This window comes from Shimazuella alba, from assembly GCF_009831235.1.
Classification (GTDB): domain Bacteria; phylum Bacillota; class Bacilli; order Thermoactinomycetales; family Thermoactinomycetaceae; genus Shimazuella; species Shimazuella alba.
The window spans coordinates 1-47,664 of record NZ_WUUL01000019.1 but is presented as its reverse complement, the minus strand read 5'-3'; the positions used below and the strand labels follow the sequence as shown (position 1 = coordinate 47,664).

Here is a 47,664-nt window from a genome sequence, read left to right as displayed (position 1 = left end):
TTTTGTGTTTCGGAAGCGAAGACGACTCAGACGATTGACAACAATAGCCCATAACAAAAGTAATAGGATTAAAACAAAAAAATCAATTAGGTATAGTTTTTCGTACACCGGCAAAAACTCCTTTCCCTATTAGCAGACAATGGAATATAACTAATTTCAAATTAATCATAAGGAACAATATATATTTATTCCAACGCATTTAAATCCATAATTTAATTGATTACAAGGAATGAAGATGATCAAAAAACAGCGGATTTCCTTTCTCAACCTAGGTGAAGAACAGATGAATAAGAATGCAAAAAATACCCAACCTCACTTTCGTTTGGCTGGGTATTTTTAATCTGGTAAAAATACCTATTCTGATTCTAACTATTCGGAACGAAATTAAGAAATATTTTGGATACTTCGGAAAAAAATCGCCTTTTTTCCAAATAACACTAACAGAAACCTCACATTCAGGTGCAGTTACTGGTAACCAGACCAATGGAAAACTTTGAAGGCTAATAGTTTTTGGCAGAAAAGAAATACCAAGCCCTGTAGAGACCAAACCAGCTACTGTGTCCAACTCGTCAGCTTGGAATACAGTTCTTGGCGTTATTTGTTGATTCGCAAACATGGTATCGATCATAGAACCCACCCCATATGATGACTTTAAGCCAATATAAGGCTCATCTCCTATTTCTTCTAAATAGATATTTTTCTTGTTAGCCCTTTTATGATCGAGTGGGAGTGTAAGGAAAAGTTCAAACTTCCCTAATAAATGCCAAGAGTAGTGGCTATTTATAAAATCAGGGGTAGTAATACCAATGGAGAATCTTGATGTGAATCAAATTGAATGTCAAGAAAATCTTTTTTGAAAGAATGAAACAAAGAAGGGATAAGATGTGCTCCAAGCATATGGAGGAAACTAATAGTGATTACTCCTGAAGTGGAATTGACAAGACTTTCAATTTCTTTTCGCCCTTTTTCAATTTCGTATAGTGATGCTTTTGCTCGTTGGTAAAAGTATTTTCCCTATTTATTAAGAATTCAGATTACGTCCATTTCGCTCAAAAAGGGGAATACCTAGCTCATTCTTGACATCACTATTTATTTTTTTCCAAATAAAAAAAGTTATTTGAATAAGATAGCTCTTTCGAATCATGCAACCTAGATCTTTCTAAGTTATTGTGTGTTTTGTTGACAAAATGAAAAAAGGAGATAAAACCATGAAAACATTAGATGTAGGTATATTTTTATTCGAAGATGTAGAGGTGCTAGATTTTGCAGGTCCATTTGAAGTTTTTTCTGTTACTGAATTCAATCAAGTTCAAAATAGTAGAAAAAAACCCTTTCAAGTCACTACTTTTTCTGAAAAGGGACAAATCATTTTAGCAAGAAACGGTTTAAAGATTCAACCCGATTATAGTTTTCATTCTGCTCCACATTTTGACATTATCATTATTCCAGGTGGACCAGGAACCTTAAAAGAGTTTAAAAACAAAAAAGTGATGGAATGGATAAGTAAAAGGATAAAAAGTGTTCAGATTATGGCGTCCGTTTGCACTGGAGTTTTTCTATTGGCTGAAGCTGGTTTACTAGTTGGGAAACGAGCGACAACACATTGGGCCAGCCTAAAAGAACTAGAAAGTAGATTTCCCGAAACTACTGTCGTGCAAAATGTTAAATTTGTTGATGAAGACAACATCCTTACTGCGGCTGGAGTTTCTGCAGGTATTAATATGTCTTTGCATATTGTAAAGCGTCTATTGGATATCGAAGTAGCAAAAACAACTGCAAAACTGATGGAATATGACATTCATTTCTAACATTAGATTCGTAGGAGAAATGAAACAATGGAGGCTTCTTTATGGAAAACCAAAGACTTATTGGGCTGAAATTATCAGCTTTATTCCATAATAGAGTGGTATGGGTTATTGTTGCTGCTACATTATTTGGTCAAGCGGGTATCTGGATTCGCTTTTATGCCGTTATGATGTTTATAATGGCAAAGACACACAACGATCCTGTTGCAATATCGATGTTAACTGTTGCAGAATTTGCACCAGTTGTGCTCTTTTCCTTTATAGGGGGTACATTCGCAGATCGGTTGCCACCAAAAAGAAAAATGATATTGTGCGATCTGTTAAATGCTGTATTTGTGTTTACGGTTTTAATCTTAGTTATATTTTTCTCTTGGAAAGCTGTGTACTTACTCCCTTTAGCTTATGCCGCCTTAATGCAGTTTTCACAGCCTGCTGGACTAAAGCTTTTTAAGAAGAATTTACGAGATAATCAAATGCAAGCAGGGATCTCTATCTATCAAACTGTTTTTTCCGTATTTATTTTGGTTGGTCCGATACTTGGTACATTTGTTTTTCAAAATTATGGTGTTAACATAGCCATTGCTTTAATGGGCACCATGTATATCATATCGGCTGTAATTCAAATTTTACTCCCAGCGGATCAGGAAACAGAAGAAAAGATTGAAAAACCACCAATTCTTCTTGAAATGAAGCATGGTTTTCACTATGTATTGTCTAAGAAAATGTTAAAGAAATTAAGTGGGTGTTTTGTTGTAACCTATTTAGCATTTGGGTTAGTCCAACCATTAAATGTGTTTTTGGTTTCAGAGAGATTGAAATTAGGCACCGAATATCTTCAATGGCTGCTAACAGCTAACGGAGCAGGTACCATCTTGAGTGGTCTTCTAATCATGATACTCGCAAAAAAGGTTACACCACAACAATTCATCTTTGTGGGGATCATCGTGAATGCGATTGGTTGGAGCACAGCGGTTTTATCTACACAGCTGTGGTTGACTTTATTGGCTCAGTTTGTTTGTGGGCTTATGATGCCCAGTATCCAGATTGGGCTCAATACATTAATTTTACAAAAAACTCAAACCAATTATTTTGGAAGAGTCACCGGTATTCTCGTTCCTATGTATACTGCATCTTTGGTGATAGCCAGTTTTATCGCTGGATGGTTGAAAGAGCAATTATCACTGTTTGGCATCTATGGAATTACAATATTTTTATTCGTTTTTGCATTGTTCTTTGTTGTCCCTTTACTTCGCTCACTTGTCGAAAATAGGCAGTTGCATTAATTTAAAAATTACCTTTCAGTTTATAAGGCTCCCTTAACCTTGCGTTCAAGAACAAGTTTTAGGGAGTTTTATTATATGCCTATCTATATGGACCCGCTGCAACAACTTGACATGTAAAACCATAGCTTGATGTATTCTCTCACCCTTTAATTATTAAACATAAATTCGACTTTACCTAGTTCTTCATTAAAACGGGCATCGATTTGTGGAGGTTGAAAGCCAAAAGCATTTGCAGCCCACATCATAATAGCTGGAGTCAATCCTTCTTCTTGATAGTGACAATCGTGGGAGGCAATAAAGTGTATGACGATTAATGTATCTGATTGATAAGGCGACTTATGTATAATACACTCACTTACTTTTTTTAATCCGTCCCACAAAAAATACTTCTCTTTTTCCGATACTCCAAAGGCTGAGGGATTATGCATATCCGGAGGATAAATCGCCCACAAACCTGCGCATATTGATGTACAAGCATCTTTGTCCTCGTAACTGGACATAGATATGTAAGTTCCATAAATATAAATGCTTATCCCATATTTTCGGTAAATCTTATACCCATACTTATATGAGTTAGGTAATGTTTGAAATCGATCTAAGAATCTTCTATAGTCCGTTTCTCGATTTTCTTCAGATTTGCTCATTCTCTGCCTTCTTTCAAAAAAATAAAGGGTCTAAGCATTCTCCATGTCTGAGTACATCTTTTATTTTTAGAATAATCTTTTCCATAAGCGGTGTATTAAAAAGTTTTTACCAGCCTAACATGACTTCTTCTTGTAGTCACCTAAAAAAGTACTTTAAAAATTTTATGCACAAACAACCAATCACTTGTAATCTAGCAGTTGGTTGTTTTGGGCTTTGAAGAATTTTCATTATTTTTTGTTGCTATGTCTACAATATGGTAAGTACAAATATATCCTAATAAATTCAAAACTGCTTTCTTTTAAATACTCGGCGGACTTTTGATCCATTAAGATTGATCAAAAGTCCGCCGTTTGAGCCACGTCTGAAGGGAGACGATCAGCCACCGAACGCCTTTCGGAGTAGTCGGGTGAGAACGCTGTTGATCACGGCAGCGGTGTGACCGTCCGCCAACTTCTTGGTGTTGTTGGCGTTGATCCCCCATCGCTCGGCCTCTGCCAAGTAAACCTTCTTCACTTCTTCAAAGATCTCCCCTCCAGGAACCATCGACTCGTTGAGGAACGCGATCTCTCCGCGAACTCGCTCCTCGATGATCCTGTCAGCAGCGTTTTCGACCACGTCGCGGATATCCGTCTTGTTCAGAACCCCAGTCATCTCGACCTCCAAGTGCGAATCGAATGTTCCTATTTTCATTTTAGAATCACTAATCAAAAAATACAAGTTTTCAATAAGAAAAATTGTTTTAGTATCAATAAAAACATTCGTATCAGGGATTTGTTGTCCTAAGTCATATTTTTCAATTTGATGACATCCAGTTATTTTAGTTCGTATAAAAGATATCTGGGTAGTTAGAAACTAACTATTCAGACTGGGTCTCACACTCACTTAAAGCGGATCTTTACTCTGGTTCCTGAAATGGTGTGGGAATCTTCTTTCGAATAAACCTCGCCTTTGCTCGGATTACTAGAAATTCATTATAATAATACTAGAAAAAGTATCGTGTCCATAACTAATGAGATCTAAACAATGCTGAAAGGTAAGACCATCTACCGCAATAGACGGTCTTTTTCTTTCCTTACATTTATGAAAAAACTATTTTTTATCTTTTAACCATGGAGAAAAACGAGGAACCCACTTAGGAACATTTTCTCTGTACTCTTGATAATCTGGACCAAATCGTTTTAACAATTGAGGTTCTTCTTTCCATATAAAATATATTTGATTTGCCATCCAGAAACCAAAAAACCAGATTAATAGCTCAAACGAAGTAAACATAATAGACTCTCCCAATTGAACAAGCAAAACCCCTGTGATCATCGGATTTCGAACATATCGATAGGGACCAGCTATCACTAATTTTTTTGGAGGATCAAGTGGATTTAAGGTTCCTTTTCCAATACGTTTAAATAGACCAATAGTGATAGTCACTAAAGAAAGTCCTGTTATTAGGATAAGCATACCCAACCAAGCATGGAGACCAAAAGAAAAGTTATTCTCATCGAAAAAATATAAAATAATAGATGGCACAATTACAGTCATCGTAGTAGGAAGAGTCAGTGAGATGAGAAAGGATGAAAGAGAAACTTCTTTTTTCATTTAAAGATTCCTCCTAATCAATGTAATTTCCATTTGGAATAGTTAGATGATTATAATCTTATTGTATCGTAATTATTTTCTCTAACCACCCACAGTCTCTTCTAATCTGTTGTTTAAACAACACAATCAAGTAATCTGTTTAAAAAGGAGGAAAAAGATGGTTTCTCATCCCAAAGACCCACGTGCAATTCGCACGAAAAAATCACTGCAATCAGCTTGTCTTACCTTAATCGAAGAAAAAGGATTTGATCAAATCAGTGTTCGTGATCTCGCAACAAGAGCTGGCATCAATCGCTCCACTTTTTATCAACATTATCCAGATAAATGGGATTTGTTAGAGCAAATGATGGATACTCATCTTCAAGGAATGATTGATACCGTGAAACCAATAAGTTTACGCCCGGCAAAAAAATATATTCACGAACCCAATCCTTCTTTTGTTCGAATTTTTTCTTATATCCAAGAACATGCTGACTTTTACCAAACAATGCTCGGCAAAAAAGGAATACCGCTTTTCCACCATCGTCTTGTAAAAAGAGTTTCTCAAACCATACTGGAAGAGATGAATAAAAACAAACAGAAAAAAAGCCAAATGCTAGTTCACCAACCCCTAGTTTTGCAATATATTACATCAGCACATCTAGGTTTAGTAATCTATTGGTTGGAACAAGGAATGCCTTATTCCCCTCATGAAATGGCACATCAGATGACCTTGCTCACTTTCTGTGGACCTATTAATGCAATGACTTTGAATCCAAAAGAAATTTGAACGCTCCCACCACCTAGCTAACGCTTGAGGTGGGGGATTCTTAGGAACTTCCGTCTACGGACAGGATATTTACTAAGTATAAACCGCCATCCCAGCGTCAATGAATCTCCTATCTTTTTGCAAGATGTTGTTAGCTGTGTTGATATATGATCATGATTGGAACCGCATTCCGGACATCTCCATGCTCTAAGACTTTTCATATCTTTGTTGCGGTATCCACAACAAGAACATCGTTGACTCGATGGGAAGGCTTTCCCCACTTTTACAAGGGCTCTCCCGAACCATTCCGCCTTATACGCCAACATCTCGATGAATTCAGACCAGGAAGCATCTGTGATCGACTTTGCTAATTTGTGATTCTTCACCGTATCCTTCACTTGTATGGCTTCGATGCTGATTACTTGGTTTTCGTGAATCAGTTTCGTAGACAGTTTGTGAAGAAAATCATGACGGGGATTCACTATCTCCTCATGAATGCAAGCTACTTTGATGCGGGCTTTGTTCCAGTTGGAACCTCCTTTGGTACATCTAGATACTTTGTTGGGCTTTTGTAAATTTCTTTTCATATGGACAAAAAAAACAGTTTGTCCTCACTTTTGTACCATCCGAGAGTATTGCGAAATCTTTCAAGCCATGGGCGACTCCCACCGCTTCCCGCTTAGCTGGAACATAAGAACAATAGTTCCTCTCACCAAGAACCGAAACCAAGTATTTTCCCGAAGGCGTACGGCGAACAATTGCAGAGAGAATACGCCCTTCTACTTCCTTTGACTTGGCAAGCTTTACCCAGCCCAGTTAGGGAGTTTGATCTTATTTCCCTTGATACTCCCTTCTGGTAATTGATTTTTCTTTTCGATCTTGGTGGTGTAAGACTGGAGTAAGTTCCGTTTGCTGAAACGAAGGGCATTGTTTTGCTTTGGAAGAAACCGTTGAAACGCATCCTCGAGATTCCGTAAAGAGGATTGCAACGCATGGCATCCGCTTCTTTTTAGACATTCCATCTGGTTGTTCCAAGGAAGTGAGAAGCTTGGCGCAAATCGAATAGATGAGCTCTGTCCCCGTTTCCCTGTTAGGTATCGTTCCATTTTGCTAGGAAATGGTTGAATACAAACGAAAACGGGATGCTTGGTGCATTCGTTTCTTTATCCTTTCTTGTTTTTAAGGCTGAGGATATACTCGGAAACAAAAAAGAAAATATTCCGAACCAATTCCTTTCGGCTAACGCCGAACCAACATTCACCACACCCACTTAGCAAGCTTGAAGTGGGAACTCTTTCAGAAAGATCGATAGAAAGGGGAATCTTTCTTCTATTCTAAAAAAATTATTTTTCTTACTTATGGTAAAAAAAGATAGTAGTAACTGTGTTTATAAACGCAGCACGACGGTACCAACGTGTGGTACCGTCATGTAGATCCTCTAGACGTTTGAGATTTCAAATTATGATCCTCTTGCGCATATGGGGACAATGATCCTTGCAATTCCCACAAAATTGCCCACATCGAACCAACTTGGAATGAGCAAAGGAACAGCACTTTTGACCAAATGCAGACACATGAGAACAGGGGTGATGTTCATGGCAATAAATTTTTCTTTTTACCATTGACCACTGTTCCCCCATTCCCATCACGAAAAGAGGAAGAACATTTTCTTTATACTCCTGTGTGAATCCTATAAATTGGTATCTATACTGCTCTCCAGATGGTGTGATGTATGAACATCGATAGTACTTATCAAGCAGATCCTCATACCAAGTAGGATCTGCATCGTAAACTTCCCATCTTGGGTAAGCTCCGCTTTTCACCATCCGATAAAAGGTTTGTTTGTACTCCAAATGGACCCTGCGCCAAATTTCATGAGGAATAGTCCGTTTGCGTGTCCAGTTTCTTCCCATTGCTACAAGTGGAGCTGTCTCAACCAATACTGAATGTACTTCTGCAAGTGGTCGGATATGCTTCACAAGACGGAGAATCGCTTCACGTTGTCCACGATTGGGACCTGCATCAGTGATAATGACGACCCCAGGTTTTGGGAGTACTTCCCTGAGTTTATCTAGCGCAAATTCCATGGTAGGATCTGCTTCTTCTTCAGGGACTTCTCCTTTCCAGTCACCATTTCCCAGAAACTCATCTGGATCAATCACATGAAGCACGGTACGCGGAGATCGTTCCAATCGAGAGAATATTCATCGAAAACTAGATCTGTGATAGGGAGATTTTCCAAACCAGTACGAAGCTGATTAACCAAAAAACTTTTTCCAGCTCCGCAATCGCCAGTTAGCAGAATTACAGCATCTACCCCCAACAGATCCAGCAAAAGATTTGGAGAACAAATCAAGCCAGCTCTCTTTGATTCCTCAATACCTGGAGTTTCTCGTATCTTTTAAGGTAGTAGTCTTGCACTTCTTTCAAAATCTGAAAGCACCTTATCCCAGAAAAGTACTGGCACAAAACTGGCTTGCAGGCTTTTCTCGTCTAGGTTTATAAATTGATAATATTCCTCTAGTTGGTGACTAGACGCCTCCCTTTTTCTGCAAAATTTATCCAATAGATATTGGATACCTGTCTGGTGAATATCAGCGAGATCTTCCTCTGTAGCATTTCGCTTTTTCATCTTCCTTCTCTTTTCCATCTGAAGACGATAGCTTATTTTTATTATAGTTCCATTTTGATTTTATTAGAATCTTTTCACACGTAAAAATGCTGAGTACCTATAACTCAGCATTTTTCTTGCTTTTTTACTTTTTAATCGATAAGGCATTGTTGCAACTACAATTCCATTTTTCATTGATAATACGACACCTATAATAGTCGCCGTCTGACTATGCAAGCGTGCTGTTCCCAGTATACCTTTTATAGACAAAATAAATACAACCCGAAAAATTATCGGGCTGTTCTTTGGATAAATATATAAGTCCATTTACACACTAAAGCAGTAAAGTGTAGATAACTGCGCTATTCTACATTTTCATTAGTGGGCGCTTTCTTCTACGAGCGCAACCACCAATTCTGCTGCTTTTACTAACTCAGGAATCGACATCCGTTCATTTGTTGTATGAATATTTTCGTAACCAATACTCAGGTTCACAGTTGGGATACCATAACCTGCTAAAACATTTGCGTCACTACCTCCACCACTTACACCAAGGTGTGGGGTACGACCTACTTTTTTCACACCTGCTATCGCTTTTTGGACAACTAGATCTTCTTCAGTAAAGAAATAGCCAGGATATAATGATTTTGTTTCCACTTCTGCTTTTGCACCCATTTGCTTTGCGGTTAACTCAAAAGCCATAACCATTTCTTCCACTTGATGTACTAATTTTTTTTCATCTCTGCTTCTTGCTTCTGCAAAAATTTTTACATACTCAGGTACTACATTTGTTGCGATGCCGCCTTGGAACATCCCAATATTAGCAGTCGTTTCTGCATCTATTCTTCCTAATTTCATTTTAGAGATTGCTTGACTTGCAACTTGGATAGCACTGATTCCAGCTTCTGGGCTAGATCCTGCATGAGCAGCTTTCCCATGTATTTCTGCTTCGATCTTTACCTGTGCAGGTGCAGAAGTTATAATTTCTCCTACTTGTCCCCCAGCGTCAAAAGCAAAGCCGTACTCTGCTTCCATTAAGGATTTGTCTAGGTGACGAGCACCCACTAGACCAGACTCTTCCCCAACTGTGAAGACAAATTGTAAATTTCCATGAGGTATATTCAACTCACGCAGAAGACGTATTCCCTCCACAATAGCTGCTATTCCTGCTTTATCATCACTACCCAGAATGGTTGTACCGTCCGTCACGATATAATCTCCGAGTATTGAAGGTTTCACCTTCTTGCCTGGCGCTACAGTATCCATATGCGATGTGAAATAGATGGTTGGAGCATCAGCAATACTACCTGTATAAGTAGCGATTAAGTTTCCCGCACTGTGCTTGGTAAACGCAGCAGAGCAATCCTCCACAACATCTAATCCTAGAGAAGATAGTTTCTCCTTCAAAAAATCACAAATTGCACGTTCATTTCCTGATTCACTGTCTATTTGCACCAACCGAATAAATTCGTCGATTAACCGATTTTTATTTACCACCGTACTGTATGCTACTTTTTAATATAGACTCATTTTCTCCGTTCTGTTTTCCTACGAGTCTACATTTTTCCTCTTTCTACGTGTCGCATGGTTCGCGTTTGGTGTAACACTCCAGAGGCGTTAATTCCGACAAGTCCTGCCGTATTGTACCTATCCACTAGTCAAAATAGGTACATGTAGCTCTCCTTTCTGTTGTTATATGCTATGACACCAATAACATAGCTTTTATTTCGATTTCTCTGAATAGTTAAAATCACGTTTCTTTTGTCCCCCAATCGAATAGACCATGTTTTCGCAAATACGAATATGCTCCTATATTGTGTTTAGGAGGAGATTTGCTCAGATTAAAACGAACAGGTACAGTTATTTATTTGAAATTTAGTTGATTTTCATCTCGGATGTAGGTAGGACAGCTCATATTATTACATTTATATTATACGTACTTTACAGAATTATTACAAGGGGATATTACCATGTTTTTTCCTAGGCATATCAACTTGTTTGTGCTCCAACATCTCTAACGATTGCTTTAACTTTAGTCTCGTCTCTCTCGGATCAATTACATCATCTACCATACCGTACGCAGCAGCTACATAAGGGTTCGCAAATTGATCTTTGTACTCACTTATCTTGGCTTTTCTCATCTCTTCTGGGGTATTGCTCTGATCGATCTCACGCTGAAAAATAATATTGGCTGCACCTTCTGGTCCCATTACTGCTACTTCAGCAGATGGCCAAGCATAAACAATATCTGCACCAATTGACTTGCTATTGAGTGCCACATATGCTCCTCCATAAGCTTTTCGCAGGATCACGGTAATCTTTGGAACAGTCGCTTCCGTATATGCATACAAGATTTTTGCTCCATGTCGAATAATTCCGCGATGTTCTTGACTCACGCCAGGGAAAAAACCAGTGACATCCACAAACGTAATGAGCGGTATTTGAAAACAATCACAAAACCGGACAAAACGACTTAGTTTGTCAGATGCATCAATATCCAACCCCCCTGCCATAAATTTTGGTTGATTTGCAACCACTCCTACCGATTTTCCATTTAAATGGGCAAATCCAACAACCAGATTACGAGCAAATTTTTGATGTACTTCTAAAAAGTCACCATTATCAAAAATGCGCTCTATTACTTTTTTTACATCGTAGGCTTTCATTCCTTCTGTTGGAACTACATTTATTAAATCTTCTATCCAATCATCTTGTTCTGTCACCATTTGTTCAGGAGGTAATTCTGTGTTGTTTTGTGGTAAATATTTTAATAACCTACTAACATTTTCAAAAACTTCTGTTTCAGAAGGGGAGGTAAAGTGTACATTTCCACTAAGACTAGCATGAATATTGGCGCCACCTAGTTCTTCTGCGGTAATTTTCTCTTTGGTTACGGTTTCAATTACTTTTGGTCCTGTTATAAACATTTGGCTTTTCTGTTCTACCATAAATACAAAGTCTGTTAGAGCTGGAGAGTAGACTGCACCTCCTGCACAAGGACCTAGAATAACAGAAATTTGTGGGACTACTCCTGAATATAAAACATTACGTCGAAAAACATGCCCATAACCGTCAAGGGAAAGTACTCCTTCTTGAATCCGAGCACCTCCAGAATCATTTAATCCAATTATTGGAGCTCCGTTTTGTGCTGCTAAATCCATGATACGAGCAATTTTCATCGCATGCATCTCTCCTAGGGCTCCCCCAAAAACCGTAAAATCTTGTGCAAATAAATAAACTAGCCTGCCATCTATTTTCCCACTGCCAGTCACCACCCCCTCACCAGGTGCTGATTCGTTATCCATACCAAAAGCAGTCATTCGATGTTGTACAAATGGGTTTAACTCTACAAACGAGCCTTCATCTAACAGCATCTCAATTCGCTCACGAGCTGTTCGTTTTCCTCGTTTGTGTTGAGCTGCAATACGTTTTTCGCCGCCACCTGCGACTATTTCTGCACGTCTGCGATCTAGTTCATCAATTTTTTTCTGCATCAGTTAATCCTCCTGTATTAGGGATTCACAAAGCTCTGTTAAAACTTTTCCAGTTGAAGCAGGGTGAAGAAAAGCAATTTTGGTTTGATGAGCTCCTTTTTTCGGGACAGGATGAATGAGCGAAATTTCTTGCTTTTGCAAGTTCTCCAGATCTTGTTCAATATGATCCACTTCATAAGCTATATGATGAAACCCTTCGCCTCTTTTTTCGATATGTTTGGCGATAGCACTGCTGTCATCCGTCGGTTCGAGTAATTCAATTCTGCTTTCACCTATCTGAAAAAAAGCTACTCGCACTTGTTCACTATCCACAACCTCTTCTCCTAAAAATGCAAGACCTAGTATATCTCGATAAAACGGTATCCACGCGTCAAGGGAATTGACTGCTATTCCGATGTGACTTATTTTCCGTATGCTCAAATCTATCCCTCCATCGAAAACATTTGTCGGATAAATGCGATTGTTTCTTTGATGGTACTGCCTGGAGGAAAAACTTCTTTAATCCCAATTTTTTTGAGATAAGGAATATCTGATGCAGGTATTACTCCACCTGCAAAAATAGGTATGTCTGGGGCACCCTGTTCGTTTAATAAGCGCACAACTTCCGAAAAAAGTTCATTATGCGCACCAGACAAACAGGACAATCCAATCAAATCTACATCTTCTTGAATAGCTGTCGCTACAATTTGACTAGGTGTCTGCCTGATTCCTGTGTATATCACTTCCATCCCGTCATCCCGCAGTGCTTGGGCAATAATCAGTGCTCCACGGTCATGTCCATCCAAACCTGGTTTTGCAATTAATACACGAATTGGTTTACGCATCGAGTTGCTCCTTTTCTAAACAGTGTATTCTCCAAATACTTTGCGCAAGGAATTGCATATTTCGCCAACTGTCGCATATACACGAACCGCATTTAAAATAAATGGCATCAAATTATCATCTTGGCTTGCTGCCTGTTGTAATTGTTGAAGTGCTATTTGTACAGCTTCGCTATTTCTATCTGATTTTATTTTTTTTAATGATTTTATTTGCTTATCAGATAATGCTGGATCTACCCGTAATAATTCTGGAGGTTCTTCATGCTCTATCTTAAACTGATTCATTCCAACAATAATTTGTTCAGTCGACTCGATGTCACGCTGAGTAGCAAGAGCAGCTTTGCGGATTTCGCGTTGCATAAAGCCTTGCTCTACTGCATCAACAGCGCCACCTAACTCTTCAATCTGTTTCAAATACGACCCAGCAGCTTCTTCGATTTCATCGGTTAAGCTCTCAATGACATATGATCCACCAAAAGGATCTACCGTATCAGCAACTCCACTTTCGTGTGCGATTATTTGTTGCGTACGTAAAGCTATTCTCGCAGACTCTTCTGTGGGAAGCGCCAATGCCTCATCTCTTGCGTTGGTGTGCAGGCTTTGGGTACCTCCTAGCACAGATGCAAGCGCTTGCAAAGTTACTCGTACAATATTGTTATCTGGTTGTTGCGCTGTTAAAGTAGAACCTGCTGTTTGGGTATGAAACCGCAATTGCATCGATTTTGGTAATTTTGCATGGAACCGATCACGCATAATGGTAGCCCACATCCGTCTAGCAGCACGGAATTTTGCGATTTCTTCCAAAAAATGATTGTGTGCGTTGAAAAAGAAAGAGAGCCTTGGAGCAAACTGATCCACATCTAAGCCAGCTTTCACAGCGGCTTCTACATAAGCAATTGCATTTGCCAATGTAAATGCAATTTCTTGAACAGCTGTTGAACCTGCTTCGCGTATATGATAACCACTGATACTAATCGTATTAAAGTGAGGAGTATGTTCCATACAATATTGAAATACATCTGTAATCAATCGCATAGAAGGTTTCGGAGGAAAAATATAGGTTCCACGAGCAATATATTCTTTTAAAATATCATTTTGAATCGTACCCATAATTTTTTTAGGGTCCACACCTTGTTTCTCAGCTGTAACCATATACATCGCTAACAGTATCGATGCTGGAGCATTAATTGTCATGGATGTACTAACCTGATCTAATGGAATTCCTTCAAATAATTTCTCCATATCCGTTAGTGAATCAATAGCAACCCCAACTTTACCAACTTCCCCTATGCTCATCGAGTCATCAGAATCATAGCCAATCTGGGTTGGCAGATCAAAAGCCACACTTAAACCCGCTTGACCTTGTTTTAATAAATATCGATAACGTTTATTCGTCTCTTCCGCTGAACCAAATCCAGCATATTGTCGCATCGTCCAGAGTCTACTGCGATACATATTTTTATGAATCCCTCTTGTATATGGAAATTCACCTGGTTTAGGTAAATGTTTTGGTGAATCTGATTCGTCATATACTGTCTTTAATGGAATACCAGAAAGCGTTTCAAAACTCTTTTTACGTTCCATTTGTCATTCCTCCATTGGTATAAGAAGAACCTTCTCCTAACGAGTCTTAAAAAATGGTTTTGGGATTGTTTTTTTATTTCAAATATGAGTATACTCATCTATGTGGATGTTTACGGAAAGCAGGTGAAATTAGTTTATGGAATATTTTATGGTCCCACTACTTGTTATCACCAGTATTCTTGCAATCATAGGTACCATGTACAACAAGCGGACTGGTAATTCAGCTGGTTTTTATATTGGGGGAGTATTCACACTTGGTGTGGTAGCTGTTACTCTTCTCTCCCTCTATGACTTATTTATTGGGATTCAGTAAGCGGGTAGATAGGTATACTTCTTATCTACGTATACAACAGATACTAAGATTGATGGAACCGCGGTAAAACAAATTTTACCGCGGTTTTTATATAAAAACTTTCCTCATCGAATCAATGACATGTTCCATGACGATATCCATCTCTACTTCTTTCCCTAAAATGCGAGATAGAGAAGTTACCCCATATTCGGTAATGCCACAAGGAACAATAGTAGAAAAATAACGCAGATCCGTGTTTACGTTTAAGGCAAATCCATGACTGGTGATGTACCCTCTTTTTTTTCTTGCTTTGTGAAATTTGACTCCAATAGCTGCTACTTTTTCATCATTCACCCAAACACCCGTATGTTCCTTTTTACGCTCACCCACGATCCCAAATTTGGATATTGCTACAATCAATGCTTCTTCCAAATCTCGTAAATAGGAATGAGCATCGTGTCTTTGATTTTCCAAGTAAAAGATAGGATAACCAACTAATTGACCAGGTCCATGGTAGGTAACATCTCCACCACGATCAATCTCTACTACATCTATTCCCTTTGCTTGATAATCCTGCGTAGACAAGAGGAGATTTTGCATATGACTTCCTCTACCCATGGTTACTGTATGAGGATGCTCCAGCAAGAGAAGCTGATCTTTGATTTGGCCCTCATCAAGAGCTCGAACTAGTTTCTTTTGATCATCCCATGTAGGATGGTATGCTACTGTACCTAGTCGTTGTACCTCAAACATGATGACACACTCTTCTCTTCACGAAATTTTCATAATGGGGTATTTGCTTGATAAGATTCTAATCTTTCTTTTACTCTAGCTAAAAATTGCCCTGCAGTCAGCCCATCCAATACACGATGATCCAAAGAGAGACACAGATTCATTCTCTGTCGAATTGCGATCATATCATCAATTACCACTGGCTTTTTTACAATGGATTCAAAAGAAAGAATCGCCACCTGAGGTTGGTTGATGATTGGCTGGGATGCTATCGAACCAAAACTACCTGTATTATTTACAGTAAAGGTGCCGCCTTTTGTATCCGCAATACTAAGATTACCTGTACGAGTCTTATGAATCAATTGTTGCAAAGATCGAGCAATCCCAAAAATATTTTTCTCTTCTGCTTGATGGATAACTGGCACATACAATGCCTCATTTGCAGCAATGGCAACGGAGATATTGATATCTTTTTTTAAGATAATGTTATCTTCCGCCCAAACGGAATTCACGTAGGGAAATTCTCGTAAGGTATCCACAGTAGCCTTTATAAAGAAAGGCATAAATGTTAATGGGATACCATTGGCCGCAAAATCTTCTTTGTACTTATTGCGAAGGGAAACCAATCCACTAACATCCGCTTCCATCATTGTCCATGCATGTGGAATTTCTGTCTTGGATTTAACCATTCTCTCGGCAATCGTTCGACGAATACTAGAGACAGGAACTACTTTGTCATCTCCAAGTACAATTGGTTGCTCTTTTTGAATCTGTGTCTTTTCACTAAAAGAAGAGGAATGTGATTTCGGTTGTTCTATTGGAACTTGTTTTTCTTTGTTTTCCACTGCTCGGAGAACATCTTTACGGGTAATTCGCCCTCCTTTGCCACTGCCTGTTAATGAGCTAAGCTCAATCTGATTTTCTTCAGCTAAGCGTAAAACTGCTGGAGAATATCGGTGTTTCATAGAGACAACATCTGTTTGCTCTTTTGTATCCTGATTGGTCTGTTTGGCAGATTCCTTGGCCTCTACTTTAGACGAAACATTCTCTTGACTTGTTTGCATTTGGCAAATAACTTCGCCCACTGCCACGGTCTGCCCTTCCTCTGCAAATATTTGATCCATTGTTCCACTAAACAAGGAAGGTATTTCTGTATTCACTTTATCGGTTTCTACTTCACATATTGGTTCGTATTCTTCTACTAGATCTCCAGGCTTTTTTAGCCATCTAGAGATCGTGCCTTCGGTAACACTTTCACCCAATTGAGGCATGACAATATCAATAGTCATATTTCCCTCTCCTCATCAACTACAGTTCTGCTAATTCGCGAATGGCAACAGCTATTTTTTCAGGGTTTAGCATAAATGCCTTCTCTAGCTTTGAATTATATGGCATGGATGGCACATCTGGGCTACATAAACGACCAACAGGTGCATCTAGATCAAAGAAGGCTTCTTCGGCTATAACTGCTGCAACTTCTGCGCCAAATCCACTAGTTTTATTATCTTCATGTACAATAAGTACTTTACCTGTCTTCTTGGTTGCTTCTAAAACAGCTCCTTTATCCAACGGAATCAATGTACGCAAATCCAATACATGTACATCAACACCTTCTTCAGCAAGTTTCTTCGCAGCTTCCAATGTGTAATGCACCATTAATCCATATGTAATGACAGTAACATCCGAACCTTCCCGTTTCACATCAGCTTTCCCAATTGGAATGGTATACTCCGTTTCTGGAACTTCATCTTTGATAAAACGATACAGTTTTTTATGTTCAAAGAAAAGAACAGGATCATTATCCCTTATAGATGATAGTAACAGACCCTTTACATCATAGGGTGTACTTGGAGCAACTATTTTTAAACCTGGTACTCCTGTAAACAATGCTTCTACACTCTGTGAATGATACAAAGCACCATGTATTCCCCCTCCATAAGGAGCGCGAATAACCATGGGACACTCCCATGTCCCATTGGATCGATATCTCATCTTTGAAGCTTCGCTGATGATTTGATTGATTGCTGGCATAATGAAATCAGCAAATTGGATTTCTGCAATAGGTCGGAGACCATAGGCTGCTGCCCCAACACCAACACCAACGATCGCTGATTCCGTCAAAGGTGTATCTAAGACACGATCTTCTCCATACAACTCGATTAATCCATTGGTTGCACGAAAAACACCACCACGTACTCCAACATCTTCTCCTAAGACAAAAACACGCTTATCACGGCCCATCTCCTCTCGCATTGCCTCTGTAATAGCATCAATATAGGATATTACTGGCATATCTTTTTCTCCTCTCTCTATCTAGCAAAAACGTGCTTGGACAAATCAGCAGGATCTGGATGAGGTGCTGCTTCAGCAAATTTAATCGCCTCAGTAATTTCTGTATCTATCTCTTGCTTCATCGCCTCTTTAATCTCATCTGTCCATAATTCGTGCTCATCTATATATTTTTCCAACACAAATAAACCATCTTTCTGTTTTGCTTCTTCTACTTCTTCTCTTGTGCGATAAGCAAGGTCGTCGTCGTCGCTAGAGTGTGGAGTTAATCGATAGGATACCGCTTCAATTAAAGTAGGACCTTCTCCTTTTCTCGCACGTTCTACTGCTTGCTTCATTACTTCATAAACCTCAAATACATCATTGCCATCCACACGAATCCCTGGCATTCCATACCCTTGTCCACGAGCAGCGACATTTTCTCCAGCCAGTTGTTTATTCAATGGCACGGATATGGCGTATAAATTATTCTCAACCAAAAAGACCACTGGTAACTTATGTACACCTGCAAAGTTCAACGCCTCATGCCAATCCCCTTGGTTACTAGATCCTTCTCCGCATGAAGTTAATACAACAGGATTTTCTCCAGTAATTTTCCCTGCATAAGCTACTCCTGCTGCATGAAGAACTTGAGTCGTAACGGGACTGGAACCGGAAAGAATTCGAAATCGACGATCACCAAAGTGATTTGGCATTTGACGGCCTCCGCTATTTGGATCACCTTCTTTTGCAAATGCAGATAACATTTGATCTTTGGCTGTTTGTCCAAATAGTAAAACCATAGCTAGGTCGCGATAGTAGGGACATAACCAATCTTTTTCTCGATCTAAGGCGTAAGCAGTACCTACCTGCGTCGCCTCTTGTCCTTGGCAGGAAACGACAAAAGGAATTTTCCCTGCTCGATTTAATAGCCACATTTTCTCGTCTACTTTTCTAGATAACAACATATATCGATACATTTCTAATACTTGTTCATTTGTTAATCCTAATTGTTCATGTCTCAACCATAACCCCTCCTTTTTATTTAAAATGATTTTGCCGCTTCGCCAAATACCTCAGAAAAGGTTGGATGAGGAAAAATAACCTGTCCTATTTCCCAAGGAGAAGCATCCAAAAACTTCGCCAAACTTGCCGTTGAAATCAGCTCTGTTGCTTGAACTCCAATCAAATGTACCCCAAGCAAATCTTGTGATTTCTTATCTCCAACTATTTTGATAAAACCTTGTGTATTACCATAAACAAGAGGCTTACCCAGGTAACGCAAAGGATATTTACTCGTAACAACCTCATACCCTTGATCTTTCGCAGCTTGTTCGCTCAATCCAATGCTCGCTACTTCTGGTCGACTATATGTACATCTAGGTACTTGGCTAGGGTTAAGTAACTCGATTTTCTCCCCTAACATATGGTTCACTGCCAATATTCCTTCACGGGATGCTACATGAGCTAGTTGATATCCTCCGATTACATCTCCTATCGCATAAACATGCGCTTCCTCTGTCTGATAGGAATCATTCACTTGTATAATCCCACGATCAACTTGAATATTGGTATTATCCAACCCTAAATCCTCTATATTGGCGTCTCTTCCTACAGAAACTAGTACTCGATTAATGGTGATGGTATGTTCTGTAGCTGAATCATGATGCAAAATAGTTAAGGTCACTTGCCCCTCATCCATGTGCACACTATGCTCTTCAACTTTAGAATCAGTCCATATCGTTACATTTCTCTCTTCCAATACGCGCTTCATCTCTCTACTTATTTCTTCATCTTCCAGTGGTAAGATCCGATCCGCATATTCCACTAGTATTACTTGCACACCCATATCGCTCAACATGGATGCCCACTCGACACCAATAGCTCCTCCTCCAACAATCAACATCGAAGCAGGCAATTCTTTTAACTCAAGCGCATCATCCGAAGTAAGAATATGCTCATGATCAACTTCTAAACCTTGCAACTGTCGTGGACGCGACCCAGTAGCAAGCAGCACAAATTTAGGAACAAGCATTTCTGCCTCTCCTTCTTGTTTTTCTACCGCTATTGCACCACCAGCTAATGGAGAGAAGATAGAAGGACCCATTAATCTGCCAGTACCATGATATACATCAACTTTGTGTCCACGCAACAAATTATTTACACCTCGATATAAATTGGCTACTACTTCTTCTTTTCTTTTTTGTACCAATTCCATATCAAGCCTTACATGAGATGCTTCTATACCGTATGATGTGCTTTCTTTCATCGCTTGGTACATCTCTGCACTCTTTAGCAATGATTTACTCGGAATACAACCTTTATGAAGGCAGATTCCACCTACTTTATCCTTTTCTACTACAGCTACTTTCATCCCTTTTTCGGCAGCATGTGCAGCAGCTACATAGCCTCCAGGACCTCCACCTACTACTACCAAGTCATAATGTTGTGTCATGCACCCACTTCTTTCTGTATTTCAAAGTTTCTGAAGAAAAATGATTTCGCTGACCTTTGAAGGCAGCATCAACCTTGATCTAACTTATGTATAGAAGACAGCTCAGCTATACAGTTTCCTTTATCGTAAAACAAATTAACCTAACAAGCCCAATCCTTATAAGAGGCTGGGCTTGTTTTATTGTAAAAACTACTTTGTGCTTTTTTCTAAATTCAATGCATGCCTCGCATTTCGATTAAAACGACTGCGTACATGTTTCATTTTGGCAATTCGGTCTTCTGCGAGATGATCTGCTGCCAAATGCGTAGTAAGCCCTTCTCGTTTGGAAATAGCAAATATATCTAACACTGTATCATAAATATCTGCTACTTTTTGCATCACACGTTCTTCATTGTACCCAGTAAGTTCATCTGCAACATGAATGACGCCGCCCGCATTGATCACATAATCTGGGACATATAAAATACCCTTCTGTTGTAATAATTCTCCATGCCGAGTCTCATGCAATTGATTATTTGCTGCCCCTGCCACTATTTTGCATTTCAATCGATCTATCGTTTTATCGTTGATCACTGCACCCAATGCACAAGGAGCATAAATATCGCATTCCACATCATATATTTCATCTGGAGAAACAGAAGATGCCCCATATTCTACGATTGCTCTAGCTACTTGTTCTTCATGAATATCTGTTACGATCAAGTTTGCACCTTCTTCCGCCAAATAACCTAATAGGCGAAAGGCTACATTCCCAACTCCTTGTACTGCAATAGTACGACCTTTTAGAGAAGAACTGCCAAAAGCTTCTTGCGCTGCAGCTCGTATACCTTGATAAACCCCAAAAGCAGTAGCTGGTGATGGATTACCAGCTGATCCAGATGCGGAAGAATAGCCAGTAACATAACTGGTTTCTAAGTGAATCAATTCCATGTCACTTTCTGTTGTCCCTACATCCTCTGCTGTTATATACCGTCCATTTAAACCTTCTACATAGCGGCCGAACATACGAAAAAGAGCCTCACTTTTATCTTTCCGTGAATCCCCAATAATTACAGCTTTTCCTCCGCCGACGTTTAGCCCAGCGACGGCATTTTTGTATGTCATTCCTTTAGCAAGTCGCAACACATCTACGATTGCTTCTTCATCTGATGGATAGTTCCACATTCTTAGACCGCCTAGTGCAGGACCTAAGGTTGTGTCATGGATACAAATAATTGCTTTTAAACCTGAAATCTCATCTTGGCAAAATACCAATTGCTCATAGTTACTCTCTTGTAATCGATCAAACAATTTCATGGGAATCCCCTTTATTTCCTACGATTTAAATTTGCTGCTTGGACAACTGCTAATGCGATAGAATAAAGTTTTGCTTCTGCCGAGTCTGCACGTGATGTTAACACAACAGGAGCTTTGGCACCAAGTACAAGTGCACCAATTTTAGCTTTCGCAAAATAAACCATCGACTTGTACAAAATGTTACCTGCTTCTATATCAGGAACCAACAACACATCAGCTCTGCCTGCAACAGGGCTATCGATTCCTTTGTGGACGGCAGCTTCCACTGAAACAGCGTTGTCCAACGCAAAAGGTCCGTCGATAACAGCGCCTTTGAGTTGCTTTCGACGATTCATTTGCGCCAAAGCAGCAGCATCTAACGTTGCCTGCATATTAGGGTTAACCACCTCAACTGCTCCAAGAACAGCAATGTTTGGTTCCTCACAGCCCAGTGCATGGCAAAGTTCAACGATATTCTCGACAATCTGAGCTTTCTCTGGAAGTGTTGGAACTACATTTAAAGCAGGATCTGTCACATGGATGAGTCGATCATAACCAGGCACTTCAAATGTCGCTACGTGACTGAGCACTTTCCCACTTCGCAATCCTTTTTCCTTATGTAAAATTGCTCTTAGGAAATCAGCAGTTTGTACCATACCTTTCATCACAACATCTGCTTTTCCCTCTCTCACAGCTAATACTGCACCGCTGCACGCCTCTTGCACGGTTGGGGTATCAATAATAACTTCTGTAGCAGTAAGCGAAAGACCTATTTCCGCACTAATCCGCTCAATTTCTGCTTTTTTCCCATAGAGCTCAAACTGTGCAATTCCGTGTTTTTTGGCATCTAATACTGCTTCTAAGACTTCCTGATCATCAGCAGCTGCTACTGCTACTGTTACGGGCGGAAGCGCTTCTGCTTGTGAAAGTACTTCTTGAAAAGTAGCCAGCTTACCCAAAACCATTCCTCTTTTCTCCAATTGATTGCTACTCATAGCGTTCGCGAAAAGGGTTTTTTAGATACGTCATCCCTCTTGAAACAAGAGAATTGTTACATCTTGTAAACGATTATGTATCGAAAATAGAACACTCCTATCATACCACACAGGTGGATATTGTGCCGGAATTGAAGTAAAATGATACCGTGATTATAGGAAGGTGACAAACATGCAAAATCAAGTGTTACAGAGACTTATAGCCATTGTTCTCATGTGTATCCCAGGTGCACTCAGTGTATATGGATGGACACTCATGCGAGATATTCTTTTCTCCACTGCGGCAGGAGAAACATTTCCCATTTTAACATTTATTATTGGTCTCATCCTCTTTTTACTCGGATTGTTTATTGTTGGTGGGTTTATTTTTCACCGTGACAAAAAGCGTAACAAAATCCAACCGAAGCTGCTAAAGAAAACAGATAAATATAAAAAAGAAAAACATGCTTTCTTAGATAAAGTATAAAGATCCTTTTTTAAAAAGGATCTTTTTTATGCATGCTTGATACACTTCTGGCATATTTTCCTATTGGGAGGGATTCAAGATATGTCCAGTTACCAAGAGTGGTATCAAAAATGGTTAAAAGAACCTATATTAGAAACAATTCGTTTTCATCAAAACTGGTTATTGCAAGACCCATATGAACTTGACAATAGTTCCCATCAAATATTGAAAAAAAGACTAAAGAAATTAGAAGCTGAAGTTAATTCTTCCACCCCTGATCCAAATAGTTATTATCAATATCTGAAGAAGTTAGTCGATATCGAGAAAGAATACGCTTCTATTCAAGAAGAGAACTTCGCCCCTTTCTATACAAATGCCTATCTGAGTGATGAAGAGACAAGCGAAACTCATGTCTATGATCCAGTCCCTATTGGGCAGCACAAATTACCTCCACTCCCTTATGCTTACAATGCCTTGGAACCATATATCGATGAGCAGACGATGTATATTCATCACGACGAACACCATAAAAAATATGTCGAAGATCTGAACAAAGCAGAAAAAATGTTAGAAAAAGCAAGAGTTACCAATCAATATGACCTTGTAAAGCATTGGGAAAGAGAACTTGCCTTTAATGGTGCTGGACACTATTTACATACCTTATTTTGGGAAGTTATGAGTCCAAATGGAGGTGGCGAACCAAGCGGTTCTTTAAAAAGAGATATATGTCGTGATTTTGGCAGCTTTCATCAATTTAAAAAGCATTTTTCACAGGCAGCTGAAAAAGTGGAAGGCGGAGGGTGGGCAATCCTTGTCTATAGTCCTCGTTCCCAGCGATTAGAAATATTACAAGCAGAAAAACATCAAAACCTTTCCCAATGGGATGTGATTCCGCTTTTGCCTTTAGACGTATGGGAGCATGCTTATTATTTGAAGTATCCTAACAAACGCAAAGAATATATTAAAAATTGGTGGAATGTCGTATATTGGCCCGCAGTAGAAAAGCGCTATCGCAAAGCAAAAAAACTGGCATGGACACCTTATTAGAATCTGGTGATATATAATAAAAACAAATAGAAATCGTGGAAATATTTACATCATATATGTATAAAAATATACCCTACTATTTGTTCTCGTATAAAAGGGGGTAGAGAATGGATGAGCAAAAAAAGAAGAACAAGAGAGAAAGAAAACCAACGTGCAGCTAAAGGACGTTTTACGAACAAAGCAAATATTTATTACAAAGATGTAGTTGCACCATTAGAGAGAGCATATAAACGAGCTCTTATCGGGGAACAATACAATGAAGCTGGTAAAATTTTTTTGAAGATTCGGGAAGCAAAGCAGTCACATCGACACCTACTTATGCGAAAAGAGTTCGCGAGAATAAGATGAAATATATGCTGGCGGCCGGTCCATTCCTTTCAGGAACGAACCGGCCGTTTTCTTGGGATTTAACCCATTATTCTATCTAACTTACACTGCGGTCAGCTCGGACTTCTTATCCCGCGGAGGAAGAAGAACTTCCATCGGAATCCTCTGCTTGGGGCCGAAAGCAAGACCAGCACTGATCAGTCCACCGCCAGTCGCCCAGATAAGCTCCCGGAGGAACAGATGCCCCCGAACGCCTTCCAGATGATGCCGGTAAGTGTTATACAGATTGCCCATCGAGGTCATAGAGATGACTCCACGCCTCGCTGACATAGACTCGACCTTGCTACCAATCGCCTCGCTGTCATCCAGACCGAGCTTATGAGAAGCCCACCGCATAACCGGGTTGTTGAAGAAGATGATGTCCCACAGCAGAAAGAAGAGAATACTGCTACTCACCTCATCCCGAGTAAGAACCGACTCATACTTCTTCAGCGCCTGCGAATCCTCCAGATGAGGTGCATAGCCCTTCTGCCTGTTGTAACCCAGCAGATAAGGAGCATCCAGGAACAGCATCTGCTGAATCTCCGGACTGAGCTGCTTCTTCATCTTGTTCAGCTGACGACGGTAAAGCCACCGGGTGAACCGCTCAATGCGCTTCTTCTTATCCCGGTCCTTCTTGGAAATGCTCTTCTTTGCGTGCACCTTACGCACAAGTGAATCAACCATCGCCGCCAGCGCAGCTGCCCAGTCATCCAGATGCATAAAGCACCCGGCCTTACTGTCGATCTCATGAAGCAGCGGATACTCATGCTTCGTCGTATCCATCTTCGAGAAATCTCGCTTAGCATGCTCTCCAAAGAATGCCAGCATGAAGAATGGACCAGTCTCATCCACTGTGGCAAGGCCACAGTCGCTACGGATAGCGTTAAGGATAGACTTGAAATGAGGAAGCTTTGAAAAGATATCCTCATGACGACCGATGTAATCGAGCATCATATCCCGACTGAGATGACTCATCCCTTCAAAAAGGGAGGTGACAACCTGAAGAGCCTCTTCGTACTCATACCTCTTGGCACTGGTGAAATTGTGATGACGCTTGCTTACATCCATCGCCAGATCGATGATGTCATGACCGCTGAAAGTAGGATTGACCTCCTTCAGTGCCTCGACGAAGCGAAGCCAAGCTTCCTCACAAAGCTCCGGACCAGGCTGAACAACACCAGGAACACCCATGGTAAACCTTTCTCTATATATGGGTCGATCACGATATATGACCAAGTTGGTCTTACACACATTATAGTGTAAACCTATACTCACAATCAAATTCCTTTTCGTTTTATTTACAAAAATTTAAAAAACCCCTTTAAAATGAAAGGGGATACATTTTCAAATATTAGCATTTTATTTTGCATTTTTATGCCGTTTTGTGCTCAATCCTTAGTTTATCTGCAACCATCGCGATAAATTCGCTATTGGTAGGTTTAGCTTTGGCAACATTGATGTATAACCAAATAAATTTTTAATGGAATCCATATCCCCCTGCTCCAAGCGACTTCAATTGCACATGACGAATGGCTCTAACGTGATTAAAGCGATAAAACTATATTCAACATTTATAGCCTCTTATATTTAGTTGTTATTCTTTCGTTAATTCTTACAATAGTCAGATAGGATAGTCAAATCTACAGTTTTAACAAATCATTTATGATTGATTTTTTAAAAGTCTTATATTCTCTCCTCCTTCTTGTAAGAGTTGCTTTGCTTATGCCCGTCATCTTCTCAACCTCTGTATATGAATAACTGTTTAGGAGTTCCATAGCATGGCTTATTTGTGCTTTACTTTGCTTGCGTGGTTTTCCTTCCTTGAAATCTGGTCTTTGTTTTGCTGCTTTTCCTTCCCGAGTTCTTTCTATAATTAAGTTCCTTTCCATCTCTGCAACAGCTAACATTGTTTGAAGAAAGAATCTGCCCATAGTAGTATTTTCTAGTAGATCAACATTTAAAACATGCACCTTAACTCCTTTAGTAAATAATTCTTCAACGATTTCTATTCCTTCTCTTACGTTACAGTCCAATCTATCAAGTTTCATTACAACAAGAGTATCACCGCTTTGTAATATAGTATTATTTAGGATTATTAGAAAATTTCTCTTCACCTCTTAGAGTTTACACTTTTCTGACAATAAATAGGTGATTTATACATAATATATAATAAAATATGACTTTCCTAATAGAAGAAGGTTGTCATTTATGGCACAAGCGGCACAAATGGCAGTTCAATGGATTATATCTCCATTCTAATAAAATCAATAATAAACAAAACCCTTTATTTATAAGGGTTTTTGTTTTAATGCTTACAAGTACACGAATAATATCGTTTTGTCGTATCCTGTTATTTGAACTTTAAAAAATCAATCTAAAATTATACAAAATTTAGTTTATTTATTGATGGTATTTATGATAAGAATGAATTGCATATTGACCCTATATAATGATGGTTATTTGTGATTTTTCCATTCTAATTATATGCACAATCATGTAATTGATACATATACAGAGTATTCTATACTTTTTAAGTAGATTAGAATTTAACATATTCTGCATTTGATGTGTTTTTCATATATGTGTAAGTGCTCCTTAGCTGGCTAAGGAATCCCGTTAACCATCAAGCATACCTTCGACCATATCACTCTTTTATTTTTAGACCTAAGGTGTTATAATTTAAAATCTTATGTATTAACGTGTTGGCTAGAGGTTTTGTCTCTTAGTCGGCTTTTTTATTTGTGTTGATGGTTTAATTAAAGGTTCAAAAAATCGATAAGAGAATACTTTTGGTATTCCTATCTTATCTCTTCGTTCGTAAAATCTAAGTACGCCCTCTGCCTTACTTCTGCACTACTGTGTCCCAAAATACGAGATAAACTAATCCAGTCTCCATTGTTGAGCAGATAATACTTTGCAAAGTTATTTCTCAACTGGTGAGGATGAATCAAAACCCTTACTTTATCTCCATCATTTTCAAAGTCTTATCATAGTTCCTAACTTGGAGAGCTGTTCCCCTTATTGTCGCGAACAAATGGACAGTATCTGAATACCTATCCCTGTACAATAGCCAGCTTTTTTAATGTCTTCATGTCTTAATGGAGAAATAGACATAACGTTGTATTTTTTTCTTTGGGTTCTGTATTAAGATTGCCTTATGCTTAAAATCAATGTCTCCAGGCTTCAGGTCCAAACATTCTCCCACCTCATTCCCGTATCCAATTACAATCGTGTGATTATCCAATCTCGAAAACCTAAAGTAGTAGTATCAAAAGCTCTTAAAACTTTGTCGATATCCAATCGACTAAGTAACGTTTTTATCTTTCGTTTGGGCTTGATGTTCTCAATCTTCCTTGCAATATCAATAGCTATTTCGCTTTCTTAATACATGAAATTAAGGAAACACTTTGATATTTCGTAGCAATTGTTGTATCACTAATTGGTTTATTGTAATCGTGTCTCTGGATGACTAACCTGTCCTGTTTTAACATAGTCATAACTGTGCATTTCCACGTCATGTAGATATTTGATGTAGTGCCGAACGTGGGCTGGGGTGAGCTTTTTTACTTTGGTAAAATCAAATTCACGATTTAGATTAATACCAAAGAGCTTTAATGTCTGTTCGTAACTAGCTAGAGTCTTTCTTGAAAGATTTTTAGCAGAACAGTAGAGGATAATATTATCTATATGGAAGCTAAAATTGCCCAAAATAAATTACACCAACCTTTTTAGCGGATATTCCAGTAAAGGTTGGTGTATAGTTAAACCGCTTTCATATATTCGTTGGCAGCAATAGGATATTAGTTGGTATACTTGCGCTAATATTCTAATAATGCTTCTTGCCAAAAATCACGTTATCACTCAGTTAAGCCATCTTATGTTCAATCCTTAGTTTATCTGCAACCATCGCGATAAATTCGCTATTGGTAGGCTTAGCTTTGGCAACATTGATCGTATAACCAAATAAATTTTTAATCGAATCCATGTTACCTCTGCTCCAAGCAACTTCGATAGCATGGCGTATGGCTCTTTCAACACGACTAGGAGTGGTATTAAACTTCTTTGCAATCCGAGGGTACAATGTTTTGGTAATCGCACCTAGTAAGTCCACTTCATTGTATACCATCGTAATAGCTTCTCTCAGATATAAATATCCTTTTATATGTGCAGGTACTCCAATTTCATGAATGACAGTTGTGATATTGGCATCCAAGTTTCCCAATCGAGATGGAACAGGGATCGTAGTACGTACCCGAGCTGTAGTTGGAGAAGCTTGTCCGGTCATTTGACGAATCCGTTCTGTTAAAACATCCATGTCAAATGGTTTTAAAATATAATAAGAAGCTCCTAATTCAACTGCACGCTGGGTAATATTTTCTTGACCAAATGCAGTTAGCATGACAATCTTTGGTTGTGGTTGGAGGTTCATTTCTTGCAGTTGTTCCAAAACACCCAATCCGTCCAAATGGGGCATAATGATGTCTAATACCAATACATCAGGTACTTGTTCCTTTAGTAATTCCAGTACCTCTCCACCATTGTGAGCTGCACCAAGCACTTCCATGTCTTCTTGACTGTTAAAATGATCTTTTAATATTTGCGTAAATTCCCGATTGTCATCGGCAATAATCAACTGAATCATATTTCTTTCCCCCTTATCCGCCAAAACTGTTACATTACAGTTTCGACAAATGAATTCTTCTTTCCTTCTTCCTATAATTACCATAAAAAACTTACCCATTTTCGAACGTATCAGTAAACAAGAGCTGCATTTATGTAATAAATAATTATCTATGCTTTCTTGCATACTAAAGAAAAAAGCGGCACCTGTTAAGGTATCCGCAATGTTCTGTATTCCCGCATCCTTTAGCATCCATTCAATAAAAGTTCCATAACCTGCAGAAGGATCATTTATAAATACATGTGTCACCGCACCTATAATTTTACCATTTTGTATAATCGGACTTCCACTCATCCCTTGCACAATTCCCCCGGTAAGGCTTAAGAGTCGTGGATCTGTCACTTTTATAATCAATCCTTTTGTTGAAGCAGAACGTTGTTTATTTACACTTACGATTTGTATTTTGAATGATTCTACCTTTTGACCATTTACCACCGTTAGTATATTCGCTGGACCTTCTTTTACTTCCTCTTGTAAGCCGACAGGTATAGGCGAATTATATATCCCTTTATTTGGTAATTGGTTCATTCGACCAAAAATACCAAATGGAGTATTTCGAACAATATTACCTAAGATTTGATCTTCATCTGTAAAAATAGCTCGCTTTTCGCCTGGTTCACCAGATGATCCTTTTTGAATAGATGTCACATGTGAACGAAGAACTTTCCCATGTCCCACTGCGATAGGCAGTCCTGTGTCCACATCTGAGATAATATGTCCCAGTGCTCCATACTTATGCTCTACTGGCTCGAGGAAAGTTAATGTACCAACACCGGCTGCAGTATCACGGACATACATCCCCATTCGATACATCTGTTCCTTTTGATCCTTTACTGGTTTTAACGTGATCCGTAGCCGTTTGTTGTCTCGGAGAATAGTAAAATGAAGCTTTTTGTTTGCTTTTCCTGCTTCCATTGCAAGTAAACCAATCATTTTGACACTAGTAGCAGGTTGCCCATTTACGGTAAGGATCGTATCTCCCACCTGAATCCCTGCTTTTTCTGCCGGGGAAACAGCACCTGATGAAGTATGGATCAAATTATGTCCAACGACCATAACTCCTTTGGATTTTAATTTAATCCCAATTGATTGGCCTCCTGGGATAACTTTCACAGGGGGGACGACTTTCACAGTTGCTCGTTTGATGGGTATATGTCCAATGTTAAGGGTAGCATAATGAGTACCGTCTCCATTGGTACTATAATGAACAGGCAAATGTGTTGGTTTTGTTAATAGTTCCCCATTAACCATGCGAACAATGTTAGGAAAAGCCAAGAATTCCTGCCAAGTTGGTGATAGACTAACTACTGCAAGGAGAAGGACTAAGATGAGACCTATACTTCTCTTCAACCGATTTTGCTGCACAATACCACTCTCCTGCGAGTTCTACCTATTCCTTCGCGTTTGAGATGGCTGTGACATTAATTTACCCGTGAACGAGATCACTTATAAGTTACAAATGCTTCCTTCCTAAGAATACAGTTTGGAACATTTCCTGTTATTGTTTTGCTTTTACTTTATTTGCAAGAAACAGCATTTCGGCTGCATGTTGTTTCGTTCTTGCTGTTAACTCTGCACCGCCGAGCATTCGAGATAACTCCATGATTCTGCCAGCTTTATCTAAAACAATTACACCTGAGCTTGTCTTTTCTTCGGTAATTTCTTTTGATACATATAGATGAACATCAGCCATACATGCTACTTGTGGCAAGTGAGTAACACATAAAACTTGATTATTTTCTGCCAATGTAGCAATTTTTTCTGCGATTGCTTGCGCAGCTCGACCACTAACTCCTGTATCGACTTCATCAAATATAAGGGTATTCACTTGATCACGTCCACTAAAAATGCATTTAAGAGCCAGCATGATTCGTGAAAGTTCCCCACCAGATGCAATTTTTGCTAACGATCGCAGGGGTTCACCAGGACCTGGTGAGAGTTGAAATTCTACATGATCCAGCCCATACGCTGTAAAAGTTTCTTTCTGGTATTGATTTGGATAAAAAGAAACATGAAATACACTAGAGCCCATCATTAAATCGGAAAGTTGAGCTTCGACTTGCACTTCCAATAGAGAAGCAGCTTGTTTTCTCAGACTTGTCAACTCATTTGCTGTTGTTCGCATTTGGTCTCGAATTTTATCTTGTTCGATGTATAAATGATCTTTGTTTTCCTCTACATTTAACAACTGTTCTAATTCTTCTTCTGCTTTTCTCTGGAAATCTAATATTTCTGCTGTTGTTTCCCCATACTTACGCTGTAATTGGCGGATCATATGCAGCCGATCTTGTACCTCATATAGTCTTTCTGGAGAAAAATCCAAGCTGTCCTGATAAATGTCCAAATCTCTAGCAGCTTCCTCCAACTGAAATGTGGCAGCTTCCATATTTTCTAAAGTATTTTGGATAATTTGATCAAGGTCTTCTACTTCTTGTAAGTAAGCAACAGCTCTCCTCAACTGGGCGATTCCGCCACCTTCCCCAGACATAAGCTGATAAGCATTGGAAACTCGAGAGATCAATTTTTCTCCACCTGCAAGGCGTTTCTCCTCTTCCAACAGGGTTTCTTCTTCCCCTGCTACCAAGCGAGCATCTTTAATTTCGGCAACTTGAAATTGCAACATATCAATTCGTCTTTCCATTTCTTGCTGATCAAGATCTAGTTGGGTGATGGATTTTGTTATTTCCTGATATTGTTGATATAGCTGTTGATATTCATTTCGTTTATGTATAAGATCTTTTCCACCAAACTGATCCAACCACGCGAGATGTTCCTCCACCTGTAACAACCCTGTATGCTCGTGTTGACCATGAATTTGAATCAAATTACTTCCTAATTGTTTTAACATTGCTAATGTGATCATCCGACCATTGACACGACAAGTACTTTTCCCACTAACTGCAATTTCTCTGCGAATAAGAAGATATTCATCTTCCATATCAATATCCCATTCACTTAGTAAACGGATTGCAGGATGATCTTTAGGGAAATCAAAACTAGCCTCGATCACTGCTTTTTGAGAGCCATGTCGAACAAAATCACTGGAAGCCCTGCCTCCAATGACCAGCCCGAGTGCGTCAATTAAGATGGATTTCCCTGCCCCTGTTTCCCCTGTTAGCACATGAAAACCCTGATCAAAAGTCAGATTGATGTTTTCTACAATGGCAAATTGATGAATGGACAGTTCTTTTAGCATCACACATCTTCCCCTACAACATGTCTAAGAACCGCTGAACAATTTCTTTTGCTACTGATTTGGAACGACATATGATAAGAATCGTATCATCTCCTGCAATCGTTCCAAGTATTTCATCCCAATCCAAATTATCGAGCAATGCTGCTACTGCATGTGCGTTCCCAGGCAATGTATTCATCACTACAAGATTTTCAGCAAAATCCACACCAACAAAAGATTCTTGTAACAATCGTTTTAATTTTTGTAATGGATTAAAACGACGGTCAGCAGGCAGAGAATATTTATATTCTCCGTTACTAAGTGGAACTTTTACCAAATGTAATTCTTTAATATCTCGTGAGATAGTTGCTTGCGTTACGTTGTACCCAGCAAGCTTTAATTCTGCTACTAAATCGTCTTGTGTCTCTATATCTTTATTAGCAATTATCTCCCTAATTCGAATGTGACGTTGTGCTTTCATAAAAATCGCTCCTATTGCTCTTGCAATTTTTTGCGGATCACTTCAAAGAAAGAACGCTCTTTCCACTTGATTAGATGGGTGGAACAAGGCGAATGTTTAACTCGGACAATGTCTCCTCTCTCGAGTGTGAAGCCTTCTTGTCCATCAATGGTAACCCCAATTTCATTGTGATTGGCAGCAACTTCAATTTCTAAAGTACCATTTGCGGGTAATACCATTGGGCGAGAAGCCAATGTATGAGGGCAAATGGGCGTAAGTAAGATACATTCTAACCCTGGCCATACAATTGGACCACCACAAGACAAAGAATATGCGGTTGAGCCTGTGGGAGTAGAAATAATGACACCATCTCCAGAGTACGTACCTATATAAGTTTCATCCATTTTCACTGTACAGGTAATCATACGGCTAAATGATCCTTTTGCGATGCCAATGTCATTTAAAGAGATTCCCCTTTTTACAACCTCATCTTGGCGAATCACTTCTGCTTCTAGCATCAACCTTTTCTCGACACAATACTCTCCTGCTAATATACGATCGACAGAAGCGGAGAGGTCTTCTGGTTCTGCTTCTGATAAAAATCCGAGATATCCTAAATTGATTCCTAAAATGGGAATTCGAGATCCTGCTAACTTTCTTGCTACTCCTAACAGTGTACCATCTCCACCAAGCACAAATGTACAGTCTACATGAATGGGAAAATCGTCCAGTGATATTCCTTTGCTTTCTTGACCGATGACGCTGGCTAAATCTAAATCCAGACGAACGCTCGCACCTTTGTATTCGATCAAATCAATTAATTTTTTTGCAACTGATATTGCAGTTGGCTTTGTTTGATTAGCCATGATGCCTATTGTTCTCATTTGTCCACCTCAAGGTTACCCTGGTTCATTTTATTAATATCCACATAAAGATCATACCAATGATAAATGTTATAACATAACCCAAAGGGAATTTTCTTTCCGCTTCATATAAGGGAGGATGAGAAAAATGAATCAGTGAAACTTTATTTTTTGTTTTATCTACATATACAACCCCTGCCGGACGATAGAGAAGAAAAAAAGGAAAGAGGAGATCCCGGATCGCTGCTCCTGTCCGTCTCATTGGTTTTCTTTCTTTCGCTACCAACACAACATATAATAATCCTTCTTTCATCGCCAAATAATCGACATACATTCTGCTTTGATAAGCTTCAGAGTCCAATTCTATGGAAATGGGTATTTTCTTCTTTCCTTCGATGGGGTCATACCCAAACTCACGTAATAAATCTGGAACTTCGCCTTTTATTACTTTCGGTTCTTTTTTTGACTTATTCATGATTATATCTTTGGCAAATCGAAAAGAAACCCACTTGCGGGCAATGAGAAACAAAATAAAAAAGATAATAAGGACCAAGACAATAGAATCACCTGACTGAGCCATATTCTCCCCCTTTCTATAAGTGGGTTATTCCTCCGAGAAAGAAATCTGATGGGCTTCTTTTAACACTTGTTCCATCCTATCTTCTAATGGATAAGAACGTTCATCCGCTCCTTTTATCAGATACGCTAAAAACTCTATATTTCCTTTTCCTCCTCGGATTGGAGATGGAGCCAATCCTGCAATATTAAATCCTTCCTGGCGAAACATCTGCGTAGTTTTCGCCAATACTTGACGATGAATGGCTATATCTCGAACGATGCCTTTCTTTCCTACCTGATCTTTCCCCGCTTCAAACTGTGGTTTAATCAACGCAACGACTTCACTTTGTATAGGAATCAATTGCTTTAACGTTGGAAAAATGTTTGAAAGAGAAATAAAAGAAACATCAATCGTAGCAAAATTAGGTACAGGACCGATCAACTCCTCGGATTGAAGATAACGAAAATTGGTCCTCTCCATTACTTGGACTCGGTCATCCACTCGCAATTTCCAAGCCAACTGCCCATAACCTACATCAATGGCATAAACAAAGGAAGCTCCATTTTGCAAAGCGCAATCTGTAAAACCTCCTGTTGACGCTCCAATATCCAAAACAACTTTTTTATCCAGCTGAATAGAAAACGCATCGATCGCCTTTTCTAGTTTTAATCCACCTCTACTCACATAAGGGTGTATTTCTCCTTTGATATGAATATTACTATCAACCGGGTATTTTGTACCTGCTTTTGTTTGAGACTCATTTTCTACAAAAACAAGCCCAGCCATAATGGCCCGCTGGGCTTGTTCCCGACTGGGATAATATCCTTTCTGCACAAGGAGAATGTCTAAACGTTCTTTAGCCATTCGATTACCTCAGATCTTTTGAATATCAGGGACACAGCATTTTTTTGCTGCTTGTACTATCCCTTCTGTAGTCAAACCAATTTCGGCTCGCTGTTCATTGATACTTCCGTGCTCCACATAATAATCAGGGACACCGAGTATGCTGACAGACTGCTCTTTATTTCGTTCAGCAAAAAATTCCAACACTGCACTACCAAACCCGCCTATTTTCGTTCCTTCTTCTATTGTAACAATTGGCATTTCCCTTTTGTTAATAGCTAGAAGAAGTTCTTCATCCAGCGGTTTTGCAAATCGTGCATTTACGACTTTCGCTTGAATTCCTTCTTTCGCCAATTGTTCCGCAGCTTCTACGGCTAAAGGAACCATGTTTCCAAAGGCTAATAATGCTACATGACTCCCTTCACGCAATACCTCAGATTTTCCAATTGGAATAAGTTGAAATTCTTCATCCATCGGAACTCCTTCGCCTTCGCTTTTGGAATACCTGACAGCAATAGGGCCTTTGTTGTATTGTGTTGCTGTGTATAACATATGTTGTAACTCGTTTTCATCTTTTGGCATCATGATCACCATTCCCGGCTGGGAACGCATAAAGCTAATATCATAAACACCTTGGTGTGTTTCACCATCTTCTCCAACGAATCCGGCACGGTCTACTGCAAACGTAACATTTAGATGCTGTCGGCATACATCATGAATAAATTGATCATAACCACGTTGTAAAAAGGTAGAGTATATGGCCAAGACCGGTTTCAATCCTTGTGTCGCTAGACCTGCTGCAAAGGTTGCTGCATGTTGTTCCGCAATCCCAACATCAAAACAACGATCTGGATATGTCTTTTGGAACTTATCTAACTTAGAACCTGTGATCATGGCTGGTGTAATGGCAACTATTTTTTCATCTGTTTCAGCCAGTTTCACCATTGTCTCTCCAAAAACTGCTGGATATGCTGGAGCATTGGCCTTTTTCTTTTGGAATGCACCAGACTCAATTTTATAAGTTCCAACCCCATGAAAATTAACAGAATCTTCTTCAGCAGGTTTATAACCTTGTCCTTTTTTGGTAATAACATGAACCAACACAGGACCTTTTGTATTTCCAGCTTGTCGTAAGCACTCCATCATCTCGTGCATATGGTGACCATCTACAGGACCTAAATACGTAAATCCAAGGGTTTCAAACAGCACGCCTGAAACCAATAAAAATTTAATGCTATCTTTTACTCGTTCTAGTGTTTTTGCAAAAGGCTCCCCAATTGTGGGTATCTTTTTTAGTACTTGTTCCACTTCAGCCTTCATTTTATTGTAGTGCCGATGCGTGCGTAGTCGGCCAAGGTAATTATGCAGTGCACCTACATTCGGGCTGATAGACATTTCATTATCATTCAAAATAACCATCATATCTTTTTGCTCTTGACCGATATGATTTAATGCCTCTAAAGCCATACCACCTGTTAGTGCTCCATCTCCAATGATCGCTACGACTTTGTTCTTCTCGCCCAAGATATCGCGAGCAGCAGCCATTCCCATAGCTCCAGATATAGAAGTACTGCTATGACCTGTTTCCCATACATCATGCTCACTCTCACTCATTTTAGGGAAACCGCATAGACCTTTATATTGGCGTAAGGTAGAAAATTGATCGCCACGCCCAGTGAGTAACTTATGGACATAAGCTTGATGACCGACATCCCATAAAAACTTGTCTTTTGGGCTGTCAAATAAATAATGCAGCGCGATCGTCAGTTCAACAACGCCTAAATTAGAAGCTAAATGTCCACCTGTACTAGATAAACTATTGATGAGAAACTGCCTTATTTCTTCCGCCAACTGGGGAAGTTGATCTTCCGATAACTTTTTTAAATCCGTTGGTGTTTGAATATGCTCGAGGAGCAAGAAAAACCGCCTCGCTTTCAAAGTTGTATATTCTTCAGAAAAATGCCGGTCTATGAAGACCGGTTTAACTCAAACATAGCTATGTATCTATTAGTCACTAGGTCGTTCGACTGCTAGATATTAAAACCCATTATAGCACAGGTTACCTTACCTGTCCCGTAAGAGTAAATAATCCGCTAGTTCCAGCAAACGTGTTGGATCTAGATCTGCTCGACCTTGAATGGAGTCTCTTGCACTTTGAATACATGTCTGTAATCTATTTTTTGACTCTTCAATTCCTAATAGTGCTGGATAGGTAGCTTTCTTGTTGTGTTCATCACTTCCGACAGGCTTACCGATGATCGCTTGATCACCGACAACATCTAAAATATCATCTTGAATCTGAAAAGCAAGCCCCAATTGATACGAAAAAGTAGTCAATGCATCCAACGTTTCCTTGCTTGCACCAGCGACCAAAGCACCTACACGTACAGAAAATGTAATTAGATCCCCTGTTTTTCGACGATGCACCTCTTCTAATTCATCCAATGTAATGCTGCGGTTTTCATTTTCCATATCCTGCACTTGACCATTGATCATTCCTCTAGCCCCTGCAAAACGTGTTGCTTCTCTTATTATGCCTAATGCAACGTCAACTGATAACTCCGCTTCTTCCGCTCCTTGCGCAAGCAAACCAAATGCTTCTGTCAAAAGCCCATCGCCTGCTAAAATAGCCATCGCTTCCCCATAAACTTTATGATTGGTGAGCTTTCCTCGACGGTAATCATCATCATCCATTGCTGGTAAATCATCATGAATCAATGAGTATGTATGGATCATTTCGATCGCACAGCCAAATGGAAGAGCTAGTTTACCATCGCCTCCTAATGATTCTAATGTAGCAATAGCAAGAACTGGCCGTATACGCTTACCACCAGCTAAAAGAGAATATCGCATCGCTTCTTTCAAATTAGCTGGTATATTGGTCCAATTGCTGCTCATATGATCCAATTCTTGATGGACGAGATCTGCTGTGTTTTGTATGTATGTTTTTGTTTCGTTCATCCTAGTTTCCTTCTTTCAACCATAAGCTAATTTTTCATTTCGTCTATGTATTTTCCTCACGAATAGGATGAAAAGGCTTTTTTGACCAATCTCCGTTCTCTTCTACCAATATCTCCACTTGTTGTTCAGCCCAATCCAATTTTTTCCGACAGATCCCAGCTAACTTGGTCCCTTCCCCATACAATTGAATTGCTTCTTCAAGAGGAATATCTCCTTGCTCTAATTGTGCAACCACTTCCTCTAGTCGTTCCATTGCACGTTCAAATGTTAAATCGTTCATTTTTTCTCCTCCTTTTTCCACACTTGGCATTTTAGTTTCCCTTCTGCCAACTGTACATCTAATAAATCTCCAGGATTTACTTGATCTGCAGAGGTAACGAGTTGGTCGCCGCCAAGACGATACACCAACGAATATCCTCGTTTCATCACTGCAAGAGGGCTAACCGATTCCAAACGTGTAACAAGCTGCGAAAATTGCTTCTCTTTTCGCTCCATATATTGTTGAAAAAATAAGGATTGCTCCCTTGAGCTCCGTTGTAATTTTGACCTCGCATCACTAATCTTTGAATCGGGTTGTACTGATTGTATTCGATGAATAACACGCTCTAATGAGCGCTCGCCTTTCGCATAATGAGCAGCTACTGCTTGATGAAGGCGTTTGGTCAAGTATTGAAATTTCTCTTGGTGAGGCACAAGTTTCCGATCTGGATGCTGGAAAATAGGACGTTCCATCAACCGACTTAACTGAAGTTGACGTTGATCAAATATTTTTTTTGGTAAAGTCTCTAGTCGAACGAGAACTGCATCCAGCTTACTTTTTAATTCTTCTTGATTTGGAACTGCCAACTCTGCTGCTGCCGTAGGAGTTGCTGCACGAACATCTGCTGCTAAATCACTTAACGTTGTATCTGTTTCGTGGCCTACAGCGGAAATAATCGGTATTGTGGAGTTCGCTATACTCCGAACTACAAGCTCCTCGTTGAATGCCCATAATTCTTCAATCGATCCTCCACCACGACCTACAATCAACAAATCTACTTCTGCTCGTCGATTCATTTCACCGATGGCATTGGAGATCTCCCATGCTGCTACATCTCCTTGTACTTGGACCGGATATAGCAGCACTTTTGCTTGTGGGTAGCGGCGTTGTAAGGTGGTAATCATATCTCGAACCGCAGCTCCGTGCGGTGAAGTTATCAAGCCAATGCTCTTGGGATATGCTGGTAAAGTTCTTTTTGCCCGTTGAAATACACCTTGCGCTTCTAGTTGTTCTTTCAGATATTGAAATCTAGTGAATAAATCCCCTTGTCCACTATTGCGCATTTCCAAGGCTCGGATTTGGACTTGTCCATCACGGTCATACACATCGAGTTGACCACGAATGGTTACACGATCACCGTTTTTTGGTTTAAACAACAAATACCGTGCAAAACGCGCAAAAAAGACTACTCGCATTCTCGCAGATTCATCTTTTAGGGTAAAATACATATGCCCGCTTGCGTGATGGGTAAAATTAGATATTTCTCCTTCAACTCGCAGAGATTGCGACTTGGCATCTTTGGTAACGATAGAGGTAAGATGGGCTACCAACTGACGAACAGTCCATACCTCTTTTGCCATTAGCCTGCATGCCTTTTCGCTGATTCGATGGTGTTTGCCATTAACATCGTGATAGTCATCGGACCCACGCCACCTGGAACAGGAGTAATCGCAGAAGCAATTTCGCTAACTTCATCAAATTTCACATCGCCAACTAAGCCAGCATCCGTACGATTCACTCCAACGTCAATCACAACAGCACCAGGTTTGACATGATCTTTGGTAATCATTTCAGCACGCCCCACTGCTGCGATCAATACATCTGCTTGTTTAGTAATGGAAGCAAGGTCTACTGTTTTGGAGTGACAAATCGTTACTGTAGCGTCTGCTTGTAGAAGTAACAAAGAGATCGGCTTTCCAACAATGTTGCTTCGCCCAACGACAACAGCATGTTTTCCTTGCAAAGAAACATCTGATCGCTTTAGCAATTGCATGATACCAGCTGGAGTGCAAGATAGAAAAGTTTCTAAGCCTGTTACCATACGCCCTACACTCTCTGGATGAAATCCATCAACATCTTTTTCCGCTGCTATTGCTTCGATCACTCGTTGCTCTGAGATTTGCTTTGGTAATGGTAGTTGTACCAATATCCCATGTACAGACTCATCTTTATTTAAATCATTTACTTTCGATAATAATTCATCTTCACTGATCGTATCCGCATAACGAATTAAAACGGATTCCATGCCGATTTCTTCTGCTGCACGGATTTTCCCTTTTACATAGGACTCCGATGCTGGATTGTTTCCAACCAGTACCACCACTAGTTTTGGAAAAATATCATTTTTTCTCAATTCACTTACTTCATCTTTTAATTCAAGACGAATGTCTGCTGCTATCTGTTTTCCACTTATTATTTTTGCTGGCATTATCGATCCACCTCTTTATATAATATCTGTAGTTTACCATTTGTTTGAAAATCATGTAACAAAAACTAGGGAGGAATAGAAGTTGAACCGAATATTTGCTGATCTTCATATCCACCTAGGAAGATCAGAAAGCAATCTACCTATTAAAATAACGGCTGCTCGCAATATGACATTTCATCATGTAGTGAAAGAAGCGAGTACACAAAAAGGAATTTCCATGATCGGAATTATAGATGCACACTCTCCACCCATTCAAGCAGAAATAGAGGAAGGAATTTCGAATGGCAGTTACCAAGAACACCCCAACGGTGGAATACGCTATCAAGACACCATCTGCATTTTAGGGGTAGAGGTAGAATGCAAAGAAGCCCACACGGCTCCTTTTCACATGCTAGCTTATTTTCCGACACTAGAAAAAATAAAGCAGTTCACAGCTTGGTTACAACTGCATATGAAAAATGTACAACTGAGCACACAACGTCTCTACCAACCTGTATCCGTGTTTATAAAAAAAGTGAAGAGTTTACAAGGTTTAGTCGTACCTGCACATATTTTTACTCCCTTTAAAAGTATGTATGGAAGTGCTACTACATCCATCGCAAATCTCTTTGAACCTGCGTTATTAGACGCAGTGGAATTGGGCCTAAGTGCTGATACGCAGATGGCTGATCAAATTTCTGAATTAGCTTCTATTCCATTTTTGACAAACTCGGACGCTCACTCTTTACCGAAAATCGGGAGAGAATACAATGAATTTTGGGTAGAAGAGTTGTCTTTTCAAGATTTCAAATACGTTTTAAAAAAAGCGAAAGGAAGAAAAATTGTTGCAAACTATGGATTAAATCCGCTTCTTGGCAAATACTATCAAACTTATTGCCTCGTATGCGCGAAGCAAAAGCCTTTTTCCCGTACCCTTTGTCCTTCTTGTGGGAGTACAAAAGAAGTAACGGGAGTAAAAGACAGGATATCTCTTGTTGCGGATCAATCTTCTTCCTCACCAGAAGATAGACCCCCATACTTTCATCAAATCCCATTGGAATTCATTCCGAAAGTAGGCAGGAAAACAATCGCAAAGCTCATCGAACATTTTGATACAGAGATGAATATCATCCATCAAGCATCCATCGATGAGATTGCTGACATAGCAAATCCAACCTTAGCCAACTACATTTTACAAGCAAGGCAAAATAAATTATCTTTGCAAAAGGGCGGCGGTGGCAAGTATGGAAAAATTACTTAGACACCCCTAGCTCCGTAATAACTTTTCCAAGGACACCATTTACAAAACGTCCAGCTTCTTCCCCGCTAAATGCCTTTGCGAGATCTACTGCTTCATTTACAACTACTTTGGCAGGGATATCTTTTTGATACAGTAGTTCATAGACTGCTAATCGCAAAACAGCACGATCGACAATCGAAAGACGATCCAGTGACCAACCACTTTTCACATAGCGGCTGATATAAGGATCAATTTGTTCTAGATGTGCTTTTAATCCTTGACGGATTATCTCATAATATCCTCTGTCTTCCTCTGTAAGTTTTGCTTCATTCGGAGCAAAAATATCACCTTGATCCTCTGGATGAACCAATTGCTGATATTGACGTTGGATAACCAATTCACGAACCAATCGACGACTCATTGTTTCACCTCCAAAAAAATCCGAGCCAAAAGGCTCGGTTTCTTCTTCCTAAATACGTTTATCGAACAAAAGAACCAACGCTTTTCCTTACGTCCCTTATTTTAATCGATTTGGCTTCTCTTGCTTCTCTTTCGCTTTTTCTACTTGAGGAACTCTGATTCCTTCTACTTGTACAATCACCTGATCGACCACAATACCTGTCATTGCTTCAATCGCTGATTTCACTTGTTCTTGAACTTCTTGCCCTACATTCGGGATATGGTAACCATATTCGACGATAATAGAAACTTGGATAGCAGTCTGCTCATTTAAAGCTACTTGAATTCCTTGACGTAGATTTTTTCGACCGAGTAATTGGTTGATATCTCCAACTACTCCGCCTTTCATCCCACTTACACCTTCTACTTTGGATGCAGCCATTCCAGCAATTATTTCAAGCACTTCTGGTGCAATCTCTACTTTTCCTAAAGGACCTAAACGTTCCATTACAAATCACCTTCTTCAAACAAGTTTATCCCTTCCAAGAACTGAATATGAAAGTCTCCTGAAACAAAATTAGGATTGGACATCATTTTAATATGGAAAGGAATAGTCGTATGCACTCCCTGAATCGCAAATTCGGTAAGCGCTCGGCTCATCCTTGCAACAGCCTCATCTCTATCTTTACCCCAAACGATCAATTTCGCAACCATCGAATCGTAGTAGGGTGTAATAGTATACCCTGGATAGCAGGCACTATCAACCCTGACCCCAGTTCCTCCTGGTGCTAAATAAAATTCGATTTTCCCAGGAGAAGGGATAAAGTTTTTCTCAGGGCGCTCCGCATTGACACGGCATTCGATTGCCCAGCCATTAATCTGGATATCTTCTTGGGTGACAGATAGAGGGAGCCCAGCAGCAACTAAAATTTGTTCCTTTACTAAGTCTACACCAGTAATTAACTCTGTGACAGGGTGTTCTACCTGAATCCGTGTATTCATCTCCATGAAGTAGAAGTTTTGATCACGATCAAAGAGAAACTCAATCGTCCCTGCTCCAGAATAATCTACAGCTTGCGCAGCAGCGATCGCAGCCTGCCCCATCTTTTCGCGAATCTCTGGAGAAATAGCTGGAGAAGGAGCTTCTTCAATTAATTTTTGGTATCGGCGTTGGATGGAACAATCCCGTTCCCCTAAGTGAATCACATTGCCGTGATTATCTGCCAACACTTGAATTTCAATATGTCTTGGTTCTACCAAAAACTTTTCTAGATACACGCCAGGATTTCCAAAGTTAGCTTCGGCTTCTTTTTGCGCAAGATTTACAGCGTTTACTAATTCTTCTTCGCTATAAACAACACGCATCCCTTTTCCGCCGCCACCTGCTGTAGCTTTCACGATGACAGGGAAACCAATTTCTTTTGCTGTCTCCAGCGCTTCACCGATATCTTCGATAACACCCTCTGTACCCGGAACTACTGGTACACCACTTTCTTTCATGGTTTCGCGAGCAGTTGTCTTATCTCCCATTTTCACGATTGCCTCAGGAGATGGGCCGATAAACGTAATGTTACAGCTTGCACATAGTTCGGCAAATGCAGCATTTTCTGCTAAAAATCCGTATCCTGGATGGATCGCATCCACCTCTAGCAAGGTAGCAGCACTCATAATATTGGTCATGTTTAGATAGCTGTCACGGGACATAGCTGGTCCCACACAATACGCTTCATCTGCAAGGGTGACATGTAGAGCTTCTCGATCTGCTTCTGAATAAATAGCAACTGTTGCAATTCCCAATTCGCGGCAAGCACGAATAATACGAACTGCGATCTCTCCTCGGTTAGCTACTAGTACTTTTTTAAACATATGACTTCCTCCTTCCTAAGAAGGCTTCACGAGAAATAGTGGTTGTCCGTATTCGACTAACTGACCATTTTCAGCCAATACTTGGACAATCGTTCCACTTACCTCTGCTTCTAGCTCATTCATCAATTTCATTGCTTCGACAATACAAACAACTGATTTGCTGTTAATCGTATCCCCTTCACTCACATATGGATCTGCATCTGGAGAAGAAGCACGATAAAACGTACCTACCATTGGTGAAACAATTTTATGTAGATCGGTGTCTGTTGATTCCTCAGCAGGGGCAGACGCTGCTGGAGCAGTTTCTTGTACTGCAGGTGCAGGTGGTACAGCTTGTGGAGCTACCGGTGGAACATAGGCAGCAGGAGCTGCGACTTGCTGTGTGATTACCTCAGGTTTTGCCTTGCGAATGGAAACTTTTTCTCCATCTTTTTCAAGTTCAAACTCATCAATCGAAGAATCATCAATTAGTTGAATAAGTTCACGTATTTCATGCATTTTTAATGTCATTGTGCCATTTTTCCTCCTTGAAAACATTACGTTCTTATCATATCTATTTTTTTAGGAAAAGGCTAGTGGGGAGTATGAGAGAAAGTATGAGGTTGCTTTATGTTCGTAGCATCTACATAAAAAGAAAACAAATACATATGATATTTTTTAATTTTTATGTTAAAATGACTTTGATAGAGGAGCATAGATAGAAGCTCCATTAGTCACTAGTGGAAAGGATGACCCATGGCTCACGATCCGACCGCCAACGTGGAGCGAAACATCAAGCGACTCCCCCGATCGGAGGCTGAGAAGGCACTCGCAACACTCCTGGGCAACGCCGCTGTTCAGGAGTTTATCGCCCAAATCGGAGGCACGCGGCGAATCGATCAGGAGGCCGTGCGACAGGCCCTCTCTTCCCCGGTCGCCCGTAAGAACATGGGGGACCTCAAGAAGGTGGCTCCCACTGCAGCGAAGGAGATCAACAAGCTGTAAGGCTTTCCACTTCCCCCGGTTGCAGCACGACCGGGGGAAGTCAATTTTTACTATAACCTATAAACATATTCACAATCATCATCCACTTCTGTATAATAAATGTGTCGGTTACTACGAAGGGAAAAAACATGGAACCAATCTTCGATGTCATCGGTAAACTCATCGGAGCTGGTCGCGATGTAGTGATTGGTCTTTTCCAGGATCCTTTGATCGGTGGGCTCCTTACCTGCTGGATCGCCTACCTTCTCATCAAGAAGCTGAGAGGCTGAGAGGTAACCAACCGTCGTGGGACCAACACCTGTTAAGGTGTCGGTTCCACGACCCCAAAAAATCTATAACATATAATTTAGGGATTACCAAGAGTTGCTCCACAAGTTACTCTTTTTTATTTCTCCCCATTCCTCCATTTAAGCTATAATAAATAAATAGCTTTCTTTACCAATTCCACTCCCCTAGGAGGACCACTAGATGTCCAAATTACCATTACGTTCGGAGCAAGACAAAACATACCAATGGAAGTTAGAAACCATATTCCCAACAGATACCGCATGGGAAGAAGAGTTTAAGGCTGTCAAAAAGCTAATCCCTACGTTGCGTGAATTTGAAGGGAAATTAGCTGAATCTGCTACTACCTTCTACCAAGCATTGTCCACTCGTGATGAGTTATCTGCTCGCATCGGCAAACTGTTTGTCTATGCTCGTATGCGTTACGATGAAGATACAACCAATTCTCATTATCAAGCGTATAACGATCGCGCTTCCACTTTAACAACAGAAGCTGGCAGTGCACTAGCTTACTTAAAACCGGAAATTCTAGCAATCCCAGCTGCAACCATACAATCTTTTCTCCAATCGGAGCCTAAACTGCAATTATACAGCTACGAACTTGCTGAACTAGACCGTTTCCGCCCACATGTTTTATCTTCCAAAGAAGAAGCATTGCTCGCAGAAGCAAGCGAAGTGTTGGGAGCATCGCGAAATACATACGGACTCTTAAACAATGCTGATATGAAATTCCCTTCTATCACCGATGATGAAGGAAAAGAAGTAGAAATCACACATGGGCGTATGATTCAACTGCTTGAAAACAGTGATGCTCGTGTGCGCAAAGATACTTTCCATGCTGTCTATGATACATACGGAAGTTTAAAAAATACATTTGCGAGTACATTATCAGCTCATGTCAAAAAACACAATCTAATGGCTCGTCTGCGTCATTATGATTCTGCACGTCAGCGCTCTCTGAGCGGAAACAATATTCCTGAAAAAGTGTATGACCAATTGATTTCCATCGTGCATGAAAATCTACCTTTGCTGCATCGCTATATCAAACTGCGAAAAAAAGCAATGGGTGTAAAAGAATTACATATGTATGATCTTTATACTCCTTTCATCAACCACAAACCGAAAAAAATCACGTATGATGAGGCAAAAGATATTGTAGTAAGAGGGCTTGCACCGCTTGGTACCGAATACCGAGAAACACTGCAGCACGCATTCCGTGATGGTTGGATTGATGTGTATGAAAATCAAGGAAAACGCAGTGGTGCATATTCCTTTGGTACTTATGGAACCAATCCATTCGTATTGATGAACTGGCAAGACAACATGGATAACATGTTTACCTTAGCGCATGAGTTGGGTCACTCCATGCATAGTTACTACACTCGCAAAACACAGCCATATGTGTATGGAGACTACTCCATCTTCGTAGCAGAAGTAGCGTCTACTTGTAACGAAGCCATATTGAGTGATTATCTGTTAAAGACAACGACAGATCGTAACGACCGTCTCTATCTTTTAAATCACCAAGTAGATAAATTCCGGGGAACAGTGTTCCGTCAAACAATGTTTGCTGAGTTTGAATTGCTGATTCATCAGAAAGCACAAAACGGGGAAGCACTGACTGCTGAAACGTTAACGAAAATTTACTACGAATTAAATCAAAAATATTTTGGTACTGACATCACCGTTGATGAGAAAATAGGACTCGAATGGTCCCGTATTCCTCACTTTTACTATGATTTTTATGTCTACCAATATGCTACTGGGACTAGTGCTGCTACAGCGCTTGCCAAACAAATTCTAGAAGAAGGAAAACCAGCAGTTGATCGCTATCTCACTTTCCTTTCTTCAGGCAGTTCAGCAGGACCGATTGAAGTATTGAAACGTGCGGGTGTTGATATGACACAACCTGATCCGATCCGCTCTGCATTTGATGTATACAAAGGTTACTTGGATGAATTAGAAGAATTGTTGTAAAAAAAGCTGACTTGAGGAAAGAGTAAAATCGCTCTTCAAGTCAGCTTTTTCTTTTACTTGATACCATTCACCATGGATTGTATTCAATCTGTTTACAAATTTATGCCTAATGGATGGATTGCAAATGTTCATCCAAGCAATCCAATGTTTCGGTAATTCCCTGCTCCATACCCATCTCTATTACTGTTTGGAGCGCTTCAGGGGAATCATACTTGGTTTTGCTGAGCAATTTCGTCTTTCCATCTTGCTCGATTAATGTCATCGTAGTATGGGAAGCTGGCATTCCCTCAGCTTCATTCCCCTCTGCATCAGAAAAGTAGTCGGTATAAGTAATTTTTTCATCTTGGACAATTTCTCCATAAACGGCTTTTCCCCAAGATTCCATTCCATAAAAATCACCGAGATTCTCGTCTACAGCCTTCATACAGTAATGCCAAATCCCATTAGGGCGGAAATCAATGT

The 47,664-nt window shown here is 39.8% G+C and carries 49 protein-coding genes and 1 pseudogene; 10 read left to right on the top strand and 40 right to left on the bottom strand.

Annotated features, from left to right (window positions below):
- Positions 1–268 precede the first annotated feature (268 nt).
- Positions 269–802 carry a LysR substrate-binding domain-containing protein gene (locus tag GSM42_RS19250; RefSeq protein ID WP_338055342.1) on the bottom strand — a complete coding sequence of 178 codons (534 nt, stop codon included), beginning with the start codon at positions 800–802 and terminating at the stop codon, positions 269–271.
- A gap of 406 nt (positions 803–1,208) precedes the next feature.
- On the opposite strand from GSM42_RS19250, the gene GSM42_RS19245 reads away from it, so the two are divergent.
- On the top strand, positions 1,209–1,808 hold the full coding sequence (locus tag GSM42_RS19245) for a DJ-1/PfpI family protein (protein WP_160803171.1): 600 nt from the start codon (positions 1,209–1,211) through the stop codon (positions 1,806–1,808).
- 41 nt (positions 1,809–1,849) lie between these two features.
- Complete coding sequence (locus GSM42_RS19240; protein ID WP_160803170.1) at positions 1,850–3,088, top strand: MFS transporter; 1,239 nt, start codon at positions 1,850–1,852, stop codon at positions 3,086–3,088.
- 146 nt (positions 3,089–3,234) lie between these two features.
- On the opposite strand, the gene GSM42_RS19235 is transcribed toward GSM42_RS19240, so the two are convergent.
- The 3 genes from GSM42_RS19235 to GSM42_RS19225 all read right to left on the bottom strand — a co-directional run bounded on the left by GSM42_RS19235 (position 3,235) and on the right by GSM42_RS19225 (position 5,326).
- Entirely contained in the window at positions 3,235–3,732 is a 498-nt protein-coding gene (locus tag GSM42_RS19235) for a hypothetical protein (RefSeq protein ID WP_160803169.1), read from the bottom strand.
- 376 nt (positions 3,733–4,108) lie between these two features.
- Positions 4,109–4,384 (bottom strand): hypothetical protein, encoded by a 276-nt coding sequence (locus tag GSM42_RS19230; RefSeq protein WP_160803168.1) that lies wholly within the window; start codon positions 4,382–4,384, stop codon positions 4,109–4,111.
- 438 nt (positions 4,385–4,822) lie between these two features.
- Complete coding sequence (locus GSM42_RS19225; protein WP_160803167.1) at positions 4,823–5,326, bottom strand: methyltransferase family protein; 504 nt, start codon at positions 5,324–5,326, stop codon at positions 4,823–4,825.
- Between the two features lie 157 nt (positions 5,327–5,483).
- Here GSM42_RS19225 and GSM42_RS19220 point away from each other — a divergent pair, with 157 nt between their 5' ends.
- Complete coding sequence (locus tag GSM42_RS19220; RefSeq protein WP_160803166.1) at positions 5,484–6,095, top strand: TetR/AcrR family transcriptional regulator; 612 nt, start codon at positions 5,484–5,486, stop codon at positions 6,093–6,095.
- Between the two features lie 17 nt (positions 6,096–6,112).
- Here GSM42_RS19220 and GSM42_RS19215 read toward each other — a convergent pair whose 3' ends face one another.
- The 9 genes from GSM42_RS19215 to GSM42_RS19175 all read right to left on the bottom strand — a co-directional run bounded on the left by GSM42_RS19215 (position 6,113) and on the right by GSM42_RS19175 (position 14,584).
- Positions 6,113–6,661: a transposase gene (locus GSM42_RS19215; protein WP_237446712.1), complete on the bottom strand. Its 549-nt coding sequence runs from the start codon at positions 6,659–6,661 to the stop codon at positions 6,113–6,115.
- Between the two features lie 216 nt (positions 6,662–6,877).
- A complete protein-coding gene (locus tag GSM42_RS19210; RefSeq protein WP_160803164.1) occupies positions 6,878–7,180 on the bottom strand; it encodes a hypothetical protein in 303 nt (100 codons plus the stop codon).
- Between the two features lie 348 nt (positions 7,181–7,528).
- Complete coding sequence (locus GSM42_RS19205; protein WP_160803163.1) at positions 7,529–8,266, bottom strand: nitrous oxide-stimulated promoter family protein; 738 nt, start codon at positions 8,264–8,266, stop codon at positions 7,529–7,531.
- A gap of 209 nt (positions 8,267–8,475) precedes the next feature.
- Positions 8,476–8,706, bottom strand: a complete 231-nt coding sequence (locus GSM42_RS19200; RefSeq protein WP_160803162.1) for a hypothetical protein — start codon at positions 8,704–8,706, stop codon at positions 8,476–8,478.
- A gap of 357 nt (positions 8,707–9,063) precedes the next feature.
- Positions 9,064–10,182 carry a M20/M25/M40 family metallo-hydrolase gene (locus GSM42_RS19195; RefSeq protein WP_160803161.1) on the bottom strand — a complete coding sequence of 373 codons (1,119 nt, stop codon included), beginning with the start codon at positions 10,180–10,182 and terminating at the stop codon, positions 9,064–9,066.
- Positions 10,183–10,637: 455 nt separating this feature from the next.
- On the bottom strand, positions 10,638–12,179 hold the full coding sequence (locus GSM42_RS19190; RefSeq protein WP_160803160.1) for an acyl-CoA carboxylase subunit beta: 1,542 nt from the start codon (positions 12,177–12,179) through the stop codon (positions 10,638–10,640).
- Positions 12,180–12,182: 3 nt separating this feature from the next.
- Positions 12,183–12,599, bottom strand: a complete 417-nt coding sequence (mce, locus tag GSM42_RS19185) for a methylmalonyl-CoA epimerase (protein ID WP_160803159.1) — start codon at positions 12,597–12,599, stop codon at positions 12,183–12,185.
- Between the two features lie 2 nt (positions 12,600–12,601).
- On the bottom strand, positions 12,602–13,003 hold the full coding sequence (locus GSM42_RS19180; protein ID WP_160803158.1) for a cobalamin B12-binding domain-containing protein: 402 nt from the start codon (positions 13,001–13,003) through the stop codon (positions 12,602–12,604).
- 15 nt (positions 13,004–13,018) lie between these two features.
- Positions 13,019–14,584: an acyl-CoA mutase large subunit family protein gene (locus GSM42_RS19175; RefSeq protein ID WP_160803157.1), complete on the bottom strand. Its 1,566-nt coding sequence runs from the start codon at positions 14,582–14,584 to the stop codon at positions 13,019–13,021.
- A 136-nt stretch (positions 14,585–14,720) separates the two neighbouring features.
- On the opposite strand from GSM42_RS19175, the gene GSM42_RS19170 reads away from it, so the two are divergent.
- Positions 14,721–14,897 (top strand): hypothetical protein, encoded by a 177-nt coding sequence (locus GSM42_RS19170; RefSeq protein ID WP_160803156.1) that lies wholly within the window; start codon positions 14,721–14,723, stop codon positions 14,895–14,897.
- An 87-nt stretch (positions 14,898–14,984) separates the two neighbouring features.
- Here the strand turns inward: GSM42_RS19170 and lipB are convergent, their stop codons facing one another.
- The 7 genes from lipB to yqiS all read right to left on the bottom strand — a co-directional run bounded on the left by lipB (position 14,985) and on the right by yqiS (position 22,565).
- Complete coding sequence (lipB, locus tag GSM42_RS19165; RefSeq protein WP_160803155.1) at positions 14,985–15,629, bottom strand: lipoyl(octanoyl) transferase LipB; 645 nt, start codon at positions 15,627–15,629, stop codon at positions 14,985–14,987.
- Positions 15,630–15,658: 29 nt separating this feature from the next.
- Positions 15,659–16,897, bottom strand: coding sequence for a dihydrolipoamide acetyltransferase family protein (locus GSM42_RS19160; RefSeq protein WP_160803154.1), 1,239 nt, complete (start codon positions 16,895–16,897; stop codon positions 15,659–15,661).
- Between the two features lie 19 nt (positions 16,898–16,916).
- A complete protein-coding gene (locus GSM42_RS19155; protein ID WP_160803153.1) occupies positions 16,917–17,900 on the bottom strand; it encodes an alpha-ketoacid dehydrogenase subunit beta in 984 nt (327 codons plus the stop codon).
- Between the two features lie 17 nt (positions 17,901–17,917).
- Positions 17,918–18,856 carry a thiamine pyrophosphate-dependent dehydrogenase E1 component subunit alpha gene (locus GSM42_RS19150; RefSeq protein ID WP_160803175.1) on the bottom strand — a complete coding sequence of 313 codons (939 nt, stop codon included), beginning with the start codon at positions 18,854–18,856 and terminating at the stop codon, positions 17,918–17,920.
- A gap of 65 nt (positions 18,857–18,921) precedes the next feature.
- Positions 18,922–20,331, bottom strand: a complete 1,410-nt coding sequence (gene lpdA, locus GSM42_RS19145; protein WP_160803152.1) for a dihydrolipoyl dehydrogenase — start codon at positions 20,329–20,331, stop codon at positions 18,922–18,924.
- Positions 20,332–20,520: 189 nt separating this feature from the next.
- The gene (locus tag GSM42_RS19140) at positions 20,521–21,627 is read right to left on the bottom strand and encodes a Glu/Leu/Phe/Val family dehydrogenase (protein WP_160803151.1); all 1,107 of its coding nucleotides are present in this window, start codon (positions 21,625–21,627) and stop codon (positions 20,521–20,523) included.
- 11 nt (positions 21,628–21,638) lie between these two features.
- On the bottom strand, positions 21,639–22,565 hold the full coding sequence (gene yqiS / locus GSM42_RS19135; RefSeq protein ID WP_275402179.1) for a phosphate butyryltransferase: 927 nt from the start codon (positions 22,563–22,565) through the stop codon (positions 21,639–21,641).
- Between the two features lie 208 nt (positions 22,566–22,773).
- On the opposite strand from yqiS, the gene GSM42_RS19130 reads away from it, so the two are divergent.
- The 3 genes from GSM42_RS19130 (at position 22,774) to GSM42_RS19120 (ending at position 24,441) form a co-directional block, all read left to right on the top strand.
- Complete coding sequence (locus GSM42_RS19130; RefSeq protein WP_160803149.1) at positions 22,774–23,067, top strand: DUF2627 family protein; 294 nt, start codon at positions 22,774–22,776, stop codon at positions 23,065–23,067.
- Between the two features lie 81 nt (positions 23,068–23,148).
- Positions 23,149–24,093 (top strand): superoxide dismutase, encoded by a 945-nt coding sequence (locus GSM42_RS19125; RefSeq protein ID WP_160803148.1) that lies wholly within the window; start codon positions 23,149–23,151, stop codon positions 24,091–24,093.
- Positions 24,094–24,204: 111 nt separating this feature from the next.
- The gene (locus GSM42_RS19120) at positions 24,205–24,441 is read left to right on the top strand and encodes a hypothetical protein (RefSeq protein ID WP_160803147.1); all 237 of its coding nucleotides are present in this window, start codon (positions 24,205–24,207) and stop codon (positions 24,439–24,441) included.
- A gap of 81 nt (positions 24,442–24,522) precedes the next feature.
- Here GSM42_RS19120 and GSM42_RS19115 read toward each other — a convergent pair whose 3' ends face one another.
- From GSM42_RS19115 to folD, 15 genes and pseudogenes are all read right to left on the bottom strand, one after another.
- Positions 24,523–25,653, bottom strand: coding sequence for a hypothetical protein (locus GSM42_RS19115; RefSeq protein WP_160803146.1), 1,131 nt, complete (start codon positions 25,651–25,653; stop codon positions 24,523–24,525).
- Between the two features lie 181 nt (positions 25,654–25,834).
- A pseudogene (locus GSM42_RS20865) lies at positions 25,835–25,999 on the bottom strand (sporulation initiation factor Spo0A C-terminal domain-containing protein); the annotation flags it as partial.
- A gap of 103 nt (positions 26,000–26,102) precedes the next feature.
- Entirely contained in the window at positions 26,103–26,576 is a 474-nt protein-coding gene (locus GSM42_RS19105; protein WP_338055341.1) for a recombinase family protein, read from the bottom strand.
- Positions 26,577–27,906: 1,330 nt separating this feature from the next.
- Positions 27,907–28,170 (bottom strand): site-specific integrase, encoded by a 264-nt coding sequence (locus tag GSM42_RS20860; RefSeq protein WP_237446711.1) that lies wholly within the window; start codon positions 28,168–28,170, stop codon positions 27,907–27,909.
- A gap of 157 nt (positions 28,171–28,327) precedes the next feature.
- Complete coding sequence (spoIVB, locus tag GSM42_RS20855; protein WP_338055340.1) at positions 28,328–30,508, bottom strand: SpoIVB peptidase; 2,181 nt, start codon at positions 30,506–30,508, stop codon at positions 28,328–28,330.
- Positions 30,509–30,641: 133 nt separating this feature from the next.
- Complete coding sequence (gene recN, locus GSM42_RS19085; RefSeq protein WP_160803145.1) at positions 30,642–32,339, bottom strand: DNA repair protein RecN; 1,698 nt, start codon at positions 32,337–32,339, stop codon at positions 30,642–30,644.
- A gap of 13 nt (positions 32,340–32,352) precedes the next feature.
- On the bottom strand, positions 32,353–32,799 hold the full coding sequence (gene ahrC / locus GSM42_RS19080) for a transcriptional regulator AhrC/ArgR (protein WP_160803144.1): 447 nt from the start codon (positions 32,797–32,799) through the stop codon (positions 32,353–32,355).
- Positions 32,800–32,810: 11 nt separating this feature from the next.
- Entirely contained in the window at positions 32,811–33,662 is an 852-nt protein-coding gene (locus GSM42_RS19075; protein ID WP_160803143.1) for an NAD(+)/NADH kinase, read from the bottom strand.
- Positions 33,663–33,687: 25 nt separating this feature from the next.
- Complete coding sequence (locus GSM42_RS19070) at positions 33,688–34,221, bottom strand: hypothetical protein (protein ID WP_160803142.1); 534 nt, start codon at positions 34,219–34,221, stop codon at positions 33,688–33,690.
- 24 nt (positions 34,222–34,245) lie between these two features.
- Positions 34,246–35,064, bottom strand: a complete 819-nt coding sequence (locus GSM42_RS19065; protein WP_160803141.1) for a TlyA family RNA methyltransferase — start codon at positions 35,062–35,064, stop codon at positions 34,246–34,248.
- A gap of 9 nt (positions 35,065–35,073) precedes the next feature.
- On the bottom strand, positions 35,074–36,960 hold the full coding sequence (gene dxs, locus GSM42_RS19060; protein WP_160803140.1) for a 1-deoxy-D-xylulose-5-phosphate synthase: 1,887 nt from the start codon (positions 36,958–36,960) through the stop codon (positions 35,074–35,076).
- Positions 36,961–37,107: 147 nt separating this feature from the next.
- Positions 37,108–38,004, bottom strand: a complete 897-nt coding sequence (locus GSM42_RS19055) for a polyprenyl synthetase family protein (protein WP_160803139.1) — start codon at positions 38,002–38,004, stop codon at positions 37,108–37,110.
- Between the two features lie 43 nt (positions 38,005–38,047).
- Entirely contained in the window at positions 38,048–38,284 is a 237-nt protein-coding gene (gene xseB / locus GSM42_RS19050) for an exodeoxyribonuclease VII small subunit (protein WP_160803138.1), read from the bottom strand.
- On the bottom strand, positions 38,281–39,624 hold the full coding sequence (xseA, locus tag GSM42_RS19045; protein WP_160803137.1) for an exodeoxyribonuclease VII large subunit: 1,344 nt from the start codon (positions 39,622–39,624) through the stop codon (positions 38,281–38,283). The genes xseB and xseA overlap by 4 nt, the downstream gene beginning before the upstream one ends.
- Entirely contained in the window at positions 39,624–40,472 is an 849-nt protein-coding gene (gene folD, locus GSM42_RS19040; protein ID WP_160803136.1) for a bifunctional methylenetetrahydrofolate dehydrogenase/methenyltetrahydrofolate cyclohydrolase FolD, read from the bottom strand. The genes xseA and folD overlap by 1 nt, the downstream gene beginning before the upstream one ends.
- An 82-nt stretch (positions 40,473–40,554) precedes the next feature.
- Between folD and GSM42_RS19035 the strand changes: the two genes are divergently transcribed.
- Complete coding sequence (locus GSM42_RS19035) at positions 40,555–41,712, top strand: endonuclease Q family protein (RefSeq protein ID WP_202404997.1); 1,158 nt, start codon at positions 40,555–40,557, stop codon at positions 41,710–41,712.
- On the opposite strand, the gene nusB is transcribed toward GSM42_RS19035, so the two are convergent.
- From nusB to accB, 4 genes are all read right to left on the bottom strand, one after another.
- Positions 41,705–42,112 carry a transcription antitermination factor NusB gene (nusB, locus tag GSM42_RS19030; protein WP_160803135.1) on the bottom strand — a complete coding sequence of 136 codons (408 nt, stop codon included), beginning with the start codon at positions 42,110–42,112 and terminating at the stop codon, positions 41,705–41,707. The genes GSM42_RS19035 and nusB overlap by 8 nt on opposite strands.
- Positions 42,113–42,208: 96 nt before the next feature.
- Complete coding sequence (locus tag GSM42_RS19025) at positions 42,209–42,598, bottom strand: Asp23/Gls24 family envelope stress response protein (RefSeq protein ID WP_160803134.1); 390 nt, start codon at positions 42,596–42,598, stop codon at positions 42,209–42,211.
- Positions 42,598–43,956 carry an acetyl-CoA carboxylase biotin carboxylase subunit gene (gene accC, locus GSM42_RS19020; RefSeq protein WP_160803133.1) on the bottom strand — a complete coding sequence of 453 codons (1,359 nt, stop codon included), beginning with the start codon at positions 43,954–43,956 and terminating at the stop codon, positions 42,598–42,600. Before accC ends, GSM42_RS19025 begins: the two co-directional genes overlap by 1 nt.
- A gap of 15 nt (positions 43,957–43,971) precedes the next feature.
- Entirely contained in the window at positions 43,972–44,466 is a 495-nt protein-coding gene (gene accB / locus GSM42_RS19015; RefSeq protein ID WP_160803132.1) for an acetyl-CoA carboxylase biotin carboxyl carrier protein, read from the bottom strand.
- Between the two features lie 225 nt (positions 44,467–44,691).
- Between accB and GSM42_RS19010 the strand changes: the two genes are divergently transcribed.
- Together GSM42_RS19010 and pepF are read left to right on the top strand one after the other, a co-directional pair.
- Positions 44,692–44,940, top strand: coding sequence for a hypothetical protein (locus GSM42_RS19010; RefSeq protein ID WP_160803131.1), 249 nt, complete (start codon positions 44,692–44,694; stop codon positions 44,938–44,940).
- Between the two features lie 468 nt (positions 44,941–45,408).
- Positions 45,409–47,202 (top strand): oligoendopeptidase F, encoded by a 1,794-nt coding sequence (gene pepF, locus GSM42_RS19005; RefSeq protein ID WP_160803130.1) that lies wholly within the window; start codon positions 45,409–45,411, stop codon positions 47,200–47,202.
- Between the two features lie 106 nt (positions 47,203–47,308).
- Here the strand turns inward: pepF and GSM42_RS19000 are convergent.
- A partial coding sequence (locus tag GSM42_RS19000) for an SRPBCC family protein (RefSeq protein WP_160803129.1) occupies positions 47,309–47,664 on the bottom strand: 356 nt, incomplete at its 5' end.

Bases quoted from the DNA above. Each gene is read 5' to 3' on its own strand.
- GSM42_RS19115 (WP_160803146.1), bottom strand. From the start codon at position 25,653: ATGGGTGTTCCTGGTGTTGTTCAGCCTGGTCCGGAGCTTTGTGAGGAA.
- recN (WP_160803145.1), bottom strand. From the start codon at position 32,339: ATGCTAAAAGAACTGTCCATTCATCAATTTGCCATTGTAGAAAACATC.
- accC (WP_160803133.1), bottom strand. From the start codon at position 43,956: ATGTTTAAAAAAGTACTAGTAGCTAACCGAGGAGAGATCGCAGTTCGT.
- GSM42_RS19155 (WP_160803153.1), bottom strand. From the start codon at position 17,900: ATGCCAGTAATATCCTATATTGATGCTATTACAGAGGCAATGCGAGAG.
- GSM42_RS19160 (WP_160803154.1), bottom strand. From the start codon at position 16,897: ATGACTATTGATATTGTCATGCCTCAATTGGGTGAAAGTGTTACCGAA.
- xseA (WP_160803137.1), bottom strand. From the start codon at position 39,624: ATGGCAAAAGAGGTATGGACTGTTCGTCAGTTGGTAGCCCATCTTACC.
- GSM42_RS19070 (WP_160803142.1), bottom strand. From the start codon at position 34,221: ATGGCTCAGTCAGGTGATTCTATTGTCTTGGTCCTTATTATCTTTTTT.
- GSM42_RS19125 (WP_160803148.1), top strand. From the start codon at position 23,149: ATGTCCAGTTACCAAGAGTGGTATCAAAAATGGTTAAAAGAACCTATA.
- GSM42_RS19230 (WP_160803168.1), bottom strand. From the start codon at position 4,384: ATGACTGGGGTTCTGAACAAGACGGATATCCGCGACGTGGTCGAAAAC.
- GSM42_RS19240 (WP_160803170.1), top strand. From the start codon at position 1,850: ATGGAAAACCAAAGACTTATTGGGCTGAAATTATCAGCTTTATTCCAT.
- GSM42_RS19010 (WP_160803131.1), top strand. From the start codon at position 44,692: ATGGCTCACGATCCGACCGCCAACGTGGAGCGAAACATCAAGCGACTC.
- GSM42_RS19190 (WP_160803160.1), bottom strand. From the start codon at position 12,179: ATGCAGAAAAAAATTGATGAACTAGATCGCAGACGTGCAGAAATAGTC.
- nusB (WP_160803135.1), bottom strand. From the start codon at position 42,112: ATGAGTCGTCGATTGGTTCGTGAATTGGTTATCCAACGTCAATATCAG.
- GSM42_RS19175 (WP_160803157.1), bottom strand. From the start codon at position 14,584: ATGGAACGTAAAAAGAGTTTTGAAACGCTTTCTGGTATTCCATTAAAG.
- GSM42_RS19200 (WP_160803162.1), bottom strand. From the start codon at position 8,706: ATGAAAAAGCGAAATGCTACAGAGGAAGATCTCGCTGATATTCACCAG.
- GSM42_RS19215 (WP_237446712.1), bottom strand. From the start codon at position 6,661: ATGAAAAGAAATTTACAAAAGCCCAACAAAGTATCTAGATGTACCAAA.
- lipB (WP_160803155.1), bottom strand. From the start codon at position 15,629: ATGTTTGAGGTACAACGACTAGGTACAGTAGCATACCATCCTACATGG.
- GSM42_RS19180 (WP_160803158.1), bottom strand. From the start codon at position 13,003: ATGCGTAAACCAATTCGTGTATTAATTGCAAAACCAGGTTTGGATGGA.
- GSM42_RS19065 (WP_160803141.1), bottom strand. From the start codon at position 35,064: ATGGCTAAAGAACGTTTAGACATTCTCCTTGTGCAGAAAGGATATTAT.
- GSM42_RS19220 (WP_160803166.1), top strand. From the start codon at position 5,484: ATGGTTTCTCATCCCAAAGACCCACGTGCAATTCGCACGAAAAAATCA.
- GSM42_RS19150 (WP_160803175.1), bottom strand. From the start codon at position 18,856: ATGTATCGATATATGTTGTTATCTAGAAAAGTAGACGAGAAAATGTGG.
- GSM42_RS19235 (WP_160803169.1), bottom strand. From the start codon at position 3,732: ATGAGCAAATCTGAAGAAAATCGAGAAACGGACTATAGAAGATTCTTA.
- lpdA (WP_160803152.1), bottom strand. From the start codon at position 20,331: ATGACACAACATTATGACTTGGTAGTAGTAGGTGGAGGTCCTGGAGGC.
- ahrC (WP_160803144.1), bottom strand. From the start codon at position 32,799: ATGAAAGCACAACGTCACATTCGAATTAGGGAGATAATTGCTAATAAA.
- GSM42_RS19245 (WP_160803171.1), top strand. From the start codon at position 1,209: ATGAAAACATTAGATGTAGGTATATTTTTATTCGAAGATGTAGAGGTG.
- GSM42_RS19210 (WP_160803164.1), bottom strand. From the start codon at position 7,180: ATGGAACGATACCTAACAGGGAAACGGGGACAGAGCTCATCTATTCGA.
- GSM42_RS19225 (WP_160803167.1), bottom strand. From the start codon at position 5,326: ATGAAAAAAGAAGTTTCTCTTTCATCCTTTCTCATCTCACTGACTCTT.
- GSM42_RS19120 (WP_160803147.1), top strand. From the start codon at position 24,205: ATGAGCAAAAAAAGAAGAACAAGAGAGAAAGAAAACCAACGTGCAGCT.
- folD (WP_160803136.1), bottom strand. From the start codon at position 40,472: ATGCCAGCAAAAATAATAAGTGGAAAACAGATAGCAGCAGACATTCGT.
- pepF (WP_160803130.1), top strand. From the start codon at position 45,409: ATGTCCAAATTACCATTACGTTCGGAGCAAGACAAAACATACCAATGG.
- GSM42_RS19170 (WP_160803156.1), top strand. From the start codon at position 14,721: ATGGAATATTTTATGGTCCCACTACTTGTTATCACCAGTATTCTTGCA.
- accB (WP_160803132.1), bottom strand. From the start codon at position 44,466: ATGACATTAAAAATGCATGAAATACGTGAACTTATTCAACTAATTGAT.
- xseB (WP_160803138.1), bottom strand. From the start codon at position 38,284: ATGAACGATTTAACATTTGAACGTGCAATGGAACGACTAGAGGAAGTG.
- GSM42_RS19055 (WP_160803139.1), bottom strand. From the start codon at position 38,004: ATGAACGAAACAAAAACATACATACAAAACACAGCAGATCTCGTCCAT.
- GSM42_RS19075 (WP_160803143.1), bottom strand. From the start codon at position 33,662: ATGAGAACAATAGGCATCATGGCTAATCAAACAAAGCCAACTGCAATA.
- GSM42_RS19130 (WP_160803149.1), top strand. From the start codon at position 22,774: ATGCAAAATCAAGTGTTACAGAGACTTATAGCCATTGTTCTCATGTGT.
- GSM42_RS19025 (WP_160803134.1), bottom strand. From the start codon at position 42,598: ATGGAACGTTTAGGTCCTTTAGGAAAAGTAGAGATTGCACCAGAAGTG.
- GSM42_RS19140 (WP_160803151.1), bottom strand. From the start codon at position 21,627: ATGAAATTGTTTGATCGATTACAAGAGAGTAACTATGAGCAATTGGTA.